Annotated in this window: 50 protein-coding genes, 1 rRNA gene and 1 CRISPR repeat array (1 of these 52 running past the window's edge); of the genes, 37 read left to right on the top strand and 14 right to left on the bottom strand. The window is 46.5% G+C overall.

Going from position 1 to position 57,671, the window contains the following annotated elements:
• A CRISPR array of direct repeats spans window positions 1-1,766; the repeat unit is 28 nt; unit sequence GTTCACTGCCGTACAGGCAGCTTAGAAA; it reaches 8,764 nt to the left of the window's first position.
• A gap of 220 nt (window positions 1,767-1,986) precedes the next feature.
• On the bottom strand, window positions 1,987-2,310 hold the full coding sequence (locus L5L98_RS10785; protein ID WP_263140660.1) for a hypothetical protein: 324 nt from the start codon (window positions 2,308-2,310) through the stop codon (window positions 1,987-1,989).
• 200 nt (window positions 2,311-2,510) lie between these two features.
• Window positions 2,511-2,702, bottom strand: coding sequence for a hypothetical protein (locus L5L98_RS10780; protein WP_263140657.1), 192 nt, complete (start codon window positions 2,700-2,702; stop codon window positions 2,511-2,513).
• 197 nt (window positions 2,703-2,899) lie between these two features.
• Here L5L98_RS10780 and L5L98_RS10775 point away from each other — a divergent pair, with 197 nt between their 5' ends.
• The 5 genes from L5L98_RS10775 to L5L98_RS10755 all read left to right on the top strand — a co-directional run bounded on the left by L5L98_RS10775 (window position 2,900) and on the right by L5L98_RS10755 (window position 6,452).
• Window positions 2,900-3,148, top strand: coding sequence for a helix-turn-helix domain-containing protein (locus L5L98_RS10775; RefSeq protein WP_041420599.1), 249 nt, complete (start codon window positions 2,900-2,902; stop codon window positions 3,146-3,148).
• Window positions 3,149-3,759: 611 nt separating this feature from the next.
• A complete protein-coding gene (locus L5L98_RS10770) occupies window positions 3,760-4,305 on the top strand; it encodes a hypothetical protein (RefSeq protein WP_173497371.1) in 546 nt (181 codons plus the stop codon).
• Window positions 4,306-4,404: 99 nt separating this feature from the next.
• Window positions 4,405-5,037: a hypothetical protein gene (locus L5L98_RS10765; RefSeq protein ID WP_263140655.1), complete on the top strand. Its 633-nt coding sequence runs from the start codon at window positions 4,405-4,407 to the stop codon at window positions 5,035-5,037.
• 110 nt (window positions 5,038-5,147) lie between these two features.
• A complete protein-coding gene (locus L5L98_RS10760) occupies window positions 5,148-6,002 on the top strand; it encodes a GTPase domain-containing protein (protein ID WP_263140654.1) in 855 nt (284 codons plus the stop codon).
• Entirely contained in the window at window positions 6,003-6,452 is a 450-nt protein-coding gene (locus tag L5L98_RS10755) for a hypothetical protein (protein WP_263140653.1), read from the top strand.
• Window positions 6,453-6,668: 216 nt separating this feature from the next.
• Here L5L98_RS10755 and L5L98_RS10750 read toward each other — a convergent pair whose 3' ends face one another.
• Both L5L98_RS10750 and L5L98_RS10745 read right to left on the bottom strand, forming a co-directional pair.
• Window positions 6,669-7,898: a tyrosine-type recombinase/integrase gene (locus L5L98_RS10750; RefSeq protein ID WP_263140651.1), complete on the bottom strand. Its 1,230-nt coding sequence runs from the start codon at window positions 7,896-7,898 to the stop codon at window positions 6,669-6,671.
• A gap of 210 nt (window positions 7,899-8,108) precedes the next feature.
• On the bottom strand, window positions 8,109-8,972 hold the full coding sequence (locus L5L98_RS10745; RefSeq protein WP_006086670.1) for a YicC/YloC family endoribonuclease: 864 nt from the start codon (window positions 8,970-8,972) through the stop codon (window positions 8,109-8,111).
• 211 nt (window positions 8,973-9,183) lie between these two features.
• Between L5L98_RS10745 and rph the strand changes: the two genes are divergently transcribed.
• Window positions 9,184-9,897: a ribonuclease PH gene (gene rph / locus L5L98_RS10740; protein ID WP_006079862.1), complete on the top strand. Its 714-nt coding sequence runs from the start codon at window positions 9,184-9,186 to the stop codon at window positions 9,895-9,897.
• 176 nt (window positions 9,898-10,073) lie between these two features.
• Window positions 10,074-10,715: an orotate phosphoribosyltransferase gene (gene pyrE, locus L5L98_RS10735; protein WP_006079863.1), complete on the top strand. Its 642-nt coding sequence runs from the start codon at window positions 10,074-10,076 to the stop codon at window positions 10,713-10,715.
• A 224-nt stretch (window positions 10,716-10,939) separates the two neighbouring features.
• Here the strand turns inward: pyrE and folE are convergent, their stop codons facing one another.
• The 5 genes from folE to coaBC form a co-directional block, all read right to left on the bottom strand.
• The gene (gene folE, locus L5L98_RS10730) at window positions 10,940-11,590 is read right to left on the bottom strand and encodes a GTP cyclohydrolase I FolE (RefSeq protein ID WP_006079864.1); all 651 of its coding nucleotides are present in this window, start codon (window positions 11,588-11,590) and stop codon (window positions 10,940-10,942) included.
• Between the two features lie 270 nt (window positions 11,591-11,860).
• Window positions 11,861-13,849 carry an alpha/beta hydrolase family protein gene (locus L5L98_RS10725; RefSeq protein ID WP_263140641.1) on the bottom strand — a complete coding sequence of 663 codons (1,989 nt, stop codon included), beginning with the start codon at window positions 13,847-13,849 and terminating at the stop codon, window positions 11,861-11,863.
• 135 nt (window positions 13,850-13,984) lie between these two features.
• On the bottom strand, window positions 13,985-14,578 hold the full coding sequence (slmA, locus tag L5L98_RS10720) for a nucleoid occlusion factor SlmA (RefSeq protein ID WP_113941097.1): 594 nt from the start codon (window positions 14,576-14,578) through the stop codon (window positions 13,985-13,987).
• Window positions 14,579-14,612: 34 nt separating this feature from the next.
• Window positions 14,613-15,071, bottom strand: coding sequence for a dUTP diphosphatase (gene dut, locus L5L98_RS10715; RefSeq protein WP_105251173.1), 459 nt, complete (start codon window positions 15,069-15,071; stop codon window positions 14,613-14,615).
• Window positions 15,068-16,288 carry a bifunctional phosphopantothenoylcysteine decarboxylase/phosphopantothenate--cysteine ligase CoaBC gene (coaBC, locus tag L5L98_RS10710; RefSeq protein ID WP_263140903.1) on the bottom strand — a complete coding sequence of 407 codons (1,221 nt, stop codon included), beginning with the start codon at window positions 16,286-16,288 and terminating at the stop codon, window positions 15,068-15,070. The genes dut and coaBC overlap by 4 nt, the downstream gene beginning before the upstream one ends.
• A 122-nt stretch (window positions 16,289-16,410) precedes the next feature.
• Between coaBC and radC the strand changes: the two genes are divergently transcribed.
• The 5 genes from radC (at window position 16,411) to L5L98_RS10685 (ending at window position 19,907) form a co-directional block, all read left to right on the top strand.
• The gene (gene radC, locus L5L98_RS10705; protein WP_105251175.1) at window positions 16,411-17,088 is read left to right on the top strand and encodes a RadC family protein; all 678 of its coding nucleotides are present in this window, start codon (window positions 16,411-16,413) and stop codon (window positions 17,086-17,088) included.
• Between the two features lie 121 nt (window positions 17,089-17,209).
• Window positions 17,210-17,446, top strand: coding sequence for a 50S ribosomal protein L28 (gene rpmB, locus L5L98_RS10700; RefSeq protein ID WP_006079870.1), 237 nt, complete (start codon window positions 17,210-17,212; stop codon window positions 17,444-17,446).
• A gap of 6 nt (window positions 17,447-17,452) precedes the next feature.
• On the top strand, window positions 17,453-17,626 hold the full coding sequence (gene rpmG, locus L5L98_RS10695) for a 50S ribosomal protein L33 (RefSeq protein WP_006079871.1): 174 nt from the start codon (window positions 17,453-17,455) through the stop codon (window positions 17,624-17,626).
• A gap of 323 nt (window positions 17,627-17,949) precedes the next feature.
• The gene (argA, locus tag L5L98_RS10690) at window positions 17,950-19,269 is read left to right on the top strand and encodes an amino-acid N-acetyltransferase (protein WP_105251176.1); all 1,320 of its coding nucleotides are present in this window, start codon (window positions 17,950-17,952) and stop codon (window positions 19,267-19,269) included.
• A gap of 119 nt (window positions 19,270-19,388) precedes the next feature.
• Window positions 19,389-19,907, top strand: coding sequence for a PH domain-containing protein (locus tag L5L98_RS10685; protein ID WP_263140632.1), 519 nt, complete (start codon window positions 19,389-19,391; stop codon window positions 19,905-19,907).
• Between the two features lie 47 nt (window positions 19,908-19,954).
• On the opposite strand, the gene rarD is transcribed toward L5L98_RS10685, so the two are convergent.
• Both rarD and L5L98_RS10675 read right to left on the bottom strand, forming a co-directional pair.
• Window positions 19,955-20,839, bottom strand: coding sequence for an EamA family transporter RarD (gene rarD, locus L5L98_RS10680; RefSeq protein WP_198572571.1), 885 nt, complete (start codon window positions 20,837-20,839; stop codon window positions 19,955-19,957).
• Between the two features lie 205 nt (window positions 20,840-21,044).
• Complete coding sequence (locus L5L98_RS10675; RefSeq protein WP_263140631.1) at window positions 21,045-21,509, bottom strand: thioesterase family protein; 465 nt, start codon at window positions 21,507-21,509, stop codon at window positions 21,045-21,047.
• A gap of 368 nt (window positions 21,510-21,877) precedes the next feature.
• Here L5L98_RS10675 and recQ point away from each other — a divergent pair, with 368 nt between their 5' ends.
• Window positions 21,878-23,701 (top strand): DNA helicase RecQ, encoded by a 1,824-nt coding sequence (gene recQ / locus L5L98_RS10670; protein ID WP_263140628.1) that lies wholly within the window; start codon window positions 21,878-21,880, stop codon window positions 23,699-23,701.
• On the opposite strand, the gene L5L98_RS10665 is transcribed toward recQ, so the two are convergent.
• On the bottom strand, window positions 23,683-25,464 hold the full coding sequence (locus tag L5L98_RS10665; RefSeq protein ID WP_263140624.1) for a diguanylate cyclase domain-containing protein: 1,782 nt from the start codon (window positions 25,462-25,464) through the stop codon (window positions 23,683-23,685). The two genes, recQ and L5L98_RS10665, sit on opposite strands and share 19 nt — an antisense overlap.
• A gap of 509 nt (window positions 25,465-25,973) precedes the next feature.
• Here L5L98_RS10665 and leuA point away from each other — a divergent pair.
• The 6 genes from leuA (at window position 25,974) to glpK (ending at window position 34,318) form a co-directional block, all read left to right on the top strand.
• On the top strand, window positions 25,974-27,542 hold the full coding sequence (gene leuA, locus L5L98_RS10660; RefSeq protein ID WP_263140622.1) for a 2-isopropylmalate synthase: 1,569 nt from the start codon (window positions 25,974-25,976) through the stop codon (window positions 27,540-27,542).
• Window positions 27,543-27,612: 70 nt separating this feature from the next.
• Window positions 27,613-28,707: a 3-isopropylmalate dehydrogenase gene (leuB, locus tag L5L98_RS10655; RefSeq protein ID WP_198572574.1), complete on the top strand. Its 1,095-nt coding sequence runs from the start codon at window positions 27,613-27,615 to the stop codon at window positions 28,705-28,707.
• A gap of 23 nt (window positions 28,708-28,730) precedes the next feature.
• Window positions 28,731-30,131, top strand: a complete 1,401-nt coding sequence (gene leuC / locus L5L98_RS10650; protein WP_263140900.1) for a 3-isopropylmalate dehydratase large subunit — start codon at window positions 28,731-28,733, stop codon at window positions 30,129-30,131.
• A 27-nt stretch (window positions 30,132-30,158) separates the two neighbouring features.
• Complete coding sequence (gene leuD, locus L5L98_RS10645; protein ID WP_105251184.1) at window positions 30,159-30,764, top strand: 3-isopropylmalate dehydratase small subunit; 606 nt, start codon at window positions 30,159-30,161, stop codon at window positions 30,762-30,764.
• 526 nt (window positions 30,765-31,290) lie between these two features.
• Complete coding sequence (locus tag L5L98_RS10640; RefSeq protein WP_219234674.1) at window positions 31,291-32,640, top strand: outer membrane protein transport protein; 1,350 nt, start codon at window positions 31,291-31,293, stop codon at window positions 32,638-32,640.
• A 193-nt stretch (window positions 32,641-32,833) separates the two neighbouring features.
• Window positions 32,834-34,318 (top strand): glycerol kinase GlpK, encoded by a 1,485-nt coding sequence (gene glpK / locus L5L98_RS10635; RefSeq protein WP_263140615.1) that lies wholly within the window; start codon window positions 32,834-32,836, stop codon window positions 34,316-34,318.
• A gap of 171 nt (window positions 34,319-34,489) precedes the next feature.
• Here glpK and L5L98_RS10630 read toward each other — a convergent pair whose 3' ends face one another.
• On the bottom strand, window positions 34,490-34,825 hold the full coding sequence (locus tag L5L98_RS10630) for a hypothetical protein (RefSeq protein WP_168826581.1): 336 nt from the start codon (window positions 34,823-34,825) through the stop codon (window positions 34,490-34,492).
• A gap of 663 nt (window positions 34,826-35,488) precedes the next feature.
• Here L5L98_RS10630 and mraZ point away from each other — a divergent pair.
• From mraZ to lpxC, 15 genes are all read left to right on the top strand, one after another.
• Window positions 35,489-35,947, top strand: coding sequence for a division/cell wall cluster transcriptional repressor MraZ (gene mraZ, locus L5L98_RS10625; protein ID WP_263140611.1), 459 nt, complete (start codon window positions 35,489-35,491; stop codon window positions 35,945-35,947).
• A gap of 31 nt (window positions 35,948-35,978) precedes the next feature.
• Window positions 35,979-36,920, top strand: coding sequence for a 16S rRNA (cytosine(1402)-N(4))-methyltransferase RsmH (gene rsmH, locus L5L98_RS10620; protein ID WP_105251189.1), 942 nt, complete (start codon window positions 35,979-35,981; stop codon window positions 36,918-36,920).
• 10 nt (window positions 36,921-36,930) lie between these two features.
• Entirely contained in the window at window positions 36,931-37,245 is a 315-nt protein-coding gene (gene ftsL, locus L5L98_RS10615) for a cell division protein FtsL (protein ID WP_263140609.1), read from the top strand.
• A 13-nt stretch (window positions 37,246-37,258) separates the two neighbouring features.
• Window positions 37,259-39,013 (top strand): penicillin-binding transpeptidase domain-containing protein, encoded by a 1,755-nt coding sequence (locus tag L5L98_RS10610; RefSeq protein ID WP_105251191.1) that lies wholly within the window; start codon window positions 37,259-37,261, stop codon window positions 39,011-39,013.
• Complete coding sequence (gene murE, locus L5L98_RS10605) at window positions 39,010-40,512, top strand: UDP-N-acetylmuramoyl-L-alanyl-D-glutamate--2,6-diaminopimelate ligase (protein ID WP_263140607.1); 1,503 nt, start codon at window positions 39,010-39,012, stop codon at window positions 40,510-40,512. The genes L5L98_RS10610 and murE overlap by 4 nt, the downstream gene beginning before the upstream one ends.
• Before the next feature lie 76 nt (window positions 40,513-40,588).
• A complete protein-coding gene (locus L5L98_RS10600) occupies window positions 40,589-41,971 on the top strand; it encodes a UDP-N-acetylmuramoyl-tripeptide--D-alanyl-D-alanine ligase (RefSeq protein WP_263140606.1) in 1,383 nt (460 codons plus the stop codon).
• Window positions 41,972-43,054 carry a phospho-N-acetylmuramoyl-pentapeptide-transferase gene (mraY, locus tag L5L98_RS10595; RefSeq protein ID WP_006079891.1) on the top strand — a complete coding sequence of 361 codons (1,083 nt, stop codon included), beginning with the start codon at window positions 41,972-41,974 and terminating at the stop codon, window positions 43,052-43,054.
• A gap of 6 nt (window positions 43,055-43,060) precedes the next feature.
• Complete coding sequence (gene murD, locus L5L98_RS10590) at window positions 43,061-44,380, top strand: UDP-N-acetylmuramoyl-L-alanine--D-glutamate ligase (RefSeq protein ID WP_263140603.1); 1,320 nt, start codon at window positions 43,061-43,063, stop codon at window positions 44,378-44,380.
• Window positions 44,370-45,581 carry a cell division protein FtsW gene (gene ftsW, locus L5L98_RS10585; RefSeq protein WP_113941076.1) on the top strand — a complete coding sequence of 404 codons (1,212 nt, stop codon included), beginning with the start codon at window positions 44,370-44,372 and terminating at the stop codon, window positions 45,579-45,581. The genes murD and ftsW overlap by 11 nt, the downstream gene beginning before the upstream one ends.
• On the top strand, window positions 45,581-46,669 hold the full coding sequence (murG, locus tag L5L98_RS10580) for an undecaprenyldiphospho-muramoylpentapeptide beta-N-acetylglucosaminyltransferase (RefSeq protein ID WP_263140898.1): 1,089 nt from the start codon (window positions 45,581-45,583) through the stop codon (window positions 46,667-46,669). The genes ftsW and murG overlap by 1 nt, the downstream gene beginning before the upstream one ends.
• A 2-nt stretch (window positions 46,670-46,671) precedes the next feature.
• Window positions 46,672-48,138: a UDP-N-acetylmuramate--L-alanine ligase gene (gene murC / locus L5L98_RS10575; RefSeq protein WP_263140602.1), complete on the top strand. Its 1,467-nt coding sequence runs from the start codon at window positions 46,672-46,674 to the stop codon at window positions 48,136-48,138.
• A gap of 151 nt (window positions 48,139-48,289) precedes the next feature.
• Complete coding sequence (locus L5L98_RS10570; RefSeq protein ID WP_168826587.1) at window positions 48,290-49,039, top strand: cell division protein FtsQ/DivIB; 750 nt, start codon at window positions 48,290-48,292, stop codon at window positions 49,037-49,039.
• Window positions 49,020-50,255, top strand: coding sequence for a cell division protein FtsA (gene ftsA / locus L5L98_RS10565; RefSeq protein WP_006079897.1), 1,236 nt, complete (start codon window positions 49,020-49,022; stop codon window positions 50,253-50,255). The genes L5L98_RS10570 and ftsA overlap by 20 nt, the downstream gene beginning before the upstream one ends.
• A 33-nt stretch (window positions 50,256-50,288) precedes the next feature.
• Window positions 50,289-51,476 (top strand): cell division protein FtsZ, encoded by a 1,188-nt coding sequence (ftsZ, locus tag L5L98_RS10560; RefSeq protein ID WP_106648312.1) that lies wholly within the window; start codon window positions 50,289-50,291, stop codon window positions 51,474-51,476.
• A 182-nt stretch (window positions 51,477-51,658) separates the two neighbouring features.
• Window positions 51,659-52,579 (top strand): UDP-3-O-acyl-N-acetylglucosamine deacetylase, encoded by a 921-nt coding sequence (gene lpxC / locus L5L98_RS10555; RefSeq protein WP_011845621.1) that lies wholly within the window; start codon window positions 51,659-51,661, stop codon window positions 52,577-52,579.
• A gap of 12 nt (window positions 52,580-52,591) precedes the next feature.
• On the opposite strand, the gene L5L98_RS10550 is transcribed toward lpxC, so the two are convergent.
• On the bottom strand, window positions 52,592-53,038 hold the full coding sequence (locus L5L98_RS10550; RefSeq protein WP_105251200.1) for a DUF721 domain-containing protein: 447 nt from the start codon (window positions 53,036-53,038) through the stop codon (window positions 52,592-52,594).
• Window positions 53,039-53,065: 27 nt separating this feature from the next.
• Between L5L98_RS10550 and L5L98_RS10545 the strand changes: the two genes are divergently transcribed.
• From L5L98_RS10545 to L5L98_RS10535, 3 genes are all read left to right on the top strand, one after another.
• Complete coding sequence (locus L5L98_RS10545) at window positions 53,066-53,965, top strand: M23 family metallopeptidase (RefSeq protein WP_105251201.1); 900 nt, start codon at window positions 53,066-53,068, stop codon at window positions 53,963-53,965.
• Window positions 53,966-54,025: 60 nt separating this feature from the next.
• Window positions 54,026-56,752 (top strand): preprotein translocase subunit SecA, encoded by a 2,727-nt coding sequence (gene secA, locus L5L98_RS10540; protein ID WP_263140897.1) that lies wholly within the window; start codon window positions 54,026-54,028, stop codon window positions 56,750-56,752.
• A 757-nt stretch (window positions 56,753-57,509) separates the two neighbouring features.
• Window positions 57,510-57,671, top strand: a 16S ribosomal RNA gene (locus L5L98_RS10535); the annotation flags it as partial.

The raw sequence follows: 57,671 nt of genomic DNA, 5'->3' as shown, positions 1-57,671 counted from the left end.
TCACTGCCGTACAGGCAGCTTAGAAAAATAGGGGTAACTATAGTTTCCCCTGTGGATTGTTCACTGCCGTACAGGCAGCTTAGAAAACTTTAAAGCCTCTTGCGATGCCCAGTAGATTGTTCACTGCCGTACAGGCAGCTTAGAAAGTCAACTGGTGAGCTGCGAAATGCAATCTTAAGTTCACTGCCGTACAGGCAGCTTAGAAATACAAGAGCACGGCATCCACCCAAGCGAAACCGTTCACTGCCGTACAGGCAGCTTAGAAAATTTAGAACCAAATTCCAAACGGGAGTCATTAGTTCACTGCCGTACAGGCAGCTTAGAAAAGTGCAAGCCACGGCAAGTAAGCCGGTTGCACGTTCACTGCCGTACAGGCAGCTTAGAAAATCAATTGACAGCAAAATATGAGTTTATTTACGTTCACTGCCGTACAGGCAGCTTAGAAATAAATGAATCCATGCATTAGCTTATGTTGTTGGTTCACTGCCGTACAGGCAGCTTAGAAATTCACCAGCCGCATGTCCGCCGACAATTACCGGTTCACTGCCGTACAGGCAGCTTAGAAAAATTAACGCTGGTGTTTGTTTGGGTATCTAGAGTTCACTGCCGTACAGGCAGCTTAGAAACAAAGGGATGGAACACCAAAAACATGGATCCTGTTCACTGCCGTACAGGCAGCTTAGAAAGTTGGGTGCGGAATAGGTATTCATCAATGCTGGTTCACTGCCGTACAGGCAGCTTAGAAACGTTAACACTTGGTAGCATGTGCCTGTTTCCCGTTCACTGCCGTACAGGCAGCTTAGAAAGCAGTTAGAGCCGCAGGCGGCGGGGAAAAATCGTTCACTGCCGTACAGGCAGCTTAGAAATTGGCCCATCGTGGCAATGATAACCTGCCCTTGTTCACTGCCGTACAGGCAGCTTAGAAAAGTAGACGCCACATAGCGATCAACAAATTCAAGTTCACTGCCGTACAGGCAGCTTAGAAATGTTATTTCTTATAAAGATTTCGAAATGACAGGTTCACTGCCGTACAGGCAGCTTAGAAAACGCATCCACAAACCTTTGGCGTCCTCTTTCAGTTCACTGCCGTACAGGCAGCTTAGAAAAGAACGTCAGGCGAAAACGAAGATGATAATCCGTTCACTGCCGTACAGGCAGCTTAGAAAGCTATTCAAAATCAATTGCTGATATCCGCGCCGTTCACTGCCGTACAAGCAGCTTAGAAAAGCTAACTGCAAAAGGTATCACTGTTAACGCAGTTCACTGCCGTACAGGCAGCTTAGAAAGATAAGATTGCCGCCAATGCCGTTACCGCTAAGTTCACTGCCGTACAGGCAGCTTAGAAATTACTTGTATCGCGCAGTTTGCCGCCGCAAAAGTTCACTGCCGTACAGGCAGCTTAGAAATGCTAAACGCTGTTTACCAAGTTCAAAGTTGGGTTCACTGCCGTACAGGCAGCTTAGAAATAACATAATCAGCTACACTAGGAGATGAGTTTGTTCACTGCCGTACAGGCAGCTTAGAAAAACAGTAACACCGGTATAAATTTTAGTCAGACGTTCACTGCCGTACAGGCAGCTTAGAAATATAGGCCAACGTGTACACAGCCAAATTGTGCGTTCACTGCCGTACAGGCAGCTTAGAAATTGCATACCAGTTGACAGACGTGCACCAGTTGGTTCACTGCCGTACAGGCAGCTTGGAAAATAATCAGTTTATTACCTGCAACTACGTTAAGGTTCACCGTCTCACAGGCGGCTTAGAAAGCTAGCCAAGTTTGGCTGCAGTTAAAAGCACAAGTTTGATTTGTTGTTCGTTGAAGCGACCCAATAACATTAAGCCTCTTGATTGAGGCTTTTTTATGCGTTTTTCAGGATAGGGTTCTTTTAACTCTTTAAGATTGCCAGTACTGAGGTGCTAAAGTTACCGCCTAATTAGTTAGGTGGCATAAGGGGTTAGCACCTCCTGTATCATATTAAGGCTAACTCAGTAGGTAACTGTCCAACTCCCATTATTGGTTACTACGTCAACTTGCGTTAGATCACACGAGCCTCCATAAGAGACAGAAATAGATTGACCAAATTTAAGCTGTTTGGGAAAGCCTTTTTTCTCGAAAAGGCTTTCACAGTTGCCTCTGTTTACAATGATGTCGTTTACTATGACATCATCTTCAATAGCCTTGACCTTCACTTCGATTGATTTCATATACAAACCCGCTCTGTCGTAGACTTCAATTTCAACATTCGATTTTGAATCACTGCAAGCACTAGTCATTCCAAGCAGTGCAAAAGCAATAAGCAATTTATTCATCTTAAATACACCTTAATTTTGTGATAAACAGCAACGATGATGGGCATTAAATGGAATATTTATATTGTTTATCATGCTGTAAATTGGCATTCGCATTTTTAGCTCTAATCGTCGCTATGGACGGTATTGCACTGTGTTACTAGCTGATTGGTAATCAGTAGATTGAGGCCCCTATCCATACAAGGGGCACAATTGAATGTTTAAATTGCGCTATTAGCTGCATTTTTAGTTTTAACAAAAACAGTGATGGAATACCCAATCCCATACATGGCGGCAAATATCCCCCATCCAGCTGAAGCTTCTAGATCGATGTCTGCAAATGCAGAAGCAAGGATTAAACATAATGGGAAAAACACCATTCCTATGATTGACATGGTTTTTACGACTGACATGTGTAACTCCTTTTAAATAGCGTGTTTAAAGACACTGTTTGTTCCGAAAGAAGACATTTACTTTCTATCGGTAGGTGTTCTTAATGTAAAAACGACCAAATGACTACTATACAGGTCTAAATGTAATGTTTATAGCGTGGTTTGTCTATCATGTGTCCGTGAGAATTATCCAGTATTCAATATCCTGGGGTTCTCTAGTGAATGAAGATGAAGTGTTAAAGATGGGAATAGCTTTTGGTCGCGCAGTTAAGTTGCGCCGAGTCGAGCTAGGCTATAACCAAGAGGGGCTTGCTGATAAGGCCGAACTTGCCAGATCATTTGTATCAAGCGTTGAACGTGGTGTCGCGAAGGCATCTATAGCTTCTGTATGGAAACTAGCCCAAGCGCTTAATTGTAATCCATCGGATTTATGGATAACGGCAGAGAGGCTTTATGATGTTCGTTGAGGTCCGTGTAAGCCTTGTGGATCTTGCTTTGTAACGCAACAACATGCTTTATATATGGCAGTTATCATCAATCCAATTACTATAAATTGGATTAGCCAGGACGCAATCTGTCACTTGTAATTCAAGGTTTAATCAGAGCTGGCAGATTGCTGACACTGCTTAATATACTAAAACAAAAATGACGAGTTAGAGTTAAGGCTTTAACTCGGAAATGCCCCATTCCGTGTTTCGGCTCGTTAGCTCAATCGAGAATTCCCACTCCTGCTGCCATACAAATTCTTATCTGTTTGCCTATGTTTGGCCTTACCAGAAATCGACTAACAATGTATGGGTATACAGTCATATTTAAATTTAGGTATTTTTGTATGTTTTTAAGACAAGAATAGTGCGCACTAATTCCATTAGCAACAAATAAAAATATATAAAATCAATTGATTATAGATGCTGCTTTTTAGTTAATAGGTTTGGGAAACGCGCATGCGCGTTTTTCCGGATGGTGTTTTTGGCCGAAAGCTGATAAGTTCTTTACATACAGATAGTTAACTGTGCGCGTTTTCACTGCTCCAACGATGTAAACGCGCACGCGCACGAATAAAATGTTAGCCACTAAGATGCATACAAACAGAAAGCTCTTCGACTTAGCTACTAAGAACTCTCAACGACTAGCTGCTAATGGGCTTCTGTCATCGTTACCTAGCCAACTCAAGTCAGAGTTTGAGAAGGCCGAGGCAATCTATCATCCAGAGTTATCAGCGTTGTTCTCGCCGGTAATCCACAAGTCTATAGAACTACATAAGAACAGCCACCTGCTGATGGCTGGCTCAAATGTTTTGCTAACGGCCTTCAAAGAAAAGGCGTTAGAGAGCTTCTTCCGCTGGGCCTCAAGGCTACCCGAAGGTGAATATGTCTTGGTCTTGGATGGCGGCAATGGGGTTGCCTTTAATGACGCTGGGTCATGGGTCTCCAGACTTCCGGGCTACGTTTTCACCCGCTCGGCAGCCATTGATGCATTTAGGGTCATGTCATTACGCGGTATCGATCAGGCGGCCATTGCTTCAAAAAACGGGCATCATGCAGCTATCCTTGAAACTAGCAGCGGTTTCCTTCCAGATGAGCCGTCAGCTAGTGAAGTGATCTATGAAGTTACTTCGTGGTGAGGCGCGGCTAACAATAGGTTCAAACCATTCGCTTCGCTCACTGGGACGGGCTAAAGCCCGCCCCTTAACCAAACGTTAAATTTCTGAAGGAGTGGTGTATTGGCCATTAAAGAATCAAACAACTTACCATTCTTTGAAAGACCAGATCTTTCTCCCTTTCTTGTCCATTTGACTAAGAACACTAAGTCGGATGATGAGTTCTCCGCCTATGACAACTTAGTGAATATTTTAAAGACGGGAGAGATATGGGGCAGTAATACTGAAAAAGGGTTTGTAAAAGGCCCGAACGAAGCCGCCTGTTTTATGGATATTCCCTTGTCTTCGCTAAAGTATGTTCTGAATGAAGCAAATACAAATCCAGAAAAGCCTAGATATGAGCCGTATGGAATAATCGTTTCAAAGACTTACGCCTATAAACGAGGTTGTCGGCCAGTAATCTACTTATCAAATAAAGAGTTAGATGCACTGAAAATACCACGAGAAGAACTTTGGCGAGTTGTGCGCTTGGAAGGCGTTGACGGTGAAGGTATAAATTGGGTTCATGAAAGAGAGTGGAGGGTTAAAGGCGACTTCATAATTCCAAAAGATCCTCAGGCAGTTCTAGTTCGGAATGTGGCTTCTGCAAAGAAACTCAGAGAAGCAATAAGTAAGAATCCGAAGAAATTTAAATCGTTACCGTCATCAATTATCCCTCTAACTGTACTATGCCAAGGTCTTCCATATATGGGGTAAATAAATTTAACAAGCGCAAGCACGCGGATCAAATTTCCGCTGCGCTCCTATATGCTCGGTGTTGCGGGCGTTATGTGTCATTTGGATTTAGAAGCAAGGTGTAGGTAGATATGATGAGTGAAAATGAATCATGGACTGATTTGGTGCCAACCGTAGCAAAACCGATAGTTTACGCTTATAAGTACAGACGGTTTATCCAAGAGTATTGGAAAAAAGCTCAAATAAAAGTAGGTTTAGGAAAGCCGAGTGTAATAGTTACAGGTAGAGCTGGTGTTGGAAAAAGTGTTCTTGCCTCCCATTACCATGGTGAGGCCAACACGCAAGACTGGAATGAGTCCGGTACTAGCCAAGATGTAGAAATAAAGCCAATCACAATAGGTGATTGGACAAAAATTGTAGCTGTAATTCCGGGGCAAAGTAGTCAGGAACGAGCTAGAGCACTCGATGAAGCTTTGAACAAAACAAATGAATTAGATGGGGTAATTCATGTTGTAGACTGGGGATTTACTTCTATTCGTGAAGCTGCTGTAAGAAAAGAGATGATTGAGAGCAGAAGAATCGATTCTATTTATAAAATAAGGGAGCACAACTTAGCTCTTGAGCTAAATGATTTTGAGTCAATGCTCGATAAACTGACGATGTCAATTTCTAATGGCAGAGGGCCTAAGTGGCTCGTAATAGCAGTGAATAAGGTTGATTTGTTTGAGAAAGATTTATTAATTGCTGAACGCTACTACAACCCCTTATGCACCAGCCCTTTTACAGATAAAATTAACTCATTCTTAAGAACTGTTGGCGCAAACAATATAAAAGTTGTCCACTTGCCAGTTTGTCCGATGCCAGAGCCTTTTGAGTGGAATGGAGAGGTTGTTGCACCTCAAATCGATAGTATAACTAAACAACGAAACTATCTTCGAGTTTTCATTGATAAGGTATCGTTGATACAAAATGGGATTAAATATTAAATGATGGACAATAGCAGTTCAACCGAATTAGAAAAACTCGTCAATATGGCTGAGGAAGTCTCCGGAACTGTAAATTCACTTCATGAGAAAATTGCGAATTTACGGATTATGTTTATGTTTTCTACTGTAGGTTTGTATACAGCAATAGGTTCAATTTATTTTATTTTCAAGATACCTGATTGGCTTGCAAATCTTCCAGTTGCTTTTTATATAAGCTTGATCATGCTAGCCGTTTTTCTGAGCCTTGGCTCCATTTTTTATATCTATAAGTATACTAGGAATATTCGAGTATATAGAAGAAGCCTAGATGCTGAAATACAGATTCTACATAGATTATTGGATATGGTTCATGAGTACAAAGATAATCTACATGAAAGAGAAATGAGCTATGTTGAGAGAGCTATATTGGATATGAAGCTACAAAGAATAAAATACTCCAGCAAGTGGTAGCACATAACAAATCATATCACTCGGATGCAGCAAAGCTGCACCGGTGTTTGAGGCGTTAATCCATAGAAATTTTTATCCGAAATTCTCCTGATAGTGCCGACGCCCTAATTCGGAAATGTGCCCAAATGACTTTGATGATGCTAGCTTCTACGAATAGATTTAACAACACCATCAAAACTGCCAGATCCTGTATAAGTCACTGCATATAAATAATTATCAATTTGCCTTTTTAGGAGTGTTGATAATATCCTTCAAATATTGCGACAATTTTTCTAACGCTTCCCTTCGCTCATCGAAATAATCATGCTGGTTATAAATCCCTTCAACGCCCTTCAGTTTGTGGTTGAGACAACGCTCTGCAACGTGTCCTGGTGTACCTTGTTTTGCAAGCAGGGTGCGGCACGTACGACGTAGATCGTGCACAGTGAAGTGGGGCATATCACCCATTAAGTTTGGGGGTTGTTTTTTCTTACCGGCTTCGTGGCCAAATAGTTTAGTGATTGCTCGGTTTAGCGTATCAGGGCCCATATGGGGATTTTTACTGGAGCGTCTGCTTGGAAAGACATAATCTGAGCCACATGCTCTAATTTTTAACTCATATAGCCATCCCATTACTATGGGAGGCAATGGAATCGCAATACCGACACCTGATTTGCTTCTGTCTTTGGACAGATTCCACACCTTCTCATCAAGATTAAACTCCTTCCAAGGCGCTTCAGCCAATTCAGACTTACGTACTCCCAATGTAATCAGTAGTGCACAGGCTAGGTAGTTGTCACGGCTAAAGCTGTCACTATTTTCCCTAGCGATTTTAAAAAACGTGGTGACTTCCTCTAGCGTTAAAGCGCGGTCTTTACTTTTTTCTAAGCCACCAGCATCTGATATAGAAAATGCACTGGCGGGATTTGCGCCAAGCAGATCCAGCTTTATGCCGTGATTAAAAAGCTGCTTGCAGTACATTAGGGCATCGTTAGCGATGGCGGGGCGGCCTGTCGCGGCGATAGCTTTAAGGATGTCTCTGATATCTCTAGCAGTAACAGTATCGATATTAAAGCTGCCTATATGCGGTGCTATATCCTTGCGATAGATACGTTCTGGAATATTGGCGTATTTAAGTCGATTGATGTTACCTAGGTGCCAATCAGCAAAAAGCTCATCAACAGTTTTGATTTGAGATTGCTCTGCACGTTTTTTGGCTATGAGTGGGTCGAGACCATCGCGAAACTGTTTCATTTTGATAGCAGCTTCTGCACGCGCATCCGCAAGAGACATATCACTGTATTTTGCTAAGGTCATTTCTTTGCGTTTGGATTGCGCCGTGTAACGGAGCATCCAATATGGAACGCCAAGTTTTGGGACAACAAAATACAAACCGGCTCCATCTGCATACCGGCCAGGTTCTCCTTTAGCCTTGGACTCAATCTCTTTTACTGTCAGGTTTCCCATAAATCCATTCCCCATCATGACCTTAAGGTTGCTTTTATGAAAGCCAATAATACCCACCGCTGACGATCGGGATTATTGTAGCATACCCACCAATATACCCACCATATTTTGGTGGGCAGTGGTGGGTATAGATGGATGTTAGTAGACGGTTGATATGCTAAAATTGATTAAAAACAATGGTTAATGATGATTGATGGATGGTTGTGGATATCATTCCACATTTTGGATCTGCTCACGCATTTGCTCGATTAAGACTTTAAGCTCCACTGCGGCTGAGGTGATTTCAGTGCTGATAGATTTAGAGGCGAGCGTGTTCGATTCGCGGTTAAATTCCTGCATCATAAAATCTAAACGGCGACCTTCGCTGCCGCCTTTTTTGAGGATGCGGCGCGCTTCGGCGACATGGGCTTCGAGTCTGTCCATTTCTTCGGCGACATCTTGTTTCTGCGCCAGAAGCACCATTTCTTGCTCGATACGGGCGGGGTCGAGTTCACCTTTGATTTCTGCAAGGCGGTTGGTGAGCTTTTCGCGTTGATACAGCATCACCGTTGGCATGTGCTCGCGTACGACGGCGATTTGCTCGCTGACTCCGTCTAAGCGGCTTAGCAGCATGTCTTTGATGGCTTCGCCTTCACGGCCACGGGCTTCGATGAATTGATCTATGGCTGAGTCGAAGGCTGTCATCAGATCGGCGCCGATCGCATCCATATCTTGTTCACCGCTCGCTAGCACGCCCGGCCAGCGCAGGATGTCGGTCAGATTGACATCGCCTTGTCCCGCTTCTTGCTTGAGCCAAGTGGCGGCGCCTAATAGCTGTTTTGCTAGCGCTTGATTCAACTGCAGCTCGTTATTGCTGTTGTCTGCCAATTCGTAGCGCAGATTGACTTCCACTTTGCCGCGGCTTAAACGTTTACGAAGGCGGTCGCGCAGTACGGGTTCGAAGCTGCGGAATTGCTCGGGTAAACGTAGGTAAGTTTCGAGATAACGTTGATTGACTGAGCGAATTTCCCAGGAGGCAGTGCCCCATTGTGCTTTGTGCTCGATGCGAGCGTAGGCTGTCATGCTTTGGATCATGGGTTGTCCTAATGGTGTAATCGTCATAATGAGAGGCGATTATAGAGTCAATGGCTTTAGGATTAAAGGCATACCGCCAATAGCGACCGGGATTAGGCGTTTGAGTGTGATGAGTTTGCCAGAGAATCACCCTAAGCATGGCATCCTAAGGCTCAAGCCCTTATAATATGCAGCCAAAATCGGTCAATGACTCAGAATACAGGAATCTCGCATGCGTCCAAGTAACAGAACGCCAGCACAAACTCGTCCCATCACTATCACTCGCCAGTTTACGGCCCATGCCGAAGGTTCTGTGTTAGTGGAATTTGGCGAAACGAAAGTGCTTTGTACCGCCAGTTTTACTGAAGGTGTGCCACGTTTCCTTAAAGGTCAGGGTCAAGGCTGGGTAACGGCTGAATACGGCATGTTGCCACGTTCAACCCATAGCCGTATGGATCGTGAAGCCGCTCGCGGTAAGCAATCTGGTCGTACGCAAGAAATTCAACGTCTTATCGGCCGTGCTCTACGCGCCTGTGTGGATATGAAAGCCCTAGGCGAAAACACTATCGTGATCGACTGTGATGTGATCCAAGCTGACGGTGGCACACGCACTGCCTCTATCACTGGCGCCTGTGTGGCCTTAGTGGATGCGTTGAACTGGGCGCGTGGTAAAGGCATCATTAAATCTAACCCGCTGAAATTCCTTATCGCTGCTGTCAGCGTAGGTATTTACAAGGGTGAAGCGATAAGCGATCTAGAATATATCGAAGACAGCGCCGCTGAAACTGACATGAACGTTGTGATGACAGAAACGGGCAAGATCATCGAAATTCAAGGCACCGCCGAAGGCGAGCCATTCAGCCACGAAGAATTACTCGAACTGTTGGCATTGGCGAAGAACAGTATTCGTGAAATCGTCGATGTGCAGAAAGCCGCACTGAACTAATATTGTGGTGATGAAAAAGCCCCGTCATGTTATAGAGTGCGGGGCTTTTTATTAACTGCAACTTTTTATTTGCAGCAAGATGCTAGTGTTAGACAAGCCCTGTACCGAATTAAATGTTACCCAATAAAACATTACCTAATAAAAACCAATAAAATACAAAGTCGTAAGGAGATATTGTGAAAGCCTATCAACGTGAGTTTATTGAATTTGCCTTAGAACGTCAGGTGTTGCGATTTGGCGAATTTACCCTTAAATCGGGTCGTATCAGTCCTTATTTCTTCAATGCGGGTTTGTTCAATACTGGCCGAGATCTAGCGCGTTTAGGCCGTTTCTATGCCGCTGCATTAGTGGATTCAGGCATTGATTACGATTTGCTGTTTGGCCCAGCTTACAAAGGTATTCCGATTGCGACCACTACGGCGGTTGCCCTGTGTGAACACCACGATATCGATATCCCTTACTGCTTTAACCGCAAAGAGAAAAAAGATCACGGCGAAGGTGGCAGCTTAGTCGGAAGCGAGCTGAAAGGCCGCGTTATGTTGGTAGACGACGTGATCACTGCCGGTACTGCGATTCGTGAGTCGATGGAAATCATCGAAGCCCATAAAGCACAATTAGCCGGTGTGTTGATTGCTTTAGACAGACAAGAGAAAGGCAAGGGCGAGTTATCGGCTATACAAGAGGTTGAGCGTGATTTTGGCTGCGGAATTGTTGCGATCATTAAACTTGCCGACCTCATTAGCTATTTATCAGAAAAGCCTGGAATGGAAGTGCAACTTGCCGCGGTGAGCCAGTACCGCGAACAATACGGTATTTGAGTCTAGCGTTTGGCCGCTGGTATTGATCAAGTGGGTATCACTAACTTTGTGAAATCAGTTAATCAGCCAGTAATGACCTTATCTAGACCGAGAAGGGTTTGATTGGGTTGGTATGAAAACAAAAAACGCTGCGATTCTATAGAAGGAATCGCAGCGTTTTTATTGAGCTGTATTGATTGCTATTGATTTAGGCACGTTTTAAATAGCGTTAAGTTTCAATACATTTATTTAGACTGGTGCAAAAACTCAGCGCGGGTCGCAGGGTTAGATTTGAAAATGCCGCCCAGTGCTGTGGTAGTGGTCGAACTGGTGGAGTCCATCACGCCACGGGATTTGACGCAGTAATGCACGGCATCCATTTTAACGGCAACGTCTTTGGTTTCGAGTAAGGTTTGTAGCGCGACTAACACTTGCTGAGTCAAACGCTCTTGTACTTGTGGACGTTGGGCGAAGAAACGTACTATACGGTTAATCTTTGATAAACCAATGATTTTTTTGCGTGGTAGATAAGCTATGGTGGCAGTGCCATCGATCGTCACTAAATGGTGTTCGCAGGTGCTGGTGAGGCTAATGTCTTGCACACGCACCATTTCATCGAAGCCCATCTTATTGTCGATCACAGTTATCTTAGGGAAGTTCGCATAATCTAAGCCGGAGAAGATTTCATCGACGTACATTTTAGCAATGCGGCGCGGCGTATCGGCAAGGCTATCGTCTGACAGATCCAATGACATTAATGTCAGGATTTCTTTCATATGATGTTCAATCTTGTCTTTACGTTCTTCACTGCTGTAAACGCTTGGGAGCATTGGGGTTTCAAGTCCACGTTCTAATAACGCGGCTTGTACTTTTACTGCTGCTTCACTTAATGCCATCTTATCCTCCACTACGTCGTAGCGGCTATAACAGAAAACCTATGCTGATCATCGTGTAGTACTAGGGCTGTTCAGCATCAGATACAAATTATTGTTATTCTCGCTAGGGCAAGAATAGGGGGAGGAGGATAGCGCGAATTGCAGACAATTCATACCGAAAAACGCACATAGGCCATATGAAAAAGCCGATAGTCCTTATCGGATATCGGCTTTAAATCAGCAACTGCCAATCTAGTTTAGACTGGCAGTGACGGCAAGTTTGAGTCAATTCTAAAGTTTCAGATTGGTTTTTAGGAAACTGAGCATTTGTTCATAGTATTTCGCTCTATGCTCATCGTTATAAAAACCGTGGCCTTCATTGTCCATCACCAGTTTTTGGTAAGGATAATGGTGAGCTTTTAGGCCTTTTTCGAGGGATTCGAGTTGTTCAATTGGCGCTCGATCATCTTCACCACCATGCACCAATAGTATGTTTGCTTTGAGTTTACCGACGTTTTCAGAAGGAGACATTGCTTTGAGTACCGCTTTATCTTGGCCAAGCACATCCTTGAGATAGCTAGTACCAGAACGGCTGTTAGCGACATCGCCTTCATTAAACATCAATTCAAGATCATATACGCCAGCTACACCTATGGCGCATTTAAACATATCTGGCGCAAGCACAGCGCTCTGCAAGGCGCTGTACCCACCAAAACTGCCGCCAACAATACAGATGCGTTCCTTATCGGCAAAACCTTGGTCAATAACGTACTGGGTTGCGTCGATAATGTCGTGCTGAATATCTGAGCCCCATTTTTGATAGCCTGCGCGTTCAAATTGATCGCCATATCCACCTGAGCCACGGAAGTTGACCTGTAGAACGGCTATGCCTTGGCTTGCTAGATATTGGTTTTGTGGGTCAAAGCCCCACCAGTCACGGATACCGTGTGGACCACCGTGTGGATTGACGACTAAGGGTAGGTTTTTAGCTTCTTTACCAAAGGGGAGCGTTAGATACCCATGGAGTTGTTTACCATCACGGCTGGTGAAACTGATGGGTTTAACATCAGCCATTTGCTCTGGGTCGAGCCATTTTTTAGCGGCGGCTAGATATTCAAGTTTTAGTGTTTTCGTATCAAATATGTAGTAATCGCCAGGGTTTCGATCGTTAAACGCAAGTACAACGAGTTTTTCTGCATCTCGGGTTTCGCTAACAATTCGTACTTGATGGCCGGGGAGAGCACCAAGCAGATCTTTTAGCAATTTAGCGTGCGAATCCTCATTATCGACAAAGGCATAACTCGGGTAACCATTTTCAAACTCGACGGCGTAAAGTTGTTTATTGGTGCCGTTAATCCAAAAGTTGCTAGGGTCAACGTTTTCATCCTGAATGATTTCAGTTTTATCGCCCGTTTCGAGATTAATTTTGTAAACCCCTAAGGTTTCACCTTGGGAGCGACCCGCGGCATAAATCGTATTTTTATCATCGGCAAAGGAGAGTGGTTTAAAATCAGCAAGACCTAGATTTAGTTTATCTGTATTTACCCAGTTACCATCTTTGCGGTAGAAGACTTTAGTGATGTTTTGTTTGTCTTCACCTGCAACGAAGCGAACCTCTCCATCATGGTCTGTCATAAAACGGGCTCTGCCGATAGGTGAGCCTGTGATGCGTTTACGTGTGCCATTGAACAAGTCTACGCGATAGACATCTTGTGATAGTTCAAAGTCAAGATTGATCCTATCATTCCATGGAATAGCATTGACTAACATGTAGCGTTCATCATCTGGCAGAGGATCGAGGATAAACGCGCTCGCACGCATAGGTGTGTTTTTCTTGATATTTGAACCTGTTTGTTGCTCGCCACTCTCGAAGCCGAATAGATACGCTTTTCGTGAACCATCGGCATTTACCGCCATCAATTCACCGTAGTAGATAGGTGTGTCTTGCCAGCCTTTTAGGTATTCTTTTGCCAGTACCAGTCGCTCACTATTGGCCCATTCATAGTCGCCGACTTGAGCATTACCGGGAAAACGTATCGCATTGAGGAGTTTTTTGGTTTGGGTATCTAAGACTAAGAGAACGTTTTTACCTTCGACACTTGTGATAGCGCTTAAATATTTACCAGTAGGTGATATTTTTACATCCGAGTACTCATCACCTTTGCTGAATAACTGTGCTTGCGATAACGCATTCGCGTTGGAGCTATTGGCTGCAAAGGTGGATATTGGAAGTATTGGTAAGCAAAGTGTCGCCAATGCGGCTAATCGGAAGAGTTTCATCTGACATCCTTGTAAAATCATTGTGTTTTTTGTTCTTAAAATGTTTTTCGAGGATAAAACAAAAGATGGGGCGAAACAAGGAAGGAATACCGAACATAAAGGACGATAGTTACCGTCCTTTATGTTGAAAAATCATTAGCTTTGTAAAAGTTGATGCTGGATAAAACGCCACTGTTCATCGAAGTGTGTCGTCGGTTTGAGTTTGAATTCACTTCGTACAAATTGGGCGATGCGGCCTTCGGCAAAGGCTAACAGTAAATTGGCTAATATGGCTTCGTCTAAGTTGAAGCCTTTACCTTCTCGCAGGGTTTTTTCCCGTAAAATTTGCTTTAACTGGGTTTCAATTTTGGCAAATAAGTTACCAATACGACTTCGCAGGCGTTCATTTTCACCGAGTAGAGCATCACCGTTGAGAACGCGGGAAATTCCTGGGTTACGCTCGGCAAAGATCAGCAGCAGTTGCAGTACCAACTGGCAGCGCTTCATGGTGTCTTTTTCGTCATCCATGATTAAATTGATGCGCGACAATAACGACTCTTCGATAAATTCGATTAAGCCTTCGAACATCCGCGCTTTACTCGGGAAGTGGCGATACAGGGCGGCTTCCGATACACCGACTTCTGAGGCCAGTTTCGCTGTGGTGATCCTTTGTCCTGGGTTGGTTTCTAGCATCTGCGCTAGACATTGCAGAATGTGTTCACGACGATTAATTTTTGGGCTTACAGCCATTGCAGTATCCTTGGCTCAATAACGACTTAGGGGATTATTTAGTGCCTGAATGGCCAAATCCGCCTTCACCACGGTCTGAGCTGTCGAACTCATCAACGAGTTTGAATTGTGCTTGTACCACAGGAACAAACACCAGTTGCGCGAGACGATCGCCCATTTCTAAGGTGAATGGACTGTCACCACGATTCCAACAAGATACCATTAAGGGGCCTTGGTAATCTGAATCTATGAGTCCGACTAGATTCCCCAGTACGATACCGTGTTTATGGCCAAGGCCTGAGCGCGGTAAAATCACCGCAGCAAGTCCTGGGTCGGCCACATGAATAGCAATCCCCGTGGGAATGAGCACTGTTTCACCCGGTGCTATGGTTAAAGCCGTGTCTATCATGGCGCGAAGATCCATGCCTGCACTGCCTGCGGTGGCGTAAGCGGGCAAAGGAAATTCTGAGCCGATACGGGAGTCGAGAATTTTTAATTCAATCGGTGTTTTCATGTATTTGTTTTTTCTTTCACTATCAACGAAAGTAATTGCCGTGCCAACGTGAGTTTGTCAGTAGCAGGCAAATCTTGACTGCCGTGCGGCCAGAAAACACGCAGGGCATTAGCATCGGCATTAAAGCCTAGGCCAGCAATGGAAACGTCGTTTGCGGCGATCATGTTCAAGTTTTTACGTTTGAGCTTATCGTGCGCATAGGCTTCTACATCATGGGTTTCGGCGGCAAATCCCACCACAAAAGGACGGTTAGGTAAGCTCGCAACCGTGGCTAAGATATCAGGATTCCTCACCAGCGCAAGTTGCATTTCTTCGGTCGATTTTTTGATCTTACAGGTAGCAATATCACTAATGCGGTAGTCTGCAACGGCGGCGCAGCCAATAAAAATATCTTTTTTATCAACGTTATCCATAACAGCATCGAGCATATTTTGCGCCGATTCAACATCAATCCGTGTCACGCCTTTTGGGGTGCTGAGATTTACTGGGCCTGAGACTAAGGTGACTGCTGCACCCATATCTGCCGCGGCTTTGGCGAGTGCAAAGCCCATTTTTCCAGAACTGTGATTTGAAATGTATCTGACGGGATCAATTGCTTCACGGGTTGGTCCGGCGGTAATCAGCACTGACTGGCCAGCCAGAGGCAGCGCAGAGACTTCTTTTGCTGCAAAAAAATCACTGGCTAGCTCGGCAATTTCTAGCGGTTCGAGCATGCGTCCAGGACCCACTTCACCACAGGCCTGACTGCCACTGGCGGGTCCCCAAAGGGTAAAACCACGTGATGCTAGGCTAGTTAAATTCGCCTGCGTAGCCAGATTGCGGTACATCTGCTGATTCATTGCTGGACACAGGGCAATTGGCGCCTCAGTGGCAAGACATGTGGTGGTGATTAGCTCATCGGCCATGCCTGCATTAATCCGCGCCAATAGGTTTGCGGTTGCAGGGGCTATGATGACGAGATCTGCCCAACGAGCGAGTTCTATATGACCCATGGCTGCTTCTGCTGCGGGGTCGAGCAAGCTAGATGCCACTGGATGTCCAGACAACGCTTGCAGCGTCAGAGGCGTGATAAATTCCATCGCACTTTGGCTCATCACCACGCGCACATCAAAACCTCGCTCCTTCAAGCGACGTACTAAATCAGCACTTTTATAGGCCGCAATACCGCCGCCAATGCCCAGCAGGACGTTTTTATTTGTCAGACTCACAGACATCATCCGAGATAGAAATAATGCTGGCAACAATATCACAAAGCGGTGAATTTTAGTGACTATCCCAGTTCAAAAAATCTCGTCCATACTCAGTAAAGTGAAAATATGTGAGATGACAGGGAGGTCACATGGGGATTAAAGATTGGCCTGAGGGCGAAGGTCCCAGAGATAAACTGTTACAAAAAGGAGCTGCGCATCTCTCGGATGCTGAATTACTAGCAGTATTGCTGCGTAACGGTTTAGCCGGATTAAACGCGGTTGACCTTGCTAGGTCGCTTATTAGCGAGTTTGGCGGTCTCAGAAATCTGCTCTGTGCCCCAAGAAATCAGGTGTGTCGACTTCCGGGCGTAGGACCTGTAAAATACGCCCAGCTTCAAGCTGCGGCCGAATTAGCGCGGCGTGTAGCGCAGGAAAATCTGCAAAGAGGTCAGGTTTTGACAAATCCCGATTTAACTCGGGACTATTTAATGCGACAATTGGCCGATCGCTCCTATGAAGTGTTCGCAGTTTTACTGCTGGATAGCCAGCATAGAGTGATTCAATTTGTCGAATTATTCCGCGGCACAATAGACTCAGCCTCAGTATATCCACGTGAAGTGGTGAGCTTAGTGCTGGAGAAAAAGGCCGCAGCAGTTATAGTTTGTCATAATCATCCGTCTGGTATTGCCGAGCCCAGTCAGGCTGACCGACGAATAACTGAGCGATTAAAAAATGCGTTAGCAACCATAGACGTATCCTTATTGGACCATATGGTTGTAGGTGATCGAGAGATAGTTTCTTTTGCAGAACGAGGCTGGATTAATTAATCTAACACTTGATCTTCACTCTGTGATCGTGTATAAAATGCGCCCTCTTTGTGCCTCGGGCGACGGCCATACGAGGCACATTAATGCTCGAGCGTTAAAATTGTTTTTGGAGAAGATTGACATGTCAAGAGTATGCCAAGTTACTGGCAAGAAGCCGATGGTTGGTAACAACCGTTCGCATGCAAAAAACGCGACCCGTCGTCGTTTTTTACCTAACCTACAAAACCACCGTTTTTGGTTAGAAGAAGAAAAGCGTTTCGTACAGTTACGTGTATCTACTAAAGGTATCCGTCTGATCGACAAAAAAGGTATCGAAGTTGTTGTTGCTGAACTTCGTGCCCGTGGCGAGAAGGTATAATAGATCATGGCTAAAGCTAAAGGTAATCGTGAGAAGATCAAATTAGTTTCTACAGCTAAGACTGGTCACTTCTACACAACTGAAAAAAACAAGCGTAACATGCCTGAAAAAATGGAAATCAAAAAATTTGATCCAGTTATTCGTCAGCACGTTATCTACAAAGAAGCCAAAATCAAGTAATCCTTGGTTAGTGTTTCGAGAAAAGCCCCTTATTTAAGGGGCTTTTTTTTGCGCTTTTTTTAGTGGCTAGTCATCAAGTTGAGATAATTGCCTCGCAAACTGATGCCGCTGAATCATCCCCTGTGAAGTTAAAAAAGTGTGAACACTTACTGAAAATATAAAATAGTGCAGTTCTAAGCACTTTAAATCATCAAATCTGCACTTTAGTGAGAATAAATTCTTTATATGTGAATTAAAATGCAATACCATACGCGGAAGTTAGCGATTCATTCCTGGTGTGTCATAGTGACGCTGCCAGCTCAAAAATGAGGTGTAAATAACGCGTGCGTACCACTGAACTGGTTGATGGATTTCGTCATTCTGCCCCCTATGTTAATGCCCACAGAGGTAAAACTTTTGTGGTCATGCTTGGCGGTGAAGCTTTGGCTCAAAATCAATTCCGCGCCATCTTAAATGATGTCGCCCTGCTGCACAGTTTAGGGATCAAAGTGGTGTTGGTATATGGCGCTAGGCCGCAGATTGATGCTGCATTAGCCGCCAACGGTATTGCGCCTGCCTACCACGACGGTGTGCGTATCACGGATGAAGATTCGCTCAAAGTGATTAAGCAAGTTGCGGGTGCACTGCAATTTGATATCACAGCGCGTTTATCCATGAGTTTAAGTAATACGCCGATGCAAGGTGCGCAAATTAACTTAGTGAGCGGCAACTTTGTGATTGCTCAACCACTGGGTGTGGATAATGGTGTGGACTTTTGTCTGAGTGGCAAAGTGCGTCGTATTGATGTGCAAGGCTTAAAACGTCAGTTAGATAATCACTGCATCGTATTGATGGGGCCGATTGCGGCTTCGGTTACTGGTGAAAGTTTTAATCTCACCGCCGAGGAAATCGCGACTCAAGTGGCGATTAAGCTCAAAGCAGACAAGATGATCGGCTTTAGCTCACAGAACGGTATTCTCGATCGAAATGGCGATGTGATTGCCGAGTTGATGCCAAATGATGCGCAAAACATCATGAACAAGCTGGCCGAGCAAGGTTCTGCTTGTGTTGGTACTATGGCGTTTCTCAAAGCCAGTATCGATGCTTGCCGCAATGGTGTGCCACGTTGTCACTTAGTCAGCTACCTCGAAGATGGCGCCTTGTTGCAGGAACTGTTTTCCCGCGAAGGGATTGGTACACAAATCGTCACTGAGAGTGCTGAGCGTTTACGCTGTGCGTCGATCGCCGATATTGGCGGTGTGTTGAACCTTATTCGTCCATTGGAGGAACAAGGCATTCTGGTGCGTCGTAGTCGTGAGCAGCTTGAGATTGAAATCGAACAGTTCATGTTGATTGAGCGCGACGGTTTAGTGATTGGTTGCGCTGCGCTCTATCCTTTTGAAGAGGACAATGCGGGTGAGTTTGCTTGTTTGGTGGTGCATCCTGATTATCGCGATGCCGATAGAGGGAGCTTACTGCTGAAGAACATTATCAATCAGGCTAGAAACCGCGGTTATTCACGCTTGTTTGCATTGACAACTCGGAGCATTCACTGGTTCTTAGAGCATGGTTTTGTGATTGAAGATGTTGAAGCACTGCCACAGAAGAAGAAGCAGTTGTATAACTATCAACGCCGCTCAAAAATTCTCGCGCTCGATCTTTAAGCCGTTCTAACTCAATCGAATCAATGCCAGCCTAGTACTCATATTAGCGCTGGCATTTTTATTGACATAATATGTCTTTATTGGCAGATTAAGGCTTCACTGCACGGGAGATACTGCCAATGAGTCCTCAATTTTTTGAACTCGCCCCTTTAATCCAAACCTCTATCTTCAGCTTTATCGTCTTATTGCTCGGTTTAGCGGGTATCTTGCTGATGTTATGGCTAAAAAATATGCCTAAGATAGCGAAGTCAGCGAGTTTAGGTATATTGCTGGTGATGATGGGCGGATTTTCTTGGGTCTTCTATCAATCGAATAGCGCCGAATTAGTGTTAACCGATACAGAGCTCACAGTGGATGTTCCCTTCTATAAAGTGCAGTTATCCCGCGTGGATTTATTGCCCGCCGAGGCACGTATAGTCGATTTGCAACAAGAGGCAGATTTAACGCCGAGCTTTAAAACGAACGGTATAGGCATGCCAGGATTTCAATTGGGTTGGTTTAATCTACAAGGGAAAGGCAGGGTATTTTTGGCGATAACAGATAAATCGCAGTTAGTGTTAGTGCCAACGACTAAAGGCTACAGTTTATTACTGACAGTACCGCAAGGGAGTGAGTTTTTAGCACAGTTACAAAAGTAATCATCATATGTCATCACTTCTGCAACTGTGTATCGGCGTGATAATGCTTACGCCGTCTTGCGTTTATAGGCCATATCTAAGGTAAAGACGAGTAGCGCGCTCCAGATAAAGCCGAAGGTCACGCCTTTTTCGGCATCGAAGGGCTCATTGAACAGACTCACCGCGAGGATGAACATAATACTCGGGCCAATATATTGGAAAAAGCCGAGCATAGACAATGGAATACGTACCGCTGCCCCTGCAAAACACAGCAAAGGAATGGTAGTCACTATCCCCGCCGCCATTAACATCAGATTCAATTGCCAATCGTTAGTCAGCATGCTCGCCGTGGCAGTGTCTAAGGTTGCGACGAGATAAATCAGCGCTACCGGTAATAACACTGCGGTTTCGACCAATAATCCGGCCTTAGCATCCACATTGACCTTTTTTCGCAGCAGTGCATAGAAACCAAAGGTGCCCGCGAGTGCCAGTGAGACGATGGGAATCGAGCCAAAAGAGATTAACTGGATCAATACGCCAGCGCTGGCGAGTGAAACCGCAAACCATTGCAGTTTACGCAACCTTTCGCCTAGAAATAACATACCGAGTAAGACGTTGAGTAAAGGATTGATGAAGTAACCTAGGCTGGCATCGAGCATGTGATCGTTATTTACCGCCCAGATAAATAGTAGCCAGTTTCCCGCGATCAATATGGAAGTAATGGTGAGAACCATCAACTGTTTAGGCTGTTTAAACAGTAAGCGTAAGCGAGAAAAACCGCCGATAAACTGCATAATGATCAGCATAAACACGAATGACCAAATCACTCGATGGAGCAAGATTTCGGTGGCGGAAACATGGTTGAGTAATTTGAAATATAAAGGCGCAAAACCCCACATACAGTAAGCACTGACGGCAAGTAGGATCCCTTTGCGGTATTCAAGATTTGGCATGAGACATCTTCGAAGAACAACAAGGTGGCGATTGTAGGTGTGTCTGACCGCTGACTCAAGGGTATCGCCGTGTTCTTTTCGTTACAGAATATCTCCACAAAAAATTGAATGGGCGATTAAAGTGAGTAAACATCCTGTTGTTCAAGACGTTTACCTTAGTCAATTTTGAGCCCTAAGGCAGTAATACACATCTAAATTTAACCGCCTAACCCACCATATAAGTCCCTGTTCCAAAAGCGATATGCGTGCCTTGCTCATTATGTAGTTCCATGCGGCATACTGAAACTCGATTACCCGCACGAATGACGCTGCCCGTGCCCGTAAAGGTGAGGCCGCGTCCCGGCCGCAGATAATCGACGCGCATATCAATTGTCCCTAGGGTTTGCAGGCGTTGCTGCAGCTCTTCGACCGTCCAATCATCACGACTGGCGGCCAGTCCTGCAAAGGCCGTGAGTCCGCCAACCACATCGAGTACCGTTGCTGTCACACCGCCGTGGAGGATTTGCTGGTGGATATTGCCAATCAGCTCAGGCTTCATGTTGATCACGACTTCGACGCCATCAATGTCATAACGCTTGATATCGAGTCCGAGTAGATTATGGAAAGGGACATGTTGATCAAATACTGCTGCGACTCTTCTCAAAGCTTCGGCTTGGATTGGGCTGGTCATGGTTTCTCATCCTTGTCACTGAGTGACGGTATTAGGCGTAATTGGATTTGTTATCAACACTTAGATTAACAAAGTGCGGCTTAGAGCAATTAATCTACAGTGAAGCGTGCGCAGAATGCAACTTAAGCTAGATTGAAGATAAATCTGCTATGGGCATTATGGTTAGTTGAGGGAGGGCGATCCTAGTCGATGGCATTTATCCTGAATGGGTTTTAACGCACTTTATGCGGTGTTGGTTATTTTTAACTTAGCCCGCTAGGTCTACAAATAACCGCCTTGACTAACGTGCGTTAAATTACCGTTGAATCCTGCATTTTGAACTAGTTTGGGTATAGAATAGGCCCCCTCACTTTTGACATAGAAGATCCATGGAAAAGCTCGTACTCGACACGCATGATGACCCGCTCTCGCAACGCCTCGCGCAGGTGTTTGGTTACCGTGACTTTAGGGACGGTCAGCGGGAGGTGATAGAACGTGTCTGCGGCGGGCAAGATTGCTTAGTGATCATGCCGACGGGCGGCGGTAAGAGTCTGTGTTATCAGTTACCCGCCTTGATGATGAATGGCATCACTATTGTCGTCTCCCCATTGATTTCTTTGATGAAAGATCAAGTCGATAGCTTGTTGCAAACCGGTGTTGCTGCGGCTTATCTGAATTCCTCATTGCCGCGCGAGCAGAGTGCCGAAATATTAAGGCAGCTACGCCACGGTGAGTTAAAACTACTTTATGTGTCACCTGAGCGCTTATTAAGCGCAGATTTTATTGAGCGTATGCAGTCTCTCCAGCTGGCGATGTTTGCCATCGATGAGGCGCATTGTATCAGTCAGTGGGGTCATGATTTTCGCCCTGAATATGCGGCGCTCGGCCAGTTAAAACAACTCTTCCCCTATGTGCCCATGATGGCGCTGACCGCAACAGCAGATCAGGCGACTCGGCAGAGTATTTGTGAGCGGCTCGGTATTGACCCGTTCCGTTTACTTTCAAGTTTCGATCGGCCCAATATTCGCTATACAGTCGCCGAAAAGCTTAATGCAGCTAATCAGTTACGACATTTTTTAACGCAGCAGAATGGCACTAACGGCATTATTTATTGCAGCAGCCGTCGCCGTGTCGATGAAGTGGCTGACCGTTTATGCCTGCAAGGTTTTAATGCCAAGGCCTATCATGCGGGAATGACGCAGGAAGACCGTGGTGCAGTACAGGATAGTTTCCTTAAAGATCAAATCGATATTGTAGTTGCTACTGTGGCTTTCGGTATGGGAATTAACAAGTCGAATGTGCGTTTTGTGGTGCATTACGATATCCCGAAAAGTATCGAAGCCTATTATCAGGAAACTGGCCGAGCAGGCCGTGATGGGCTCGATGCAGAAGCTTTTATGTTGTTCGATCCCGCCGATATTGGTCGGGTCAGACATTTGATTGAACAGTCTGAACCTGGGCCGCAGCAACAGGTCGAATTCCACAAACTTAATACTATGGCTGCCTTTGCCGAGGCGCAGACCTGTCGCCGCCAAGTGTTGCTGCATTACTTCGATGAGAGTGCATTAGAGCCCTGTGGTAACTGCGACATTTGCCTCGACCCGCCTAAGCGTTATAACGGCACCGAAGATGCGCAGAAGGTGTTGTCATGTATTTTCCGTTTAGGCCAGCGTTTTGGTATCAATCATTTAATTGAAGTGTTGCGCGGTTCGAAAGGCGCACCGATAGTCGATCGAGGGCATGACAAACTCACTACTTGGGGGATTGGTAAAGACAAGAGCCATGAATATTGGTTGAGTGTGATCCGTCAACTCATTCATTTGGGACTGGCGAGTCAAGATGTGACCCGCGGCTCATCTATTACCTTAAACCCATCGGCACGGCCTGTGCTCAAAGGGGAAGTGGCGTTAATGCTCGCCGAACCGCGTATTCAGTTAACAACCACAAAACGTAAGGCGAGTCAGTCTAAAGCACCGTTGAATTATGACCGTAAGTTGTTTGCACGGTTGAAGTTATTGCGTAGAACCATTGCCGAGCAGCAGGATGTGCCGCCGTATTTAGTCTTTAACGACGCTACCCTCGCAGAAATGGCAGCCATGATGCCAACGAGCGCGGGGGAAATGCTCGCCGTCAACGGGGTTGGCGAGCGTAAACTGAGTCGTTTCGGTGACGCTTTTCTCGATGAAATTACGGCTTATTTAGCGGGAGAATAATGGTTTGGATTATTCTCATTGATTTTAACCTTACCTAATTGATTTATGCTGGCTCGTTTGATTAAAGACTCTAACGTATCAAACTGTTGCATTGCCGCTATACCAATATTGACCTTACTTGAACCCTGCCAAGGCTGAATGCAAGCAACCAACTGACTAACGACTCTTTTAGCACCAGTTGCCGAGGTATGCGGCAAGATAATGACAATTTCATCCATCGAATATCGGATTAACTTATCTTGCTCCCGTAGTCTGTGTTGTAGCTCATCCTGTAAGAGAGGTAGGTCAACTTGACGGATCTGACTCGCATTAAACAATAATAAAGACAGTGGGTAATTACCTTGTTTGGCACTGTTTAATGCTGATGTGACTTGTTGGAGCAGCGTTTCCGCAGGTTCATTACCTTCAATATGTGGGGCACGATTATTCTGTTTATCAATCAAATACCAAATAGCTCCGCCCAATAATGCCATTGCGATTAAGAACAGTGTGCTATAGGCCCAATCGACATTTAGCTCTTGTAGGATTGAATCTTTTTCTAGCGCAGTGCTATTTGGCTCCTGCTGCAGATCTTGTTGATTTAGACGTGCCTTAAACTGCAATATCCGAGCATTATTCATCGCTTGATTGGTGAGCTCGGCCGCTCGATAACGTTTGAGCAAGAAAGAATAGGCTTGTTTAAAATCCCCTTTTTCTAAGTAGTGATCGCTCATGATCCCGTAAAACCCTTTGAGATCTGAGTATTGTTTTAGGTTTTCAGCTTGCTCAATAGCGTGATTCATGAGGATTAAAGCGGCATCTTCTTGGTGCTGAGCAAAACGAATTTGGGCGAGTAGGCGAGTTGAACGCATTGTCGCTAATTGTTGATTTTGTTTTTTAAACGTATTAATCGCGATAGAAAGATATTCTTCGGCATTATCGATGCGGCCTTTATCGAGCGCGATTGAGGCCAAAATGGCATAACTGTAGGCGAGTTCAAGTGGCGAACCGAGCTCAGGTAAAAGCGCTTTAGCTTGTTGTTCGAGTTGATCACTGTAATCAAACTCTTGATTATCAAGCGCTATCCGAGCTGCATTGCGTAAAATAAAGTGTAAAACCTTCCCTTTTGCATCGGCACTTTGTATACCTAAGTTGGTGTAATACATGGCTTGGGGGAAATCATGGGTGGCATAAAGTAAATTTCCCATCGCGGCATACACATAGGCCTGTGGTGGCCAAATCCAATTTTGGGTTTGAGCATGAATATCCGGATAAATATCAATCGCGAGGCGTAAATCTTCGATAGCAGAAGAGAAGTTGTCAGTGTCAGTATCGAGTTGGCCACGTAAGCGTAAAGCATCGACTAAGGCTTGTGGTTGCTGGTAACGTCGCGCTAGGTTAATGGCTGAATCAAGCAAAGGTAGGGCATTTTGAATATTGTTATAGCTAAGGTTGGCATCGGCTTGGCAAATCAAAAAGTAAGGTCGTACTTGATCTAGCTTAAGTTGTTTAGCGTTTGCTTCGCCTAATTGAGCGACGTTGATAGCGGCTTCATTTTCCCCTATTTGTAGTAGGTTTTGGCATTTCAACACACTTAATCTGAGTCGATTGATATCTGAGCTTGCACTGGTCGCAAATTGTTTTTCTAACGCTGTTATTTGAGTGAGTGCTTTACTGGGATATTGGTAGACGAGTTCAGTGAGTTCATCTAATTGGTCTATAGCACTGGCCCCAAAGGGAAACAGCCATAACAACAGGCTCAGTACCAAGACGCGAAAATCCATTTTGTGCTCCATATAAAATGCGTAAGTTCTAATATCCCTAATCACTAAGGTGGGATTATAACTTTTCTTAATCGTTTTTTGCATAAAAAACTATTTTTTTCTAAGGGGAATAAGTTAACACATCCCAGTGATTTCTGAATCCAAACAGCTGGTTAATTCTGTGGAATCGATCACTAATTTGGGGATGAAACTCACCGTTATTAGCCTTAAGACAGGTTGAATGAGTGGAACATGAAAAAATTAGGGTTGACACTATCGGCTAGGCAAGTTAAATATTAACCGTCCTCAATAATTCAAACAGAATAAATATACAGATTAAATGAATATTATTAGCTGCAAACTCGACCTCCTCCTTCTCTCTCTCGCGGTTTATACGCGGAGGTCTTAGTGTTGCACGCTCGATAAAGAGGCAAAGCATTCACAAACCCCGCACCGATGTTGCGGGGTTTTTTGTATCTGAATACGGCAAAAATTAACTAACGAACGGTGACGTTCCATGGAGAAGCGAGATGTCTAACAGAGTCATAATATTTGATACTACCTTGCGTGATGGTGAGCAGGCGTTAGCCGCAAGTTTGTCGGTCAAAGAAAAACTACAGATCGCTATGGCGCTGGAACGTCTGGGTGTGGATGTGATGGAAGTGGGTTTTCCGGTTTCTTCACCCGGTGATTTTGAGTCAGTGCAGACCATAGCGCGTACCATCAAAAATAGCCGCGTTTGTGCCTTATCCCGCGCATTGGAAAAGGACATAGATGCTGCGGCGCAGGCCTTGTCTGTTGCAGATCAATTCCGTATCCATACCTTTATCTCGACCTCGACGATTCACGTTGAGAGCAAGTTGAAGCGTTCTTTCGATCAAGTGTTAGAGATGGCCGTAGGCGCGGTGAAGTATGCCCGCCGTTTTACCGACGATGTGGAATTTTCCTGTGAGGATGCGGGGCGTACGCCCATCGATAATCTATGCCGTATGGTAGAAGCGGCCATTCGTGCGGGCGCGCGCACCATTAATATTCCCGATACGGTCGGTTACACAGTGCCCAGCGAGTTTGGCAATATCATTCAAACTTTGTTTAATCGGGTGCCGAATATCGACCAAGCGGTGATCTCAGTGCATTGCCACGATGACTTAGGTTTGTCTGTGGCTAACTCGATAACTGCAGTGCAACACGGTGCGCGTCAAATTGAATGTACGATCAATGGCATAGGTGAGCGTGCGGGTAACTGTTCACTGGAAGAGATCGCGATGATTTTAGCGACGCGTAAGGGGATGTTAGGGCTAGAAACGGGCATTAATGCCAAAGAAATTCACCGTACTTCTAATTTAGTCAGCCAGTTATGCAATATGCCAGTGCAGGCGAACAAAGCGATTGTCGGTGCCAATGCCTTTACCCATTCGTCGGGCATCCATCAGGATGGCATGTTAAAAGCACAAAATACCTATGAAATCATGACGCCAGAAAGTATAGGTTTGAATCGCAATAACTTGAATATGACCTCTCGCTCGGGTCGCCATGTGATCAAGCATCGCATGGAAGAAATGGGCTATAGCGAGCACGATTACAATATGGATACTCTGTATGAAGAGTTTCTAAAATTGGCAGATAAAAAAGGCCAAGTATTTGATTATGATTTAGAAGCCTTAGCCTTTGTGGAAGCGCAGGCCGAAGAAGACAATCACTATCAATTGCAGCAATTAGTGGTGCAGTCTGACTCAACTGAAGGCGTTGCTACGGCGACTGTGCGTATCGAAGTGGGCGGCGAAATTAAAACCGAAGCCGCAACGGGTAATGGTCCTGTTGATGCTGCCTATAACGCGATTGCTCGCGCAACCGATCGTCGAATCGATATCATCAGCTACAAGCTAGGCGCTAAAGGCGTAGGTCAAAATGCCTTAGGCCAAGTGGATATTACCGCGGTTTACCACGAGCAAAACTTTCACGGCGTAGGTTTGGCAACCGATGTGGTTGAAGCCTCGGCACGCGCTTTAGTGCATGTGATGAACTTAACGTGCCGCGCAGACAAGGTTGCCGATTACAAACAAAGCATGCAAAAAAATCGAGAGCTAGGCGGCGTCTAGTCGCTAAAAGCATCCAGAGAATAGCAAGGTCGAGCATAAAGCATTTACATTTAAAGGAGTTGGCTGGCGTATGAGTTATCAAATAGCAGTATTAGCAGGGGATGGGATCGGCCCAGAAGTGATGGCAGAGGCGCGTAAAGTGTTGCGTGAGGTTGAAGCGCGTTTCGATTTGAATATCGAATACACTGAATTCGATGTTGGCGGTATTGCCATTGATAACCACGGTTGTCCCTTACCCGATGCCACGCTAAAGGGCTGTGAAGCGGCCGATGCGATCCTATTTGGTTCAGTCGGTGGCCCTAAGTGGGAAAAGTTACCGCCAAATGAACAACCTGAGCGCGGTGCGCTATTGCCTCTGCGTGGTCACTTCGAACTGTTTTGCAATCTGCGCCCAGCCAAACTGCACGATGGCCTAGAGCATATGTCACCGCTGCGCAGCGATATCTCTGCCCGTGGCTTTGATGTTTTATGTGTGCGCGAGTTAACCGGCGGTATTTATTTTGGTAAGCCAAAGGGTCGCCAAGGTGAAGGCGAGAATGAAGAAGCCTTCGATACCATGCGTTATAGCCGCCGTGAAATTAGCCGTATCGCCCGTATCGCCTTCGAAGCCGCCCGTGGTCGCCGTAAAAAAGTGACCTCAGTGGATAAAGCCAACGTGCTCGCCTGTTCAGTGTTATGGCGCCAAGTGGTTGAAGAAGTCGCGGTAGATTTCCCCGATGTCGAGCTTGAACACATCTATATCGATAATGCGACCATGCAGTTGCTACGTCGTCCCGATGAGTTCGATGTGATGCTATGTTCTAACCTGTTCGGCGACATTTTATCCGACGAAATCGCCATGTTAACGGGCTCTATGGGCTTGTTGTCATCGGCGAGCATGAACAGCACTGGCTTTGGTTTATTTGAACCTGCGGGTGGCAGTGCGCCCGATATCGCGGGCAAAGGCATTGCAAATCCTATCGCCCAAATTCTGTCGGCGGCATTAATGCTGCGCCACAGCTTAAAGCAAGAAGAAGCCGCCTGTGCGATTGAGCGTGCCGTAAGCAAAGCATTAAATTCTGGCTACTTAACCGGTGAGCTATTGAGCAGCGACAAGCGTAGCCAAGCTAAATCAACCGCCGAGATGGGTGACTTTATCGCCAATGCTATAAAGGAAGGTGTGTAATGACGACTGTGCCAAAAAACGCGGTGGCAAAAACGCTGTATCAAAAAGTATGGGATGCCCACGTTGTAGCGATTCCTGAAGGTGAAGCGCCGATCATTTATGTCGACAGACATTTAGTCCATGAAGTGACTTCCCCCCAAGCATTCAGTGGCTTAAAAGTGGCGGGCCGCAAACTGCGTGCACCGGAAAAAACCTTTGCCACTATGGATCACAACACTTCGACCCGTAGCGCCAGCTTGGATGCGCTAAGCCCAATGGCGCGCACACAGGTTGAAACCCTAGCGCAAAACTGTAAAGACTTTGACGTGCGTTTATACGACATTCATCATCCTAATCAAGGGATTGTGCATGTAATGGGCCCTGAATTGGGTATCACCTTGCCGGGAACTGTGATTGTCTGTGGTGATTCCCATACCGCCACCCACGGCGCCTTTGGCGCATTGGCGTTTGGGATTGGTACATCGGAAGTTGAGCACGTTCTAGCAACGCAAACGCTGCGTCAGTTAAAAGCTAAAACCATGAAGATTGAAGTGCGTGGTCATGTCACCGAGGGCGTGACCGCCAAAGATATCGTCCTCGCTATTATTGGCAAAATCGGCATGGATGGTGGCACGGGTTACGTGGTGGAGTTCTGCGGTGAGGCGATTGAAGCCCTGTCGATGGAAGGCCGCATGACAGTGTGCAACATGGCGATTGAAATGGGCGCTAAGGCGGGCATGGTCGCGCCGGATCAAACCACTTTCGACTATTTAGCAGGCCGTGAATTTGCACCTAAGGGCGAAGATTGGGCAGAGGCTGTCGCTTACTGGAAAGCCATTAAAACCGATGACGGCGCGGTGTTTGATGCTGTCGTTGAGTTAGATGCTGCCGATATTGCGCCGCAATTGACTTGGGGTACTAACCCAGGCCAAGTAGTGGCAATCGATGGCAAAGTACCCGATCCCATTAGTGAAGCTAATCCAAGCACCCGAGCTAGTATGGAAAAGGCTTTAGAATACATTGGCCTGAGTGCGGGTACGCCGATGACAGACATCAGTATCAACAAGGTGTTTATCGGTTCTTGTACTAACTCACGGATTGAAGATTTACGCAGCGCCGCCGTACATGCCAAAGGCCGTAAAGTCGCGAGTGGCGTCACCGCGATTGTAGTACCTGGTTCTGGTCAAGTGAAAGCCCAAGCCGAAGCCGAAGGTTTAGATAAAATCTTTATCGAAGCCGGGTTTGAGTGGCGTTTACCGGGTTGTTCTATGTGTTTAGCGATGAACGATGACAGATTAGAGGCGGGCGATCGCTGTGCGTCGACCAGTAATCGTAACTTCGAAGGTCGCCAAGGCCGTGGCAGTCGTACCCATTTGGTGAGTCCGGCAATGGCCGCCGCTGCTGCGGTGGCTGGGCATTTTGTCGATATTCGTAAACCTTACTAATTACCGTAAACCCAAGAGGAGAAGTTAATGCAACCTTTTACGACCCATACCGGGCTTGCGGTCATGATCGACAGCACTAATATCGATACGGATCAGATCATTCCGAAACAGTTTTTGTCTAAGGTGACGCGCGATGGTTTTGGCGTGCACTTATTTCATGACTGGCGTTATTTAGATGATGCGGGCGATGTGCCTAATCCTGAGTTTTCATTGAACCAGCCTCGTTATAAAGGCGCTTCAATTCTTTTGTCGCAGGAAAACTTTGGTTGTGGTTCAAGCCGCGAGCATGCGCCTTGGGCGCTGGCGGACTTTGGTTTGCGCGCCATTATTGCACCGAGTTTTGCCGACATTTTTTACGGCAACTCAATCAATAATGGCCTATTGCCTGTGGCGTTAACCCATGCGCAGGTGCGTCAGTTGATGGATGAAGTGGCGGCAGAAGAAGGCGCGCAAATCACGGTTGATCTCACAAGCTGTAAAGTGATTGCACCGTCAGGTGCCGAGTTTAGTTTTACGCTGGCAGAGTCGGCGAGACATAAGCTACTCAATGGGTTAGATGCTATTGGGCTGACCTTGTCCCATGCTGCTCAAATCAGTCAGTACGAAACTCAAATCCAAGGTTGGCGCCGCTAAACTTTCAGCGCACATTTGTACTCGTGTTGAGTCTATATTTAAGCGCCTAGGTTAATACCTAGGCGTTTTTGTTTTGAATCCCAATACTCTCTTAATTTAATTGATTGTATTTTAAAGAATAAATTTTTATTGTCGTTTTGATACTAGAAAATTTTATTCTCTGCAGTGATTTATGCTGAATTTGTCGAGTTTAAATGATTTACAGGTGTTCCAAAGTTTTAATTTTTTATCTTGTTGTTTAATATTGATATTTGTTGGTTTCTTAATTTAAATCTCACGACTGTCGTGAATGATTTTTGAGTGTTTAAAGGTTGGCTTTTGTTTGAATGGTGATGTATGTCACTAAATCTGTTTTAAAGTCGCATTTATTTAGAGTTTTTGTCTGTTTTATCTCCTTTGGTTGCAAACATCTTCTGCATAAGTAAACTGCTGCGCATTCAATATGGAGTGTTTGCTCTATTTTGCCTGAACGCCGCAGTACTCATCTAAGTAGTACAGATAACAATAATATGATTAGAGAATAACAATGCAAAAACGTCTTCTGACTTTGGCTGTCACTGCAGCCTTGCTAAGTTCAACGACTCAACTCCATGCCGCAGGTTTTCAACTTGCGGAATACTCTGCTACAGGTTTAGGTCGCGCCTTTGCGGGTGAAGCCGCTATGGCGGATAACGCTTCGGCTCAAGGTCGAAATCCTGCCATGCTCACTTATTTAGAAGGACGTCAGTTGTCCGCGGGTGGTATTTACGTTATGCCAAACGTCGATGTGACTGGTGATGTGAGCCTTAGCTCACCGTTAATTGGTCCAAATCCTGTTGTTATGAAAGGTGGCGATGCACTGGATGTGGCCGATGACGCACTTGTGCCAAATTTTTATTATTCAAATCAGCTAAATGATCAATGGACTTGGGGGCTAGCGGTAAACTCTAATTATGGTCTAGCCACTGAATTACCAGCGACCCACGCAGCGGCTATTTTTGGTAACAAGACTTCGGTTACGACCGTTGAATTTAATCCAAACATTGCTTATCGCATCAATGATGCTGTCAGCGTTGGTGCTGGTGTACGTATCGTTTATGGTGAAGGCGAAATTGGTGCCTCATTACCAGGTTGGGTTGATGGTATCAAACCTGCTCTGCCGGCTCCTGTGCAGGCTGTGTTACCTCCAGGTGGCACTGAGCTGAAAAGTATGAAGGGTGATGATGTGGGTTATGGCTGGCAGTTAGGTGCAAGCTGGCAAATTAATCCTGCTCACCGTTTGGGTTTTGCTTATCACAGCGGCGTGCAACTGGACTTGGATGGTCATGCCTCTGGTGTGCTGTACACTGGCGGCCAAGATGTGTCCATTGAAGGTTATTTACCGCTTGAATTGCCCGCTTTTGCAGAGATAGCTTCCCATCACCAATTGACCGATAACTGGGCCATGCATGCGAGTGTGAACTGGACCGATTGGAGTGTATTCGATCAACTAGTGGCTTATTTCCCTGGTGAAGTTAAGCCTAAGGGCGGCTTAGAGTCTGATTTAGTTAAAGAAGAGCACTTCGAAGATAACTGGCGCTTCGCGCTAGGGACGACTTATCAAGTGAATAACGACTGGTTAGTGCGTGCCGGTGTTGCTTTAGATAAAACGGCGGCAAATGACGAGTGGCGCACAACCACAATTCCAGACTCTGACCGTCTGTGGTTCTCTGTGGGGGCAGGTTATCAGGCAACTAAGAACCTGAACGTTGATTTTGCTGTGACTTATATTAAAGCGACTGGCGATGCGCCAATCAACGAACAGCAAAACCTATTGAACCTCGCGACTGTTAACTTTAACGGCGAAGCAAGCGGCGATGTATGGCTTGCGGGTATCCAAATGAGCTACAAGATGTAAGTTCAGTATGTTAAAAAAAGCCCTGAATTTTCAGGGCTTTTTTATGGCTATAGCATGGTGGCGTTATCTTGTTTTACGGCTTGCTTGCTGGTCACGGCGGTAAATTCCGAATATATTCACTGCATAAGTCGGTGGATCATGTTAATTCTCCCTAGCATAAAAAGGCGGCGGAGAGTTCAGATAGGATAGTAGTGTGCAGAAAAAATACGTGGTGGCCTTAGATCAAGGCACGACCAGCTCAAGGGCGATAGTGTTCGATCACGACGCAAACATTGTCAGCGTGTCCCAGCGGGAATTTACCCAGTTGTACCCTAATCCGGGTTGGGTCGAGCATGATCCCATGGAGATTTGGGCAAGCCAAAGTTCAGTGTTAATTGAAGTATTGGCGCGTGCGGGTATTCACAGCGATGAAGTGGCCGCCATTGGCATTACCAATCAGCGGGAAACCACTGTTATATGGGAGAAGGCCACAGGTAAACCTATTTATAACGCGATTGTGTGGCAGTGCCGTCGCAGCGCTGAGATTTGTGAGCAACTCAAAGCTCAAGGGTTAGAAGAATATGTGCGTGAGAATACCGGTTTATTACTCGACCCTTATTTTTCAGGCACTAAGATCAAATGGATTCTAGATAATGTGCCCAATGCCCGTGAGCAAGCTGAGCGTGGTGAGTTGTTGTTCGGCACTATCGATACTTGGCTCGTGTGGAAGTTAACCGAGGGCAAGGTGCATGTCACCGATCCCACCAATGCTGCCCGCACTCTACTATTCAATATCCATAGCCTGACTTGGGATAATAAGTTACTCGAAGCCTTAGATATTCCGGCGTCTATGTTGCCAGAAGTTAAACCTTCCTGCAGCGTGTATGGTACAACACGGATTGCTGGCGAAGGCAGTGAAATCCAAGTTGCAGGAATGGCGGGCGATCAACAGGCTGCGCTTTTTGGTCAGTTATGTGTCGAGCCCGGCATGGCGAAGAATACCTACGGTACTGGTTGTTTTTTATTGATGAATACAGGGACCAAAGCGGTGCGCTCAAACCATGGCTTATTGACTACAGTTGCCGTGGGGCCTAAGGGTGAAGTGAACTATGCCCTTGAAGGTTCAGTCTTTATGGGCGGCGCGACCATTCAATGGCTGCGAGATGAACTGGGGCTTATTCGTGATGCCAGTGATACTGAGTACTTTGCCTCTAAGGTCGCCGATACTAATGGCGTGTATCTGGTGCCCGCTTTTGTGGGACTCGGTGCGCCCTATTGGGATCCCAATGCCCGTGGTGCGCTATTTGGTCTGACACGCGGGGCGAATCGTAATCATATTATTCGGGCGGCGTTAGAATCCATCGCTTACCAGAGTAAAGATTTACTCGATGCCATGATCAAAGACAGTGGCGTCAGCCTTAAGCGTTTAAAGGTGGATGGCGGCGCGGTCGCTAATGATTTTTTGATGCAATTTCAAGCCGACATTACCGATGTCGAAGTGTTAAGGCCAAGCGTTTGTGAGACAACCGCTTTGGGTGCGGCATTTTTAGCTGGGTTGGCAGTGGGCTTTTGGGAGAGTGTGATAGAGCTTGAGCACAAAGCCTGTATCGATAAGCATTTTATCCCTAATATCGATGCCCAGACTCGAGTACAGCTATACACAGGTTGGCAGGACGCGGTGGCCAGAACTCGAACTTAAACAATACGCCTTGAGGCGGCATTGGTTTGAGATAAAACTTAATTTGAGGTATCGCATGATTCGAAATCTGGCCTGATTTCAGACATGCTCGATAGTGCTGCTAAAAAGAGGCTAATAAAAAGGCGCTAATCCAATGGGATTGCGCCTTTTCCGTTTTATATCAGTACGGATTTATACTTCTACATCAATGATATGTTGGCTCGGTGGCTTCTTGATTTCTGCGGAATCATCGGTCACTTCAAGTACGACACCTTCTTTTAGTTTTAGCGTTTCGGTTTCATCCGATGCACGGCGTTTCTTATTTTTATTGTTATCTGATTCTTTGCGTCTTTCCCTGACTTTAGTATTGCGGCTTTCTAACGCTGGAGGTAACTGCGACTGCGGTGTTTCATGGCTATCGGGGGCATTTGCGCTTGCGCTGCTGACTTGGTCAACAACCCGTTTAGGGTGAAACACGGCTTTTACTGGCTGTGCCAGCATGGCATAAATGCTATCCAATCCACTCATAACGCCTCCTTGTTATTACACCTCTTAATATGATATCGGCTGAAGTAGGTCAATATTTAGACTATACGCCGTTTAACTTGTTAAGGCGAATAAGGCGAGCCATTAGGTAGCTAGTGCGGGTATAAGGTGAATGTATAGGGATAAAGTGGTTCTTTTGGTGGATTTTACGTGGGATTTTTGATCTTTCTCGCAATCGCGACATTAATATTCAGCCATTAGTAAAAAGATGAACGTCTTTATTTGGAATAAAAATTTAGATTTTTATGCTGATTTCAACTCTTTTTTGACTGTCGAATAAGGATGGACGTAAGTTTGTTTTCTTGCGTTTTTGAGTTTGACGTTATTTCTCGACCCGTAAAATCCCACAAATACAGAAATAATTCCCCATTTTTTTCATCGCAAGCACCTGAAAGCAAAAGGTTGCTGAATATATCGGCGCTATTTATTCCTGTTGTTTCCTCTGTTTAGTCAATCTCTAATGGTTTTTCTTGTCAAAAGTTTGTCGCGAGGTTAAGTGCTCAACATGCGGCTAACCCGCTTGCCGACTGGATTTATAAAAGGATCCCATCCCTTGACAATGCTTGTCGACTGTCCCTAAACTTAGCAGTTGTGGGAAATAGTGGATATTTGTGGATCAAAAATCAAAGGATAGGATGAATTAGCGTGTTTCGTGGAGCCAGTGCTATCAACTTAGATACAAAGGGACGGATCGCTATTCCAGTGCGATACCGCGAACCTTTGCAGCTTGAGCACCAAGGCCGCATCGTGATTACCGTCGATATCCAATCCTCCTGTTTACTCTTGTATCCCATTCACGAATGGGAATTGATCGAAGCTAAGTTGTTGAAGCTTTCAGATACCGATAAAACCCAGAGATCTTTAAAACGCCTGTTACTCGGCTACGCCCACGAAGTGGAGCTCGACAGTAATGGGCGCATATTACTGCCGCCACCGTTAAGGCAATATGCCAATTTAGATAAGCGCATCATGCTGGTGGGGCAATTGAATAAATTTGAGCTGTGGGATGAGCAATCTTGGCTGCAGCAAATTGATGAATGTCAGGAAACGATTCGAAGTGAGGATCTCGTTAATAATGAGCGCCTCGCGGATTTTTCACTTTAACGAGTCGTGATAACTAAATAAGAAGAGAGTAATGAGTCAAGAATTTGCCCATTTATCCGTACTGCTAGCAGAAACGGTTGGCGGTTTAAACATCAAAGACGATGGCATCTATATCGATGGCACGTTCGGCCGCGGTGGTCATTCAAGACAAGTATTACAACAACTCGGTGAACATGGTCGATTGATCGCCATCGACCGCGATCCTCAAGCGATTGAAGCGGCCAAACAATTTGCTGACGATCCACGCTTTCAAATCGTGCATGGTGGCTTTGGTCAATTAGCCGATTATGTCGAAGAGCTTGGGCTTGTGGGCAAAATTGATGGCGTATTACTCGATTTAGGTGTGTCTTCACCCCAGCTAGACGATGCTGAACGCGGTTTTAGTTTTTTGCGCGATGGTCCACTCGATATGCGTATGGATAACAGCCAAGGCCAAACGGCTGCGCAATGGTTGGCTCGTGCCGAAATTGAAGATATGGCTTGGGTATTTAAAACTTACGGTGAAGAGAAAAATGCTCGCCATATTGCCCGTTGTATTGCTGCCGATCGTGAGAAAACGCCGTTTTTACGTACTAAAGATTTAGCCGATTTAATTGCGCGTATCACTAAAAATAAAGAACGCAATAAACACCCTGCGACTCGGGTGTTTCAAGCGATCCGCATTTATATCAATAGTGAATTAGATCAAATTGATCAGGCTCTTGAAGGAGCCGTCAATGTGCTCGCTCCCCAAGGACGCTTGTCGGTCATCAGTTTTCATTCTTTAGAAGATCGTATCGTGAAGCGTTTTATTCGTCGTCATAGCCAAGGCGAAAGTGTACCGCACGGTTTTCCGGTTACTGAAGATCAAATTAACAAGTCGCGTAAGTTACGTGCCGTGGGCAAGGCGATTATGCCATCCGACGAAGAAATCGAACGCAATGCCAGAGCTCGCAGCTCAGTGTTACGCATTGCCGAGCGTTTAGATTACTAAGGGGCGCACTGTGAGTAAGCCCTCGATTAATCTGCCACGGATCGTTTTACATGATTTATGGCTGCACAAATGGATCTTGTTATTAGCCTTGCTTGTGCTGAGTAATGCGGTTGCCGTGGTTTATAGCAGCCATGTTAGCCGTCAACTGACAACCCAGTGGGACCAGTTACTGCAGGAGCGAGATAGATTAGATATTGAGTGGCGCAATTTATTATTAGAAGAGCAATCGCAGACTGAGCACAGTCGTATTACGCGTATTGCCTCTAAGGAACTCAACATGAGTCGTCCGTTACCCAGCGAAGAAGTTGTGGTAAAGGTGCCGTGAGTATAGGGAAGATATGACTAGGCAAGCGAAAATCAAACGGGTAAGCAAACCGCAAAAACCTCAATTGATCCACTGGCGTTTATACGTAGTGGTCGGGTTTGTGTGTGCGTTGTTTTGCAGCCTAGTGGGACGCGCAGCTTACATTCAAATTATCGAGCCCGACAAATTACGTCACGAAAGTGACATGCGAACATTGCGGACCACTAGTCGTGAAGTGCAGCGTGGCTTGATCACCGACCGTAATGGCGACATGTTGGCCGTGAGCGTACCTGTACGAGCCGTCTGGGCCGATCCAAAACAAGTCAATGATAGTAATGGTTTTGCCGATATGCGCCGCTGGCAAGCCTTAGCCGATGTGTTGCATGAGCCCCTCGAAGATTTGTTAGAGCGAGTGCGCAGTAACCCCACCAAACGCTTCACCTACTTGAAACGCCAAATTACCCCTGCGGTTGCGGACTATATTACTCAGCTTAAATTACCCGGTGTATTTCTAAAGTCTGAATCTCGCCGTTATTATCCTGGTGGTGAAATTACAGCTCAGTTAATCGGCATCACTAACATAGATGATGTTGGGATTGAAGGTGTTGAAAATGCTTACAATAGTTGGTTAACAGGTACGCCTTCCAAACAAAAAGTGCGTAAGTCACGCGATGGTCATGTCGTCGAGCGTCTGGATATAGTGCAGGAAGGTGAGAGCCCTAACGATCTCGTGCTGAGTATCGATCATAGGATCCAACAATTAGCCTATCGCGAACTAAAACGCACCACTGAGATGAACCAAGCGACTTCGGGTTCGATTGTCGTCCTCGACATTCACACGGGTGAAGTCTTGGCTATGGTGAATACGCCTTCGTATAACCCCAATGCGCGCGACAATCTGCAAACCTTCAGAATGCGTAACCGTGCTATGACAGATACCTTTGAGCCGGGTTCGACCATTAAGCCATTTGTGGTAGCCGCAGCGCTTGAAGCTGGCACAGTTAAATCGACCGATATTATTGCCACTTCACCGGGTTGGATGCGTTTAGGTGGTCGCCAAGTACGTGACCCCGCGAACTACGGCGATATGAGTTTGGCGCGTATTTTGGCTAAATCCAGTAACGTCGGCATCAGTAAATTGGCTTTGTCTATTCCGGTGCAGCAACTGCTCGGCACTTATCAATCCATGGGACTTGGCAGTTTTTCGGGAATTAACCTCACGGGTGAAAGCGCTGGCTTGATTCAAGATCGCCACCGTTGGTCAGACTTTGAACGTGCCACCTTGTCCTTCGGTTACGGCTTAACGGCAACAACACTTCAACTTGCGCGTATGTACGCCACCTTAGGCAATGGCGGCACTTTGTTCCCTGTCTCGATAATGAAACTGAAAAAGCCACCTGTCGGTGAGCGAGTCATTTCTGAAAATGTGGCCCACGATGTGATGCAAATGCTAGTCGGCGTAACGGAAAAAGGTGGCACTGGCACCTTAGCGCACATCGACGGTTATCCAGTTGCAGGTAAGTCTGGCACAAGTCGTAAGGCAGTTGCTGGTGGCTATGGTGATGATTATGTTGCTTTATTTGCGGGTGTTGCTCCTGCGAATAATCCTAGATTAGCGATAGTGGTGGTAGTGAACGAGCCTAAGGGCGATCTCTATTATGGTGGTTCAGTGGCGGGGCCTGCATTTGCCAAAGTCATGTCTGGCGCACTGCAAATGTTAAACGTTGAACCCATTACCGATAAAGAACAAGTGCAATTGGCGGGAATCGCCGCTGGGAGAGCAGAATGATGTTATTACGGGATTTGCTAGCGCCTTGGCTACATTATGCTGGCGCGCAGTCCTTCAATGATCTGACCTTAGATAGCCGCGCAATACGTCGCGGCGATGTGTTTTTGGCGCTGCCAGGACATAAAGTCGATGGCAGACAGTTTATTGAAAAAGCCTTAGATTTAGGTGCAGCAGGCGTATTAGTTCACACGGATGATGCTGACCAACATGGCAAAGTGTTGCTGGGCGATAATGCCGAGCACGGTGTACAGATTTATTTCTTTCAGTTAAGTCGTCAGGTATCGGCAATTGCCGCCCAGCGTTATCCCTTAGCGCACAAGTCTGCCGTTATGCCATCCCTTGGGGTTATCGGCATTACCGGAACTAACGGTAAAACCTCTACGAGTCAACTCATTGCACAACTGGTGACTTCATTGGGGCGCAAAGCCGCCGTCATGGGCACCCTTGGCAATGGTCTCTGGGGCGAGCTTGTTGATAGTGGTAACACCACAGCTGATGCGATTACCTTAATGCGTCAGTTGCATGAGTTTGAAGCCCAAGGCGCGAGTGTCTGCGCCATGGAAGTGTCGAGTCACGGCTTAGTGCAAGGCCGCGTCGACGCAGTACCATTTGATGTTGCCGTGTTCACTAATCTGACTCGCGATCACCTCGATTACCACGGCGATATGGAAAGCTATGCCGCCGCTAAACAAAGCCTATTTCGTTTCAGCACGTTAGGTCACGGTTTATTGAATCTCGACGATGCAGTTGGCGTGTCTTGGTTGACTGAGCTTAAGCCTGTGCCTGCGCAGATTTGGGGTTTTAGCATTGAAGGTCATCAAGGTGCGGCTTTTTATACCAAAAATGCCAAGTTTGACGATCAAGGTGTCAGTGCAACCTTAGTCTGGCCCGAGGGCGAAACTCAAATTCACTCTCCACTACTTGGTGCCTTTAATCTTTCTAACTTACTCGCGGCGCTCTCAGCCTTGTATCTGCAAGGTTTTGATATGAAAGCGTTAGCCGAGCAAGTGCAATACCTAACGCCTGTCGCAGGTCGTATGGAGCGTTTCACAACTGCGAATAACATCACCTTAGTGGTCGATTATGCCCATACACCCGATGCGATTGAACAAGCGTTAAACGCGCTACGTCGCCATTGTGCCGGTGATTTATGGTGCGTATTTGGCTGTGGTGGCGACCGTGATAAGGGTAAGCGTCCTTTGATGGGCCAAGCTGCTGAACAGTTTGCCGACCGCATTATGGTGACCAGCGACAATGCGCGCAGTGAAGACCCCGCGCAAATTATTACCGATATTATCCAAGGGCTTGCAACACCAGAGCAGGCATTGACTGAGGTTGACCGTATCGCAGCAATTAAAGAGGTTGTGGCATTGGCTAAACCTGGCGATGTGATCTTGCTTGCGGGCAAGGGCCACGAAACTTACCAAGAGGCGGCAGGTGTGCGTCATGATTATGATGAACGCGCCCTGGCACGCCAGTTATCGGAGCAATCAAGATGATCCCTCTTTCACTCGAGACTCTAAGTCAACACTATCATGGATGTGTATTGGCACACCGGTCATTGGAGCAATCAAGATGATCCCTCTTTCTCTCGAGACTCTAAGTCAACACTTAGGCGTGCATCGAGTCGGTGACGACGTCACCATCCAAGATTTAAGCAGTGATAGCCGCAAAATCGGCGCTGCAACCCTGTTTGTTTCCTTAAAGGGTGAGCGCTTTGACGGCCATGATTTTGCAGCTACAGCTATTGCGAACGGCGCAGCGGCGTTAATGGTTGAGCGCGAGTTAGCCTTTGATATTCCGCAGCTGATTGTGCCCGATTGCCAAAAAGCTATGGGCGCGATTGGTGCTTATGTTCGTGACCAGATCAATCCGATTTGTGTTGCTTTGACTGGCTCAAACGGCAAAACCAGCGTGAAGGAAATGATCGCGACCATTCTGTCGGCAAAGCATCAAATCCTCTATACCGCTGGCAATTTTAATAATGAGATTGGTGTGCCGCTCACTTTGCTGCGTTTAACGCCAGCGGATGAGTTTGGGATATTCGAGCTCGGCGCTAACCATAAAGGTGAAATCGATTACACCTCGGGACTCGTGCGTCCAAACGTCGCGCTGGTGAATAACGTCGGCAGCGCCCATTTAGAAGGATTTGGATCACAAGCAGGTGTCGCACAGGCGAAGTCAGAGATTTTTAATCATCTGCAGGCCGATGGCACTGCCATCATTAACGCCGATGATGCCTTCGCTGATTTTATGAGCGTTAAGGCAAGACCTTATAAGCAACTGAGCTTCTCCCAGCAAGATGGCGCCGCTAAACGTCATATCGACGTGATAGCGACAGGCCATAAGACTAATGCGGATGGTTGCTATCGTTTTATGCTCAATTATTTAGGTGAATCTTGCCAAGTGGTATTGCCGTTGGCGGGTCGTCATCAAGTGAGTAATGCACTCGCCGCTGCAAGTGTTTGTATTGCTTTGGGATTGAGTTTGACTGAAATATCTGAAGGCTTGAGCCAATTAACGCCAGTGAAAGGACGTATGCAGCCGAGTCAATTGGGACGCGTGCGTCTAATCGACGATAGCTATAACGCAAATCCTGTGTCCGTTGGCGCTGCTATCGCTTGGTTAAAGGAAATTTCTGAAAATCGCTGTCTGGTACTGGGAGATTTAGGAGAATTAGGCGACAATGCGCCCCTTTTACACGCTGAACTAGGACAACTGGCCAAGCAACAGGGGATTGATGCCTTGTTTTGTACCGGAACTTTAAGTCAGCACACGAGCCAAGCTTTCGGTGCTGAGCACTATGACAGTGTGGCGACGTTAGTAGAAAAACTTATAAAGCATATAAACCAGTTGCCGGGACAGGTAACGGTTCTCGTTAAAGGTTCACGTAGCGCCGCCATGGAGCGGGTCGTGGATGGCCTAACAGTAGCCTTCGGGCGTGGGGAGTTAGTGTAAATGCTGGTATATCTGGCCGAGTATTTAACCCGTTTTCATACCGGGTTTAACGTGTTTTCCTATGTGACATTTCGAGCCATTTTAGGCTTATTGACCGCATTGGTTTTTAGCTTATGGTTTGGCCCTAAACTGATTGAACGTTTGCAATTACTGCAAATTGGTCAGGTTGTGCGTAACGATGGTCCAGAATCACATTTTAGTAAGCGTGGCACGCCGACTATGGGTGGCTTGCTGATATTGGCTGCTATTTTCATCAGCGTGTTGCTGTGGGGCGATCTCGGTAGCCGCTATGTGTGGGTCATGCTGTTTGTGCTCGGCAGTTTCGGTTTGATCGGCTTTATCGACGATTACCGCAAAGTGGTGCGTAAAGACACTAAAGGCTTGATCGCGCGCTGGAAGTACATTCTGCAATCTTTGGCTGCGCTGCTTATTGCTTTTTTCCTGTATGCCACGGCGGCCAATCCAGGTGAAACCCAGTTAGTGGTGCCTTTCTTTAAAGACGTGATGCCGCAACTCGGCGCCGTATTTATCGTATTGGCGTATTTCACTATTGTGGGTTCGAGCAATGCGGTGAACTTAACCGACGGCCTCGACGGTTTGGCGATTATGCCGACGGTAATGGTCGCGGCGGCGTTTGCGTTGATTGCTTATTTGTCGGGTCACGCTCAGTTTGCGAATTACTTACATATCCCGCATTTACCCGGTTCGGGTGAGTTAGTGATCGTCTGTACCGCCATTGTCGGTGCGGGTCTGGGCTTTTTGTGGTTCAACACTTACCCTGCGCAAGTCTTCATGGGCGATGTGGGTTCACTGTCATTAGGTGCTGCACTTGGCACGATTGCAGTGCTCGTTCGCCAAGAGATTTTGTTAGTGATTATGGGCGGCGTGTTCGTGATGGAAACCCTGTCAGTGATTCTGCAGGTGGGTTCGTACAAGTTACGCGGCCAGCGTATTTTCCGCATGGCGCCGATCCACCATCACTATGAGTTAAAAGGTTGGCCTGAACCTCGAGTGATAGTGCGTTTTTGGATTATCTCGATATTCCTCGTCTTACTTGGCTTAGCCACGTTGAAGTTAAGGTAATTGGTTATGCAAAATCAGTATTCACACATAGTGTTAGGTTTAGGGGCAACGGGCTTGTCCGTGGTGCGCTATTTGTGTGGAAAGGGCATTACGCCATTGGTGATGGACAGTCGTCGGCAGCCTCCGGGTGCTGAAACGTTAGCAACGTCTTTTCCTGATGTGAAGCTGATTTCTGGCGGATTCGATTGCCGTTATCTTGTGCAAGCGACGCAGATCATTATTAGTCCCGGCATTGCTACTTATACCCCAGAGGTGCGTGCCGCTGTGGATATGGGCATTGAGGTGATTGGCGATGTGGAGCTATTTGCCCTTGAGATTGCTGACCGTAAACCTTGTGTGATTGGTATTACTGGCTCTAACGGAAAATCGACTGTCACTACGCTTGTGGGCGAAATGGCAAGGGAAGCGGGTATCGCCGTTGCCGTTGGTGGGAATATTGGTGTGCCTGCGCTGGATCTACTGCATGAAAATGCCGACTTATTTGTGCTTGAGTTGTCGAGCTTTCAATTGGAAACCACCCACAGTCTTAAGTGTGTGGTGGCGACCTGTTTGAATATCAGCGAAGACCACATGGACAGATACAGCGACATTGATGCCTACCGCGAGGCTAAATTACGCTTATACAAACAAACCCGTGCCGTACTCTTTAATCGTGACGATAAACTGACCGTACCGCCAGAACCAATGAACCAAAATAGTTTTGGTTTAGCTGCGCCAGAAGCGGACGAATGGGGCATCAGCGACAGCAAGATTTATCACGGCAGCAGCGAAATAATGCCGATCACTGAAGTCTCGCTGATTGGCAGTCATAACCATGCCAACCTACTTGCGGCGATGGCGCTTGTGGATGTCGTGGGTGTCGATAAGCACGTTATGGCAAAAGTGGCGCGTACTTTTACTGGCTTATCCCATCGCTGTGAAGTGGTTGGTGTTAAGAATGGCGTGACCTATGTCAATGACTCTAAAGCGACAAATGTCGGTGCCACAGTCGCCGCGCTCGATGGCTTGAGTGACCACTTAGGCGATATTATTTTGATTGCTGGCGGTGACGGTAAAGGGGCTGATTTTAAGCCTTTAGCTGTGGCTTTAGCTAAAGTGACACACCTCATCACCTTAGGCCGCGATGGTAAAAAGATTGCTGCATTGAAAGACGGCTCGATAAGAGTCGACACTATGGCTGCTGCGGTAGCGAAAGCCGCTGAATTGGCAACCTCTGGTGATATCGTTTTATTATCGCCAGCCTGCGCCAGTTTAGATATGTACAGTAACTTCATGGCTCGAGGTGATGATTTTAGAAACCTCGTGGGACAACTTAATGGCGAGTGATGCAAGACAACTTAGCCTATTTGGGCGTTTGCGTTTAGCAATACCCAATTGGCAACGTGATACCGAAGTTCCGGGCGTGCAATTGTACGACCGTGCTTTGCTCGCGGCTGTGTTGTCTTTGATTAGCTTCGGCTTTGTAATGGTGATGTCAGCCTCTATGCCTGAAGCGCAAACGCTCACGGGGAACCCATTTTATTTTATGACTCGCCATGTGGGTTATTTAGTGGGTTGCTTATTCATTGCGGCATTTGTGCTAAGAGTAGAGATGCAGACTTGGCAGCGCTGGAGCCCCATGTTGTTGTTGATTGTGGGTTTGATGTTGTTGGCTGTATTGGTGGTTGGCACTACGGTAAACGGTGCAACGCGTTGGTTATCCATAGGCCCTATTCGTATCCAGGTGGCGGAAGTCGCTAAATTTGCCTTCGCCATCTATATGGCGGGTTACTTAGTGAGGCGTCATCAGGAAGTGCGCGAGAATGCTAAAGGCTTCTATAAGCCGATTGCAGTATTTGCGATTTACGCTGTGCTGATTTTGATGCAGCCCGACTTAGGTACTGTGGTGGTGCTATTTGTTGGAACGGTTGGTTTATTGTTCTTAGCCGGTGCGCGTTTACTCGATTTCTTTGCCTTGATTTTTGCGGGCGTATTGGCGTTCGTGGCCCTAGTACTATTGGAACCGTATCGTATCCGCCGAGTGACCTCCTTTATGGATCCTTGGCAAGATCCCTTCGGTAGCGGTTACCAGTTGACTCAATCTTTGATGGCCTATGGTCGAGGTGATTGGTTTGGCCAAGGGCTCGGAAATAGTATTCAAAAATTAGAATATTTACCCGAAGCGCACACAGACTTTATCTTTGCCGTGATCGGGGAAGAATTGGGCTTTATCGGCATTATCGCTGTGTTATCTGTGCTGCTATTTGTGGCGCTGAGATCGATTCGTTTAGGTAATTTGTGTTTAGCCATGGATAAGCCATTTGAAGGTTATTTAGGTTATGCCATCGGAATTTGGATTTGTTTCCAGACTGTGGTGAATGTCGGCGCGAGTATCGGCATGTTGCCAACCAAAGGGCTGACATTACCTTTTATCAGTTACGGTGGTAGTAGTTTATGGGTCATGACTGCGGCAGCTATGATGTTGTTGCGCATTGATTACGAGCGGCGCATGACATTAGTTCAGGCCGTGCAAGGGAGATTGAAGTGATGACTCCAATAGGAAAACGTATTTTAGTCATGGCGGGTGGTACGGGAGGACATGTGTTCCCGGCACTGGCGGTGGCTAAGTATTTAGCTCAACAGGGTTGGCAAGTGCGTTGGTTAGGCACGGCAGATCGTATGGAGGCGCGTTTAGTGCCCCAGTATGGATTTGATATTGATTTCATTGATATCAAAGGTGTGCGCGGTAATGGTTTGATCAGAAAACTCGCGGCGCCCTTTAAAGTGGTGCGTTCAATATTGCAGGCTAAGGCCGTGATTGCTGAGTTTAAACCCGATGTGGTCCTTGGCATGGGCGGATTCGCCAGTGGCCCAGGTGGTGTTGCGGCAAGATTAGCCGGTATTCCACTGGTGCTGCATGAACAAAATGCTATCCCAGGGATGACAAACAAGTTGTTGTCGCGGATTGCGACGCAAGTGTTATGCGCTTTTAAAAATACCTTTACCACAGTGAAGGCCAAGGTCGTTGGTAATCCGATTCGCCAAGAACTGATTGCCTTAGGTGCAGAACCTAAGCATGAGGCTGATAAAGCCTTAAAAGTGCTCGTGGTCGGTGGCAGCCTTGGCGCCAAAGTATTTAACGATCTTATGCCAGAAGCGGTCGCGATACTGAGTCAGCAGCAGTCTGTGACGGTTTGGCATCAAGTGGGTAAAGATAATCTTACGGGCGTGAAGGCGGCATATCAGCAACAAGGACAAGATGGTGGCGTGAATATCGCTGAGTTTATCGACGATATGGAAGCCGCCTATCGCTGGGCTGATGTGGTATTGTGCCGAGCTGGCGCCTTGACTGTGTCTGAGTTAGCAGCGGTGGGGCTACCGAGTATTCTGGTACCTTATCCCCATGCAGTGGATGATCACCAAACCCGTAACGCTCAAGTATTGGTTGAGGCTGGCGCAGCTTTCCTATTGCCACAGGCCATCTTGGATGTGAATAAACTGGCGAACAAATTACAGTTGCTCGCCAATGACAGAACAGAATTAGCCCGTATGGGCCAAAGAGCGAGAGACGTTGCGGTACTGGATGCGACTGAACAAGTTGCCGCAGTGTGCATCAGCCTTGCTGAGAAAGGATAAGCATGACTAAGACAGAAAGATACGCACAACTGAGAAGCATGATCCCAGAAATGCGCCGTATTAAGCGTATTCACTTCGTCGGCATTGGCGGCGCGGGCATGGGCGGGATCGCCGAAGTGTTAGTGAACGAAGGCTATCAGGTGAGTGGTTCGGATATTGCGCAAAATGCCGTGACCGACAGATTGTGTTTACTCGGAGCCAAGATCCAAATTGGTCATGCCGCTGAAAACGTGCAGCAAGTGGATGTGGTCGTCATATCAACCGCGATTAATCTGGAAAATCCAGAAATCCTTGCCGCTAAAGAATTACGTATTCCTATTGTGCGTCGTGCTGAGATGTTAGCCGAGTTGATGCGTTATCGACATGGTGTCGCGATTGCGGGCACCCATGGTAAAACCACGACAACGAGCCTTATCGCCAGCGTTTATGGCCAAGCTGGGCGGGACCCAACCTTTGTGATTGGTGGCTTGCTCAACAGTGCCGGTACCAATGCCAGATTAGGCACCAGCCGTTATTTGATTGCCGAAGCCGATGAGAGTGATGCGAGCTTTTTGCATTTGCAGCCTATGGTCAGTGTGGTGACCAACATCGAAGCCGATCATATGGATACTTATGGCGGTGATTTTGAAAAACTGAAATCGACTTTTGTGGATTTTCTACACAACTTGCCGTTCTACGGTGTCGCTGTGGTGTGCATTGATGATGCCGTCGTGCGTGAGATTCTGCCGCGTATTGGCCGTAAACACGTGACCTATGGTTTCAGTGATGATGCGGACGTGCAAGCACTTAATTTTAGCCAGCAAGGTCATCAGTGCCGTTTTACTGTCAGACGTAAAGCTAAAGAAGATCTCGATCTGGTGTTGAATTTACCGGGTCAACATAATGTGCTCAATGCGTTAGCTGCCATTACGGTGGCGACTGAAGATGAAATCGACGATAACGCTATTACTCAGGCTTTAGTGGAGTTCCAAGGTATAGGGCGTCGTTTCCAGCATTTAGGCAAATTCGCCACGCCGAAGGGCGAAGTCATGTTAGTGGATGATTATGGTCATCATCCCAGCGAAGTTGCGGCGACCATTAAAGCTGCGCGCGCAGGATGGCCTGATAGACGTTTGGTCATGGCGTATCAGCCGCACAGATACACTCGTACCCGTGATTTGTATGAGGATTTTGTGGAAGTGTTATCACAAGTGGATTGCTTATTGTTACTCGATATTTATAGTGCGGGTGAAGCGCCGATCACAGGTGCGGATGGTCGCGCATTATGTCGTTCAATTCGCTTGCGTGGTCAGCTAGATCCGATCTTTATCGCAAGCCCAGATCTGCTTGCAGAAGTGCTGCCCGATGTATTGCAGGACGGGGATTTATTACTCACCCAAGGTGCGGGTAATATTGGCGCACTGTCACGACAGTTAGCGTCGTCTGGATTAGGGTTTGCTGTGGTGGAATTACCTGCGCAAGCAAGCTGATCTTTAGCGCTTGATCTGCGAGAAAAAGGAAATTTTGACCAAAGGATTTTGGTCTATATAATGGCCGGTTTTCTGTGGTTTTTAATGGGTGTCGTTAAAGGTGGGATGAAGCGTGTCTTGGAGTGATAAGAGGCGGCACTGGCGGGCAAGAATGTCACGGTTTAATTGGTATCAATGGAGCGGGGCTGGCTTTTTATTCTTCATCGTAGCCAGTTTTGTATTTGGTGGCTATCAGTTACATAAATTTTTGAATGATGCCAGCAACTTGCCGATTGAGGCCGTTGCCATCAAAGGTGAGCGGGTTTACACCACAGATAAAGATATACAAGTAGCACTACAGCATTTAATGCAGCGCAGTTTTTTTAGTGCTGACATTACCTTAGTGCAGCAGGCGTTAGAAGCTTTACCTTGGGTGTATCGCGCATCGGTAAGGCGTGAGTGGCCAGCGAAACTCAGGGTGTATTTGCAAGAGCAACAACCCGCAGCTCATTGGAATGGTGACTTGTGGTTGAACGTGCATGGAGAAGTATTCGAAGCGCCATCGCACCCAGAGCTTGAGCATTTACCGCAGTTATCTGGACCAAATGATATGGGCCTTGAGGTGTTGACTGTCTATGCACAGATCAACTCCCTACTAAAGATTAATGGCTTTACCTTAGCCAGTTTGAATTTAACGCCACGACATGCGTGGCACGCGACCCTTGGAAACGGTATCGTTTTAGATTTGGGTCGAGAAGATAAAATTGCACGGATACAACGATTTATTACTGTTTATCCGGTTTTGGCGAAACAAGAGAAATCCGTTGCCAGAGTAGATTTGCGCTACGACACAGGGTTGGCCGTAGGCTGGGGCGATGCACAAACAAGAGAGCCGATAATTAATGATCAAAAACCAAGATAGAAACCTTATCGTCGGATTGGACATAGGAACCTCTAAGGTCGCAGTGATCATAGGCGAAGTTCTGCCCGATGGCGAAATTAGCATAGTCGGCCTTGGTAACCATCCCTCAAGGGGAATGGATAAAGGTGGCGTGAACGATTTAGATTCGATAGTTCGCAGTGTGCAACGTGCGCTCGATCAAGCGGAATTAATGGCGGATTGCCAAGTTTCATCGGTTTACTTGAGTATTTCGGGCAAACACATCGCCTGCCAAAATGAAAACGGCATGGTATCGATCAATGATGAAGAAGTGACACAGGAAGATGTTGATAACGTGATCCATACGGCTCGCTCGGTGAAGATCCCGACCGAACGTCGCATTTTACACGTGCTGCCGCAGGAATATGCAATCGACGTTCAAGACGGTATTCGCAGCCCAATCGGTATGTCCGGTATGCGTATGGAGGCCAAGGTACACATAGTGACCTGCGCCAATGATATGGCGAAGAATATTACTAAGAGTGTTGAGCGTTGTGGCCTTAAGGTTGACGACTTAGTGTTTTCGGGGATTGCCTCAGCCGATGCTGTGTTGACCTTCGATGAGAAAGATTTAGGTGTATGTATCGTCGATATCGGCGGTGGCACTACGGATATCGCGGTATATACCAATGGCGCCTTGCGTCATTGTGCGGTTGTACCGGTTGCTGGTAACCAAGTGACGAACGACATTGCGAAGATTTTCCGCACGCCATCGTCACATGCTGAACAAATTAAAGTGCAGTTCGCCTGTGCTCGCAGTTCTATGGTGAGCCGCGAAGACAGTATTGAAGTGCCATCGGTAGGTGGTCGTCCATCGCGGAGCATGTCACGTCACACGCTCGCCGAAGTGGTTGAACCAAGATACCAAGAGCTGTTTGAGCTTGTGCTTAAAGAGTTGAAAGACAGTGGGTTAGAAGATCAAATCGCCGCAGGTATTGTGCTCACAGGTGGCACAGCGTCGATTCAAGGTGTGGTCGATATTGCGGAAGCGACTTTTGGCATGCCAGTTCGCGTAGCATCACCGCTACCGATCAAAGGTTTATATGAATACGTGGACCAGTCTATTTACTCCACAGGAGTCGGACTGCTTCATTACGGCGCACGACGGGTGATCGAACGTCAGTTCGAACGTCCTGAGCGCCAAGGGGTAACTAGCGCTTGGAATCGGGTCCAAAGCTGGTTTAAGGGCGAATTTTAATTTTCATAACGCAGGCAACACGGAGATCAGACAATGTTTGAGATCATGGATACTCACTCAGACGACGCGGTGATTAAAGTCATCGGCGTTGGCGGCGGCGGCGGTAACGCTGTCGAACATATGGTCAAACACAACATTGAAGGTGTTGAGTTTATCGTTACCAATACAGACGCTCAGGCCCTGAGAAAATCAGGCGCTGGCTCAACAATTCAATTAGGACGCGATGTCACTAAAGGTCTTGGAGCAGGGGCAAACCCAGATGTGGGTCGTGCTGCAGCTGAAGAAGACCGCGAAAACATTCGCGCGGCAATCAAAGGTTCTGACATGATCTTTATCGCTGCCGGTATGGGCGGTGGTACAGGTACAGGTGCTGCACCTGTTGTGGCTCAAATCGCACGCGAAGAAGGTATTCTGACCGTTGCGGTTGTGACTAAGCCTTTCCCATTCGAAGGGAAAAAACGTATGGCTTACGCTGAGCAAGGCATTGCCGAGCTGGCTAAGCACGTGGATTCGTTAATCACGATTCCGAACGAAAAATTATTAAAAGTATTGGGCCGTGGTACTTCTTTACTCGATGCGTTTGCCGCAGCGAATAATGTGTTACTAGGTGCGGTACAAGGTATTGCCGAGCTTATCACTCGTCCTGGTCTGATTAACGTCGACTTCGCCGACGTGAAGACTGTGATGTCTGAAATGGGTAATGCCATGATGGGTACTGGCGTCGCTCGCGGTGAAGACCGCGCTGAAGAAGCGGCCGAAGCTGCTGTTGCCAGCCCATTATTAGAAGACATCGACTTAGCCGGTGCGCGTGGTGTGTTAGTTAACATTACTGCGGGTATGGACATGAGTATCGAAGAGTTCGAAACTGTTGGTAACCACGTTAAGGCTTACGCCTCTGACAACGCGACTGTGGTTGTTGGTGCTGTCATCGACCCTGAAATGAGTGATGAGCTGCGTGTAACGGTTGTTGCGACCGGTATTGGTGCTGAAAAGCGTCCTGATATCCAATTGGTTTCTAAACCTGCACCTCGTCCAGAGCCTGTAGTTGTTGAACCAAAAGTCGAAGCCTATGTCGAAGAAGCTGCACATGTGAACTATGCAGCGCCAAAAGGCAACGTGTTGCCAGCGGCACCGCAGCCAGCTCCTACGCCTGCACCATCGACAAAGCATGAATTGGATTATCTTGATATTCCAGCATTTTTGCGTAAGCAAGCCGACTAGCGAGAGCGTTTGAGTCCAGCGTAATATGTGAGGTGTTGTTCGTTTTGGGCAATACCACAACATAGCTGCATTTGTGTGACATAATAAAGTTATGTTATTATGTTGAACCAGTGCGGCTCGATTTGCCGACGCTGAGTGTACAAATATTAGGCTTTATAATTGGCATATAAACGGGTAACTGAATGATATTTCAACGAACTGTTCAGAAAATGGTGAAAACAACTGGTGTCGGATTGCATTCTGGCAACAAGGTCACTTTGAGCATTATGCCCGCGCCCGTTAATTCAGGGATCGTACTCGTGCGCACCGATTTGAGTCCTGCCGTCGCCATCCCAGCGAAGGCGGAGCAAGTTCGTGAAACCACTATGTGTACGGCACTTGTCAATGACGAAGGTATTCGTATCTCGACCATTGAGCATTTATTTGCAGCTCTTGCGGGTTTAGGCATAGATAACGCTGTAATCGAAGTGGACGCGCCTGAAATTCCTATTATGGATGGCAGTGCAAGCCCATTCGTCTTCTTGTTGCAGTCTGCGGGTATTAAAGAGCAGGCCGCCCCTAAGAAGTACTTAAAGATTAAGCGCCCTGTGCGCGTTGAAGATGGCGATAAATGGGCCGAGTTAAAACCGTTTAAAGGTTTTAGAGTCAATTTTAAAATTGATTTTGCGCACCCAGAAATCGCTCGTAGCCAACAGCATGTGGTGATGGACTTTTCAACTTCTGCTTTCGTGAAAGATATCAGCCGCGCCCGTACTTTTGGGTTTATGCGTGATATCGAATATTTGCGAGCCAACAACCTAGCGTTGGGCGGCAGCATGGAAAACGCTGTTGTACTTGATGAATATCGCGTCCTTAATCCCGACGGCCTGCGTTATGAGGACGAATTTGTTAAGCACAAAATTCTAGATGCGTTTGGTGATTTATATGTGGCTGGGCACGCTATTTTAGGTGAGTTCACTGCGTATAAAACCGGTCATGCGTTGAACAACCAATTGGTGCGTGCTTTACTCGCGCAACAAGATGCGTGGGAGTTGGTCAGCTTCGAAAAAGAAGCCGATGTTCCCGTCAGCTTTACTGTACCAGGTGGCGCTGTATTTGCTTAAAAAGCGGTAAGATTATTTATTACGGCTGGCCAATGAGGCCAGCCGTTTTAGTTTTTCACCCAGTGAACCGCCAATATTTTCCGCTAATGCTGCAATGTGCTCCGCTGCTGCTGGGCTTAATTCTTTATGTCCCTGTTTAGGCTTTGCGTCATACATTGCTAATCTCGGGTTGACTTTAACTTCAATTGCGGTAAGGATTGGGAGCGTTTCTGCTTGAAGCTGGATTAATAGCTTCGGCTTTTGGAAATTAATTCGCGCAGCCCAGGCTGCCGAAGTGGTTTCAACCACAAGAACACCCTGGCGGAAATTAGCGACTTTTAGTTGCTCCGCAACAGGACCTGCAATAATCTGCTTCACATGCTGATCCAGATACATAAGTAGTTCCGCTTTCTCAGCAAGGTCGGGTAATTTTCCCGATTGATGCAGTAATTGGCTGAGATCTTGAGGGGGCTTTTTCATATGATAATAAGATGGCTGAATTAGGCTATGAGTGTAACAGTATTTATTCAAGGTCGGAATGGCGTCACACGCTGGCAGCCCAGTAAACGCTGGTTGCTACTTCCAATACTATTGTTGGCCACTGGGTCCGGTATTTATCAACACAACTCCGCTCGATTTCAAGATCAGCAAGCCAGTGTCGATAACGATCGTCTCGTGCGCGAACAACAAAAGAAACAAGTCTTAGAGCTTAAAAGTGCTACTGAGTCTCAACTGGCTATGCTTGTGACTCATGTTGCACGTATGCAAGCCAAGATCACCCGTCTCGAAGCTTTAGGTCAACAGGTCGCCCAGCAGAATAAGTTGGATGAAGATTTTGATTTTTCATCCGAGGTTGGTGTGGGTGGTTTGAGCGAACTAGGCACTAACATCGAGCTCGGACAGCTTATCGACGATATGGATAAGTTGGCATCACGAATTGACAATAATAATGTTCAGCTTTCACTACTTGAAACAGTGTCATCTAACCACCATATAGATGATGAACGTTATATATCAGGTATCCCGCTCGATAAAGGTTGGTTATCGTCGCCCTACGGATTACGTAATGACCCTTTCAACGGTCGCAGGTCTGTGCATAAGGGGATTGATTTTACCGGTCGAGAAGGAGCTAAAGTTGTTGCGACTGCTGCAGGCGTGGTGACTTTTGCTGGAAATATGTTCGGTTATGGCGAATTGGTTGAAATCGACCATGGTAACGGTTTGCATACGCGTTATGGCCATAATAAAGCTTTGTCAGTGACTGTAGGTGATGTGGTCGCAAAAGGCGATGCTATCGCCAGTATGGGAAGCACTGGGCGCTCAACTGGGGCTCATGTGCATTATGAAGTGTTGCGCGGCGGACAGCAGATAGATCCACAAAAGTTTGTCTACCGCAAAGCAAGTTAATTGAAACATTGGCTTCTAGTTTCCATCATGGACTTGGCCTACAGAGAATAAGTGATTCAGATGTTTGGTAAATTACTGACAAAAGTATTTGGTAGTCGCAACGACCGCACCCTTAAAGGGCTTCAAAAGATCGTTATTAGCATTAACGCATTAGAAGCTGATTATGAAAAATTAACCGATGAAGCATTAAAGGCGAAAACCGCAGAGTTTCGTGAGCGTTTAGCTGCTGGAGCTGCATTAGATAGCATCATGGCTGAAGCCTTTGCTACAGTGCGTGAAGCGTCTAAGCGTGTATTTGATATGCGTCATTTCGACGTACAGTTACTCGGCGGTATGGTACTCGACAGCAACCGTATTGCTGAAATGCGTACGGGTGAAGGTAAAACCTTAACGGCAACCTTACCCGCTTACTTAAACGCATTGACAGGCAAAGGCGTCCACGTGATTACAGTGAACGATTACTTGGCACGTCGTGATGCTGAGAATAACCGCCCACTGTTTGAGTTCCTTGGTTTAACCGTAGGAATCAACGTCGCAGGTATTGGCCAACATGAGAAGAAATCGGCCTATAACGCCGATATCACTTACGGGACCAACAACGAGTTTGGTTTCGATTATCTGCGCGATAACATGGCGTTTTCACCGCAAGAACGGGTCCAACGTCCGTTGCACTACGCCCTAATCGATGAAGTGGATTCAATCTTAATCGACGAGGCGCGTACGCCGCTGATCATTTCTGGCGCCGCCGAAGATAGCTCTGAGCTATACATCAAGATCAACACCCTGATCCCTAATCTTATCCGTCAAGATAAAGAAGATACGGAAGAGTTTGTGGGTGAGGGCGACTACAGTATCGATGAAAAAGCCAAACAAGTGCATTTCACCGAGCGTGGTCAAGAAAAAGTAGAAAACCTGCTGATCGAGCGCGGCATGTTAGCCGAAGGCGACTCACTCTATTCTGCTGCAAATATTTCCCTATTACACCACGTCAACGCGGCGCTTCGTGCGCACACGCTGTTTGAACGTGATGTGGATTACATAGTACAAGACAACGAAGTCATCATAGTCGATGAACACACGGGTCGTACTATGCCAGGTCGTCGTTGGTCAGAAGGCTTACATCAAGCCGTCGAAGCCAAAGAAGGCGTGCATATTCAAAACGAAAACCAAACATTGGCTTCAATTACCTTCCAGAACTACTTCCGTCAATACGAGAAGCTGGCAGGTATGACAGGTACAGCCGACACTGAAGCGTTTGAATTCCAACACATCTATGGATTAGACACAGTCGTTGTGCCGACTAACCGTCCAATGGTGCGTAAGGATATGGCGGATTTGGTTTATCTGACCGCTGATGAAAAATATCAAGCCATCATTAAAGACATTAAAGATTGCCGTGAACGTGGTCAGCCAGTATTGGTGGGTACAGTCTCAATCGAACAGTCTGAATTGCTAGCGCGCTTAATGGTGCAGGAAAAGATCCCGCACGAAGTTTTAAATGCTAAATTCCACGAACGAGAAGCTGAAATCGTCGCGCAAGCTGGCCGTACTGGCTCTGTGACTATTGCGACGAACATGGCAGGTCGTGGTACCGATATCGTGCTTGGCGGCAACTGGAACATGGAAATCGATGAACTCGATAATCCAACAGCAGAGCAAAAAGCTAAGATCAAAGCCGATTGGCAAATTCGTCATGATGAAGTTGTTGCTGCGGGTGGTTTACATATCCTAGGTACAGAACGTCACGAATCACGCCGTATCGATAACCAGTTACGTGGTCGTGCGGGTCGTCAAGGTGACGCGGGTTCATCACGCTTCTACCTGTCGATGGAAGATAGCTTAATGCGTATCTTTGCCTCGGATCGTGTCTCTGGCATGATGAAAAAGCTGGGAATGGAAGAAGGCGAAGCGATCGAGCATCCATGGGTGTCTCGCGCAATCGAAAACGCTCAACGTAAAGTTGAAGCCCGTAACTTCGATATCCGTAAGCAATTACTCGAATTTGATGACGTCGCTAACGATCAACGCCAAGTGGTTTACGCCCAGCGCAATGAGTTGATGGATGCGGAAAGTATTGAAGATACTATCCAAAACATCCAAGACGATGTGATTGGCGCAGTAATCGATCAGTATATTCCACCGCAATCAGTAGAAGAACTGTGGGATATCCCAGGTTTAGAGCAACGTCTACACCAAGAATTTATGCTCAAATTACCTATTCAGGAATGGTTAGATAAAGAAGACGATCTGCATGAAGAGAGTCTACGTGAGCGTATTATTACTGCTTGGGGCGATGCGTATAAGGCAAAAGAAGAAATGGTTGGCGCGCAAGTGCTACGCCAGTTCGAGAAAGCCGTTATGCTGCAAACGCTCGATGGTCTGTGGAAAGAACACTTAGCGGCGATGGACCATCTGCGTCAAGGTATCCACTTACGTGGTTACGCACAGAAGAATCCAAAGCAAGAATATAAGCGTGAGTCGTTTGAGTTATTCCAACAACTGCTGAACACCTTGAAACACGACGTCATCAGTGTGCTGTCGAAAGTACAAGTGCAAGCTCAGTCAGATGTGGAAGAAATGGAAGCGCGTCGTCGTGAAGAAGATGCCAAGATCCAGCGCGACTATCAACACGCAGCGGCAGAGTCGCTTGTTGGCGGTGGTGATGAGCATGAAGCTGTCATTGCGCAAGCACCGATGATCCGTGATGGTGACAAAGTGGGTCGCAACGATCCTTGTCCTTGTGGCTCTGGCCGTAAGTACAAACAATGCCACGGCAAGTTAAGTTAATCTGCTGATAGATTAAGCCTACTGAATAAGTAGAATAAAACGTACACTAAAGGCAACTTATCTAAGTTGCCTTTTTATTTCTTCCATTAATTAAGAATTAAGCCTCACATTTACTCCCATGTCATCCGGATTACATTCTTACTCTTCTTTATATAGCTAATCGTCGTTATTCCCCATTGAACATCATTTCATTCTTATCGATAGCCATTAAAGCAAAGCCATCGCTGTAGCAAATTTAACCGTTAAAACTCATTTTGTGGATAAGTCTGAGGATAAAGTGGGGGTATTGTGTGACTAACTGAAAGTATTAAAAAAAGATCCATTTTTCTCAAAAAAGCCCTTGCGGACTTTCTCAATCTCCCTATAATGCGCATCCACTGACACGGCAGACAGCGTAACGCAAGTTAAGCAAAGAAAGCCATGCAGTTCATCGGTTAGCAAGCTAAACGATGAGTGTTGAGAAAGTTGAAAAAACTACTTGACGCACTAACGGGAATGCGTAAAATACGCAGCCCTGACCCGCTGAAAACTCAGTGTGTGGTCAACGCTCTTTAACAATTTATCAAGCAAATCTGTGTGGACACTCACAGGTGTTGAGTTAATCGAAACTGCTTAACCTTCGGGTTGGCAGTCAAAAATTTAAATCAATGTAACAATGAGTGTTCATAGCAATATGTACAGTTTGTTTCTTTAGTTAGAAACAAAAAATCAGAATTCATTGAGCCGCTGAAGTCGCAAGACGGAAGCAACAAAACTTTAATTGAAGAGTTTGATCATGGCTCAGATTGAACGCTGGCGGCAGGCCTAACACATGCAAGTCGAGCGGCAGCACAAGGGAGTTTACTCCTGAGGTGGCGAGCGGCGGACGGGTGAGTAATGCCTAGGGATCTGCCCAGTCGAGGGGGATAACAGTTGGAAA

Source organism: Shewanella sp. SM23 (genome assembly GCF_025654295.1).
GTDB classification, from domain to species: Bacteria; Pseudomonadota; Gammaproteobacteria; order Enterobacterales; family Shewanellaceae; genus Shewanella; species Shewanella oncorhynchi.
This window is presented reverse-complemented; position numbering and strand designations above follow the sequence as displayed.

Bases quoted from the DNA above. Each gene is read 5' to 3' on its own strand.
- ftsW (WP_113941076.1), top strand. From the start codon at position 44,370: ATGGCGAGTGATGCAAGACAACTTAGCCTATTTGGGCGTTTGCGTTTA.
- L5L98_RS10640 (WP_219234674.1), top strand. From the start codon at position 31,291: ATGCAAAAACGTCTTCTGACTTTGGCTGTCACTGCAGCCTTGCTAAGT.
- coaBC (WP_263140903.1), bottom strand. From the start codon at position 16,288: ATGATGTCTGTGAGTCTGACAAATAAAAACGTCCTGCTGGGCATTGGC.
- L5L98_RS10630 (WP_168826581.1), bottom strand. From the start codon at position 34,825: ATGAGTGGATTGGATAGCATTTATGCCATGCTGGCACAGCCAGTAAAA.
- L5L98_RS10725 (WP_263140641.1), bottom strand. From the start codon at position 13,849: ATGAAACTCTTCCGATTAGCCGCATTGGCGACACTTTGCTTACCAATA.
- folE (WP_006079864.1), bottom strand. From the start codon at position 11,590: ATGGCATTAAGTGAAGCAGCAGTAAAAGTACAAGCCGCGTTATTAGAA.
- L5L98_RS10675 (WP_263140631.1), bottom strand. From the start codon at position 21,509: ATGACCAGCCCAATCCAAGCCGAAGCTTTGAGAAGAGTCGCAGCAGTA.
- ftsZ (WP_106648312.1), top strand. From the start codon at position 50,289: ATGTTTGAGATCATGGATACTCACTCAGACGACGCGGTGATTAAAGTC.
- L5L98_RS10755 (WP_263140653.1), top strand. From the start codon at position 6,003: ATGATGGACAATAGCAGTTCAACCGAATTAGAAAAACTCGTCAATATG.
- murG (WP_263140898.1), top strand. From the start codon at position 45,581: ATGACTCCAATAGGAAAACGTATTTTAGTCATGGCGGGTGGTACGGGA.
- L5L98_RS10780 (WP_263140657.1), bottom strand. From the start codon at position 2,702: ATGTCAGTCGTAAAAACCATGTCAATCATAGGAATGGTGTTTTTCCCA.
- dut (WP_105251173.1), bottom strand. From the start codon at position 15,071: ATGAAAACACCGATTGAATTAAAAATTCTCGACTCCCGTATCGGCTCA.
- rpmB (WP_006079870.1), top strand. From the start codon at position 17,210: ATGTCAAGAGTATGCCAAGTTACTGGCAAGAAGCCGATGGTTGGTAAC.
- L5L98_RS10610 (WP_105251191.1), top strand. From the start codon at position 37,259: ATGACTAGGCAAGCGAAAATCAAACGGGTAAGCAAACCGCAAAAACCT.
- recQ (WP_263140628.1), top strand. From the start codon at position 21,878: ATGGAAAAGCTCGTACTCGACACGCATGATGACCCGCTCTCGCAACGC.
- mraY (WP_006079891.1), top strand. From the start codon at position 41,972: ATGCTGGTATATCTGGCCGAGTATTTAACCCGTTTTCATACCGGGTTT.
- radC (WP_105251175.1), top strand. From the start codon at position 16,411: ATGGGGATTAAAGATTGGCCTGAGGGCGAAGGTCCCAGAGATAAACTG.
- rsmH (WP_105251189.1), top strand. From the start codon at position 35,979: ATGAGTCAAGAATTTGCCCATTTATCCGTACTGCTAGCAGAAACGGTT.
- L5L98_RS10760 (WP_263140654.1), top strand. From the start codon at position 5,148: ATGATGAGTGAAAATGAATCATGGACTGATTTGGTGCCAACCGTAGCA.
- L5L98_RS10665 (WP_263140624.1), bottom strand. From the start codon at position 25,464: ATGGATTTTCGCGTCTTGGTACTGAGCCTGTTGTTATGGCTGTTTCCC.
- L5L98_RS10770 (WP_173497371.1), top strand. From the start codon at position 3,760: ATGCATACAAACAGAAAGCTCTTCGACTTAGCTACTAAGAACTCTCAA.
- L5L98_RS10685 (WP_263140632.1), top strand. From the start codon at position 19,389: ATGAGTCCTCAATTTTTTGAACTCGCCCCTTTAATCCAAACCTCTATC.
- L5L98_RS10745 (WP_006086670.1), bottom strand. From the start codon at position 8,972: ATGATCCAAAGCATGACAGCCTACGCTCGCATCGAGCACAAAGCACAA.
- slmA (WP_113941097.1), bottom strand. From the start codon at position 14,578: ATGGCTGTAAGCCCAAAAATTAATCGTCGTGAACACATTCTGCAATGT.
- L5L98_RS10600 (WP_263140606.1), top strand. From the start codon at position 40,589: ATGATCCCTCTTTCTCTCGAGACTCTAAGTCAACACTTAGGCGTGCAT.
- rpmG (WP_006079871.1), top strand. From the start codon at position 17,453: ATGGCTAAAGCTAAAGGTAATCGTGAGAAGATCAAATTAGTTTCTACA.
- murE (WP_263140607.1), top strand. From the start codon at position 39,010: ATGATGTTATTACGGGATTTGCTAGCGCCTTGGCTACATTATGCTGGC.
- rph (WP_006079862.1), top strand. From the start codon at position 9,184: ATGCGTCCAAGTAACAGAACGCCAGCACAAACTCGTCCCATCACTATC.
- L5L98_RS10550 (WP_105251200.1), bottom strand. From the start codon at position 53,038: ATGAAAAAGCCCCCTCAAGATCTCAGCCAATTACTGCATCAATCGGGA.
- leuD (WP_105251184.1), top strand. From the start codon at position 30,159: ATGCAACCTTTTACGACCCATACCGGGCTTGCGGTCATGATCGACAGC.
- leuA (WP_263140622.1), top strand. From the start codon at position 25,974: ATGTCTAACAGAGTCATAATATTTGATACTACCTTGCGTGATGGTGAG.
- L5L98_RS10545 (WP_105251201.1), top strand. From the start codon at position 53,066: ATGAGTGTAACAGTATTTATTCAAGGTCGGAATGGCGTCACACGCTGG.
- L5L98_RS10785 (WP_263140660.1), bottom strand. From the start codon at position 2,310: ATGAATAAATTGCTTATTGCTTTTGCACTGCTTGGAATGACTAGTGCT.
- secA (WP_263140897.1), top strand. From the start codon at position 54,026: ATGTTTGGTAAATTACTGACAAAAGTATTTGGTAGTCGCAACGACCGC.
- lpxC (WP_011845621.1), top strand. From the start codon at position 51,659: ATGATATTTCAACGAACTGTTCAGAAAATGGTGAAAACAACTGGTGTC.
- leuB (WP_198572574.1), top strand. From the start codon at position 27,613: ATGAGTTATCAAATAGCAGTATTAGCAGGGGATGGGATCGGCCCAGAA.
- rarD (WP_198572571.1), bottom strand. From the start codon at position 20,839: ATGCCAAATCTTGAATACCGCAAAGGGATCCTACTTGCCGTCAGTGCT.
- L5L98_RS10750 (WP_263140651.1), bottom strand. From the start codon at position 7,898: ATGGGAAACCTGACAGTAAAAGAGATTGAGTCCAAGGCTAAAGGAGAA.
- L5L98_RS10570 (WP_168826587.1), top strand. From the start codon at position 48,290: ATGTCACGGTTTAATTGGTATCAATGGAGCGGGGCTGGCTTTTTATTC.
- murD (WP_263140603.1), top strand. From the start codon at position 43,061: ATGCAAAATCAGTATTCACACATAGTGTTAGGTTTAGGGGCAACGGGC.
- ftsA (WP_006079897.1), top strand. From the start codon at position 49,020: ATGATCAAAAACCAAGATAGAAACCTTATCGTCGGATTGGACATAGGA.
- murC (WP_263140602.1), top strand. From the start codon at position 46,672: ATGACTAAGACAGAAAGATACGCACAACTGAGAAGCATGATCCCAGAA.